51 protein-coding genes and 2 tRNA genes (1 of these 53 running past the window's edge) are annotated in these 56,849 nt (G+C 64.4%); 35 read left to right on the forward strand and 18 right to left on the reverse strand.

The window, feature by feature from the left end:
- Together ACS8Y6_RS04690 and lspA are read left to right on the forward strand one after the other, a co-directional pair.
- Window positions 1-99, forward strand: the end of a protein-coding gene (locus tag ACS8Y6_RS04690; RefSeq protein WP_440848299.1) for a bifunctional riboflavin kinase/FAD synthetase. 840 nt of this gene lie to the left of the window's left edge; 99 of the gene's 939 nt are visible here — the last part of the coding sequence; its start codon lies off the left edge, out of view; the stop codon is at window positions 97-99.
- Window positions 96-602, forward strand: a complete 507-nt coding sequence (gene lspA, locus ACS8Y6_RS04695) for a signal peptidase II (RefSeq protein ID WP_440848300.1) — start codon at window positions 96-98, stop codon at window positions 600-602. Before ACS8Y6_RS04690 ends, lspA begins: the two co-directional genes overlap by 4 nt.
- A gap of 38 nt (window positions 603-640) precedes the next feature.
- Here the strand turns inward: lspA and ACS8Y6_RS04700 are convergent, their stop codons facing one another.
- From ACS8Y6_RS04700 to ACS8Y6_RS04725, 6 genes are read right to left on the reverse strand one after another with little or no spacing between them, the layout of a single operon-like run.
- Window positions 641-1,096 (reverse strand): type IV pilin protein, encoded by a 456-nt coding sequence (locus ACS8Y6_RS04700; protein ID WP_440855067.1) that lies wholly within the window; start codon window positions 1,094-1,096, stop codon window positions 641-643.
- Window positions 1,093-5,211 carry a pilus assembly protein gene (locus tag ACS8Y6_RS04705; protein ID WP_440855068.1) on the reverse strand — a complete coding sequence of 1,373 codons (4,119 nt, stop codon included), beginning with the start codon at window positions 5,209-5,211 and terminating at the stop codon, window positions 1,093-1,095. The genes ACS8Y6_RS04700 and ACS8Y6_RS04705 overlap by 4 nt, the downstream gene beginning before the upstream one ends.
- On the reverse strand, window positions 5,211-5,807 hold the full coding sequence (locus ACS8Y6_RS04710; protein ID WP_440848303.1) for a pilus assembly PilX family protein: 597 nt from the start codon (window positions 5,805-5,807) through the stop codon (window positions 5,211-5,213). Before ACS8Y6_RS04710 ends, ACS8Y6_RS04705 begins: the two co-directional genes overlap by 1 nt.
- The gene (locus tag ACS8Y6_RS04715) at window positions 5,804-6,595 is read right to left on the reverse strand and encodes a PilW family protein (RefSeq protein WP_440848304.1); all 792 of its coding nucleotides are present in this window, start codon (window positions 6,593-6,595) and stop codon (window positions 5,804-5,806) included. Before ACS8Y6_RS04715 ends, ACS8Y6_RS04710 begins: the two co-directional genes overlap by 4 nt.
- Window positions 6,592-7,149 carry a type IV pilus modification protein PilV gene (pilV, locus tag ACS8Y6_RS04720; protein ID WP_440855069.1) on the reverse strand — a complete coding sequence of 186 codons (558 nt, stop codon included), beginning with the start codon at window positions 7,147-7,149 and terminating at the stop codon, window positions 6,592-6,594. Before pilV ends, ACS8Y6_RS04715 begins: the two co-directional genes overlap by 4 nt.
- Window positions 7,146-7,667 carry a GspH/FimT family pseudopilin gene (locus ACS8Y6_RS04725; RefSeq protein WP_440855070.1) on the reverse strand — a complete coding sequence of 174 codons (522 nt, stop codon included), beginning with the start codon at window positions 7,665-7,667 and terminating at the stop codon, window positions 7,146-7,148. Before ACS8Y6_RS04725 ends, pilV begins: the two co-directional genes overlap by 4 nt.
- Window positions 7,668-8,108: 441 nt before the next feature.
- Between ACS8Y6_RS04725 and ACS8Y6_RS04730 the strand changes: the two genes are divergently transcribed.
- From ACS8Y6_RS04730 to nanR, 5 genes are all read left to right on the forward strand, one after another.
- On the forward strand, window positions 8,109-8,825 hold the full coding sequence (locus ACS8Y6_RS04730; RefSeq protein WP_440855071.1) for a DUF2291 family protein: 717 nt from the start codon (window positions 8,109-8,111) through the stop codon (window positions 8,823-8,825).
- A complete protein-coding gene (locus tag ACS8Y6_RS04735) occupies window positions 8,822-10,396 on the forward strand; it encodes a sugar ABC transporter ATP-binding protein (protein WP_440855072.1) in 1,575 nt (524 codons plus the stop codon). Before ACS8Y6_RS04730 ends, ACS8Y6_RS04735 begins: the two co-directional genes overlap by 4 nt.
- Window positions 10,393-11,493, forward strand: coding sequence for an ABC transporter permease (locus tag ACS8Y6_RS04740; protein ID WP_440855073.1), 1,101 nt, complete (start codon window positions 10,393-10,395; stop codon window positions 11,491-11,493). The genes ACS8Y6_RS04735 and ACS8Y6_RS04740 overlap by 4 nt, the downstream gene beginning before the upstream one ends.
- 31 nt (window positions 11,494-11,524) lie before the next feature.
- Window positions 11,525-12,502: a D-ribose ABC transporter substrate-binding protein gene (locus ACS8Y6_RS04745; protein WP_440855074.1), complete on the forward strand. Its 978-nt coding sequence runs from the start codon at window positions 11,525-11,527 to the stop codon at window positions 12,500-12,502.
- A gap of 111 nt (window positions 12,503-12,613) precedes the next feature.
- Window positions 12,614-13,339 (forward strand): transcriptional regulator NanR, encoded by a 726-nt coding sequence (gene nanR / locus ACS8Y6_RS04750; RefSeq protein WP_440855075.1) that lies wholly within the window; start codon window positions 12,614-12,616, stop codon window positions 13,337-13,339.
- An 80-nt stretch (window positions 13,340-13,419) separates the two neighbouring features.
- Here the strand turns inward: nanR and ACS8Y6_RS04755 are convergent, their stop codons facing one another.
- The 5 genes from ACS8Y6_RS04755 to ACS8Y6_RS04775 all read right to left on the reverse strand — a co-directional run bounded on the left by ACS8Y6_RS04755 (window position 13,420) and on the right by ACS8Y6_RS04775 (window position 18,477).
- Complete coding sequence (locus tag ACS8Y6_RS04755; protein WP_440855076.1) at window positions 13,420-14,286, reverse strand: phosphogluconate dehydrogenase C-terminal domain-containing protein; 867 nt, start codon at window positions 14,284-14,286, stop codon at window positions 13,420-13,422.
- Entirely contained in the window at window positions 14,283-15,083 is an 801-nt protein-coding gene (locus ACS8Y6_RS04760; RefSeq protein WP_440855077.1) for a sugar phosphate isomerase/epimerase family protein, read from the reverse strand. The genes ACS8Y6_RS04755 and ACS8Y6_RS04760 overlap by 4 nt, the downstream gene beginning before the upstream one ends.
- 19 nt (window positions 15,084-15,102) lie before the next feature.
- A complete protein-coding gene (locus ACS8Y6_RS04765) occupies window positions 15,103-16,461 on the reverse strand; it encodes an MFS transporter (RefSeq protein ID WP_440855078.1) in 1,359 nt (452 codons plus the stop codon).
- Window positions 16,462-16,546: 85 nt separating this feature from the next.
- The gene (locus ACS8Y6_RS04770; protein ID WP_440855079.1) at window positions 16,547-17,743 is read right to left on the reverse strand and encodes a hypothetical protein; all 1,197 of its coding nucleotides are present in this window, start codon (window positions 17,741-17,743) and stop codon (window positions 16,547-16,549) included.
- Complete coding sequence (locus tag ACS8Y6_RS04775; protein ID WP_440855080.1) at window positions 17,740-18,477, reverse strand: hypothetical protein; 738 nt, start codon at window positions 18,475-18,477, stop codon at window positions 17,740-17,742. The genes ACS8Y6_RS04770 and ACS8Y6_RS04775 overlap by 4 nt, the downstream gene beginning before the upstream one ends.
- Before the next feature lie 140 nt (window positions 18,478-18,617).
- Here ACS8Y6_RS04775 and ACS8Y6_RS04780 point away from each other — a divergent pair, with 140 nt between their 5' ends.
- Entirely contained in the window at window positions 18,618-19,679 is a 1,062-nt protein-coding gene (locus ACS8Y6_RS04780; RefSeq protein ID WP_440855081.1) for a Gfo/Idh/MocA family protein, read from the forward strand.
- Window positions 19,680-19,754: 75 nt separating this feature from the next.
- Here ACS8Y6_RS04780 and ACS8Y6_RS04785 read toward each other — a convergent pair.
- A tRNA-Thr gene (locus ACS8Y6_RS04785) sits at window positions 19,755-19,830 on the reverse strand.
- Window positions 19,831-20,042: 212 nt separating this feature from the next.
- Between ACS8Y6_RS04785 and ACS8Y6_RS04790 the strand changes: the two genes are divergently transcribed.
- The 3 genes from ACS8Y6_RS04790 (at window position 20,043) to ACS8Y6_RS04800 (ending at window position 23,191) form a co-directional block, all read left to right on the forward strand.
- Window positions 20,043-20,132, forward strand: a tRNA-Ser gene (locus tag ACS8Y6_RS04790).
- Between the two features lie 82 nt (window positions 20,133-20,214).
- Entirely contained in the window at window positions 20,215-21,234 is a 1,020-nt protein-coding gene (locus tag ACS8Y6_RS04795; RefSeq protein ID WP_440848308.1) for a class I fructose-bisphosphate aldolase, read from the forward strand.
- 100 nt (window positions 21,235-21,334) lie between these two features.
- Window positions 21,335-23,191: a patatin-like phospholipase family protein gene (locus ACS8Y6_RS04800; protein ID WP_440848309.1), complete on the forward strand. Its 1,857-nt coding sequence runs from the start codon at window positions 21,335-21,337 to the stop codon at window positions 23,189-23,191.
- 15 nt (window positions 23,192-23,206) lie between these two features.
- Here the strand turns inward: ACS8Y6_RS04800 and dapE are convergent, their stop codons facing one another.
- From dapE to ACS8Y6_RS04820, 4 genes are read right to left on the reverse strand one after another with little or no spacing between them, the layout of a single operon-like run.
- The gene (dapE, locus tag ACS8Y6_RS04805; protein ID WP_440855082.1) at window positions 23,207-24,349 is read right to left on the reverse strand and encodes a succinyl-diaminopimelate desuccinylase; all 1,143 of its coding nucleotides are present in this window, start codon (window positions 24,347-24,349) and stop codon (window positions 23,207-23,209) included.
- Window positions 24,349-24,702 carry a Spx/MgsR family RNA polymerase-binding regulatory protein gene (locus ACS8Y6_RS04810; RefSeq protein WP_440848311.1) on the reverse strand — a complete coding sequence of 118 codons (354 nt, stop codon included), beginning with the start codon at window positions 24,700-24,702 and terminating at the stop codon, window positions 24,349-24,351. Before ACS8Y6_RS04810 ends, dapE begins: the two co-directional genes overlap by 1 nt.
- Window positions 24,702-25,526, reverse strand: a complete 825-nt coding sequence (dapD, locus tag ACS8Y6_RS04815; RefSeq protein WP_440855177.1) for a 2,3,4,5-tetrahydropyridine-2,6-dicarboxylate N-succinyltransferase — start codon at window positions 25,524-25,526, stop codon at window positions 24,702-24,704. Before dapD ends, ACS8Y6_RS04810 begins: the two co-directional genes overlap by 1 nt.
- A 24-nt stretch (window positions 25,527-25,550) precedes the next feature.
- Window positions 25,551-26,558, reverse strand: a complete 1,008-nt coding sequence (locus ACS8Y6_RS04820) for a LysR family transcriptional regulator (protein ID WP_440855083.1) — start codon at window positions 26,556-26,558, stop codon at window positions 25,551-25,553.
- 255 nt (window positions 26,559-26,813) lie between these two features.
- Here ACS8Y6_RS04820 and rhmD point away from each other — a divergent pair, with 255 nt between their 5' ends.
- The 7 genes from rhmD to aldA are packed head-to-tail and all read left to right on the forward strand — an operon-like array spanning window position 26,814 to window position 33,679.
- Window positions 26,814-27,998 carry an L-rhamnonate dehydratase gene (gene rhmD / locus ACS8Y6_RS04825; RefSeq protein WP_440855084.1) on the forward strand — a complete coding sequence of 395 codons (1,185 nt, stop codon included), beginning with the start codon at window positions 26,814-26,816 and terminating at the stop codon, window positions 27,996-27,998.
- A complete protein-coding gene (locus ACS8Y6_RS04830; RefSeq protein ID WP_440855085.1) occupies window positions 27,988-28,344 on the forward strand; it encodes an L-rhamnose mutarotase in 357 nt (118 codons plus the stop codon). Before rhmD ends, ACS8Y6_RS04830 begins: the two co-directional genes overlap by 11 nt.
- Complete coding sequence (locus ACS8Y6_RS04835) at window positions 28,341-29,663, forward strand: MFS transporter (protein ID WP_440855086.1); 1,323 nt, start codon at window positions 28,341-28,343, stop codon at window positions 29,661-29,663. The genes ACS8Y6_RS04830 and ACS8Y6_RS04835 overlap by 4 nt, the downstream gene beginning before the upstream one ends.
- A gap of 28 nt (window positions 29,664-29,691) precedes the next feature.
- Window positions 29,692-30,600 (forward strand): amidohydrolase family protein, encoded by a 909-nt coding sequence (locus ACS8Y6_RS04840; protein ID WP_440855087.1) that lies wholly within the window; start codon window positions 29,692-29,694, stop codon window positions 30,598-30,600.
- Complete coding sequence (locus ACS8Y6_RS04845; RefSeq protein ID WP_440855088.1) at window positions 30,600-31,370, forward strand: SDR family NAD(P)-dependent oxidoreductase; 771 nt, start codon at window positions 30,600-30,602, stop codon at window positions 31,368-31,370. Before ACS8Y6_RS04840 ends, ACS8Y6_RS04845 begins: the two co-directional genes overlap by 1 nt.
- A gap of 26 nt (window positions 31,371-31,396) precedes the next feature.
- Window positions 31,397-32,191, forward strand: coding sequence for an aldolase/citrate lyase family protein (locus ACS8Y6_RS04850; protein WP_440848320.1), 795 nt, complete (start codon window positions 31,397-31,399; stop codon window positions 32,189-32,191).
- Window positions 32,192-32,236: 45 nt separating this feature from the next.
- Window positions 32,237-33,679 (forward strand): aldehyde dehydrogenase, encoded by a 1,443-nt coding sequence (aldA, locus tag ACS8Y6_RS04855; protein WP_440855089.1) that lies wholly within the window; start codon window positions 32,237-32,239, stop codon window positions 33,677-33,679.
- A 76-nt stretch (window positions 33,680-33,755) separates the two neighbouring features.
- Here the strand turns inward: aldA and glnD are convergent, their stop codons facing one another.
- Window positions 33,756-36,431 carry a [protein-PII] uridylyltransferase gene (gene glnD, locus ACS8Y6_RS04860; RefSeq protein WP_440848322.1) on the reverse strand — a complete coding sequence of 892 codons (2,676 nt, stop codon included), beginning with the start codon at window positions 36,429-36,431 and terminating at the stop codon, window positions 33,756-33,758.
- A gap of 1 nt (window position 36,432) precedes the next feature.
- A complete protein-coding gene (gene map / locus ACS8Y6_RS04865) occupies window positions 36,433-37,200 on the reverse strand; it encodes a type I methionyl aminopeptidase (RefSeq protein WP_440848323.1) in 768 nt (255 codons plus the stop codon).
- A 243-nt stretch (window positions 37,201-37,443) separates the two neighbouring features.
- Between map and rpsB the strand changes: the two genes are divergently transcribed.
- From rpsB to tilS, 17 genes are all read left to right on the forward strand, one after another.
- The gene (gene rpsB, locus ACS8Y6_RS04870) at window positions 37,444-38,358 is read left to right on the forward strand and encodes a 30S ribosomal protein S2 (protein ID WP_440848324.1); all 915 of its coding nucleotides are present in this window, start codon (window positions 37,444-37,446) and stop codon (window positions 38,356-38,358) included.
- 89 nt (window positions 38,359-38,447) lie between these two features.
- On the forward strand, window positions 38,448-39,329 hold the full coding sequence (tsf, locus tag ACS8Y6_RS04875) for a translation elongation factor Ts (protein WP_440848325.1): 882 nt from the start codon (window positions 38,448-38,450) through the stop codon (window positions 39,327-39,329).
- Window positions 39,330-39,457: 128 nt separating this feature from the next.
- Complete coding sequence (gene pyrH, locus ACS8Y6_RS04880; protein WP_440848326.1) at window positions 39,458-40,207, forward strand: UMP kinase; 750 nt, start codon at window positions 39,458-39,460, stop codon at window positions 40,205-40,207.
- Entirely contained in the window at window positions 40,204-40,761 is a 558-nt protein-coding gene (gene frr / locus ACS8Y6_RS04885) for a ribosome recycling factor (protein ID WP_440848327.1), read from the forward strand. Before pyrH ends, frr begins: the two co-directional genes overlap by 4 nt.
- 14 nt (window positions 40,762-40,775) lie before the next feature.
- The gene (uppS, locus tag ACS8Y6_RS04890; protein WP_440848328.1) at window positions 40,776-41,495 is read left to right on the forward strand and encodes a polyprenyl diphosphate synthase; all 720 of its coding nucleotides are present in this window, start codon (window positions 40,776-40,778) and stop codon (window positions 41,493-41,495) included.
- Window positions 41,496-41,498: 3 nt separating this feature from the next.
- The gene (locus ACS8Y6_RS04895) at window positions 41,499-42,329 is read left to right on the forward strand and encodes a phosphatidate cytidylyltransferase (RefSeq protein WP_440855090.1); all 831 of its coding nucleotides are present in this window, start codon (window positions 41,499-41,501) and stop codon (window positions 42,327-42,329) included.
- 124 nt (window positions 42,330-42,453) lie between these two features.
- The gene (gene rseP, locus ACS8Y6_RS04900; RefSeq protein WP_440855091.1) at window positions 42,454-43,815 is read left to right on the forward strand and encodes an RIP metalloprotease RseP; all 1,362 of its coding nucleotides are present in this window, start codon (window positions 42,454-42,456) and stop codon (window positions 43,813-43,815) included.
- A gap of 12 nt (window positions 43,816-43,827) precedes the next feature.
- Window positions 43,828-46,176 carry an outer membrane protein assembly factor BamA gene (gene bamA, locus ACS8Y6_RS04905; protein WP_440848331.1) on the forward strand — a complete coding sequence of 783 codons (2,349 nt, stop codon included), beginning with the start codon at window positions 43,828-43,830 and terminating at the stop codon, window positions 46,174-46,176.
- 12 nt (window positions 46,177-46,188) lie between these two features.
- Complete coding sequence (locus ACS8Y6_RS04910) at window positions 46,189-46,773, forward strand: OmpH family outer membrane protein (RefSeq protein WP_440848332.1); 585 nt, start codon at window positions 46,189-46,191, stop codon at window positions 46,771-46,773.
- A 14-nt stretch (window positions 46,774-46,787) separates the two neighbouring features.
- Complete coding sequence (gene lpxD, locus ACS8Y6_RS04915) at window positions 46,788-47,834, forward strand: UDP-3-O-(3-hydroxymyristoyl)glucosamine N-acyltransferase (RefSeq protein ID WP_440848333.1); 1,047 nt, start codon at window positions 46,788-46,790, stop codon at window positions 47,832-47,834.
- The gene (gene fabZ / locus ACS8Y6_RS04920; RefSeq protein WP_440848334.1) at window positions 47,834-48,292 is read left to right on the forward strand and encodes a 3-hydroxyacyl-ACP dehydratase FabZ; all 459 of its coding nucleotides are present in this window, start codon (window positions 47,834-47,836) and stop codon (window positions 48,290-48,292) included. The genes lpxD and fabZ overlap by 1 nt, the downstream gene beginning before the upstream one ends.
- Complete coding sequence (gene lpxA / locus ACS8Y6_RS04925) at window positions 48,292-49,065, forward strand: acyl-ACP--UDP-N-acetylglucosamine O-acyltransferase (protein WP_440848335.1); 774 nt, start codon at window positions 48,292-48,294, stop codon at window positions 49,063-49,065. Before fabZ ends, lpxA begins: the two co-directional genes overlap by 1 nt.
- A 26-nt stretch (window positions 49,066-49,091) precedes the next feature.
- Entirely contained in the window at window positions 49,092-50,249 is a 1,158-nt protein-coding gene (lpxB, locus tag ACS8Y6_RS04930; RefSeq protein ID WP_440855092.1) for a lipid-A-disaccharide synthase, read from the forward strand.
- Complete coding sequence (gene rnhB, locus ACS8Y6_RS04935) at window positions 50,246-50,872, forward strand: ribonuclease HII (RefSeq protein ID WP_440848337.1); 627 nt, start codon at window positions 50,246-50,248, stop codon at window positions 50,870-50,872. Before lpxB ends, rnhB begins: the two co-directional genes overlap by 4 nt.
- Window positions 50,873-50,905: 33 nt before the next feature.
- The gene (gene dnaE, locus ACS8Y6_RS04940; protein WP_440848338.1) at window positions 50,906-54,400 is read left to right on the forward strand and encodes a DNA polymerase III subunit alpha; all 3,495 of its coding nucleotides are present in this window, start codon (window positions 50,906-50,908) and stop codon (window positions 54,398-54,400) included.
- A 25-nt stretch (window positions 54,401-54,425) separates the two neighbouring features.
- Window positions 54,426-55,397: an acetyl-CoA carboxylase carboxyltransferase subunit alpha gene (locus ACS8Y6_RS04945; protein ID WP_440848339.1), complete on the forward strand. Its 972-nt coding sequence runs from the start codon at window positions 54,426-54,428 to the stop codon at window positions 55,395-55,397.
- 49 nt (window positions 55,398-55,446) lie between these two features.
- The gene (gene tilS / locus ACS8Y6_RS04950) at window positions 55,447-56,766 is read left to right on the forward strand and encodes a tRNA lysidine(34) synthetase TilS (protein ID WP_440848340.1); all 1,320 of its coding nucleotides are present in this window, start codon (window positions 55,447-55,449) and stop codon (window positions 56,764-56,766) included.
- Window positions 56,767-56,849: the final 83 nt, after the last annotated feature.

Raw genomic sequence — 56,849 nt, forward strand, 5'->3', positions numbered from 1 at the left:
GCCGAGGAGCATTACGACTCCCTCGACGCGTTGACCCGTCAGATGCATGCCGACGTCGCCGAGGTTCGACGGCTGCTGGATAACACGAGTTCGCAATGAGTCAATTCCGAGACGACGCCGGGGCCGAACGGGGCTTTGAGTTGCAGAACGTGCACTGGCTCTGGCTATCGGCACTGGTGATCGCGGCCGATCAAATCACCAAGCAGCTCATCGTCAATCATTTCACGTTGTACGAGTCGACGCCGCTGTTGCCCTGGCTCAATTTCACATTGGTGCACAACACCGGCGCGGCCTTCTCCATGCTGCGCGGCGCGACGCCGTGGCTGTTCGTGGGGCTCAGCGTGGCCGTGGTGATCGGTATTCTGGTCTGGATGCGTCGCCACCCGCACGACAGCCGGTTGTTGGCGGCGGCGCTCAGCCTGGTGGCCGGCGGCGCGCTCGGCAACGCGATCGACCGCGCCACGCGCGGCTTCGTGGTGGATTTCGTGGATTTCCACATCGGGGCATGGCACTACCCCGCATTCAATCTGGCGGACAGCGCCATCTGCATCGGCGCGGTGCTGATTGCGGTGGACATGCTATGGCCCAGGCGTAACGGCTGAGCGCCGTACTCGGGTCATCGGCCCGGCGGGCGCGGCGGCTACCAGCAGGTATCGGAAACGTCCTGCCCGCTGGCGTTCGTTGCTTTTTTGGCGCCGGTCTGATCGATGGTCATGGTGCGGCAGGTATCGTTGACCTGATCGGCCTGCGCGGTGGCCCTGATAGTGTATTTGTCGTTGTTAGTGCCGGAGACGCTGGCACTGACCTTATAGAACCCGTTCTCGGTGGTGCTCGGCAGGCCCAGCTTGTTCATGCTCGCCGTGTACTGGTTCTGTACCGAATAGTACTTCTCTTCTTCATTGGCAGCCTTGAGCAACAGGCTCTTGGCGTTTACCCGGCGTGTTTCGCGAACGTGGGAGAGATAGCTCGGATAGGCGATGGCCGCCAGGATGCCGATGATCGCCACCACGATCATCAATTCGATGAGCGTGAATCCGTTTTGTAGCCGGCCAGGAGCGCGCCGCTCCCGATAGCGTCTGAATCTGCGCATGGTCATCGTCGAATCTCGTGCCAGGATCGGCGACCGTTGAGGAAGTCCCGGGCCAGTGTAATGGTTGCGGTGCCGCCGCCGGTCAATGGTGTCTTGATCACCTGTGTGCCGTGGACGAGGTCGTTGAAACTCGCTCCCCGGCCGGGCGAACCGCTCTTCGAGCCGAAGCCGACGCCGGCCACGCGTGGCGTGCTGGCGTCCTGCTCGTTCACGACCCCGTCGCCGTTGACGTCGAAGATATTGTTGGCCGCCGGCCCGCCATTGACCCGGCTTACCGCCATGAAATACCCGTTGCTGGTGAGTGAGCAGGTCTGGCGGTTGATCACGGTGGTGGAAAATTCCACGTTATCGCCCACGATCGACGCTGGATTGAGCACCGCTTCGCCGCTGTCCTGTGGTAAATCGATGGCCCAACCACGGTCCGCGATCTTGCCGTTATTGTCGATGTAGGTGACCGGATTGTCCGTTACCGTTCGGTAGCTGAGCCCCGCAATGCCGTTGCCGGGGCTGATCGTGCTTACCGACTGCGACACCAGTTGATCGCGGGTGACGAACCAGTTATCCGGCCGGGGCGGGGCATTATTGGTGCCCGGATCGTAGGAGATCACCTCCGGATCCCAGACGCCGTAGAAACTGTTCGGCGTGGCGCTCTGGTTATCATTGAGTGGCTGGATATCCTGGCCGGTGCCGAAGTAGACCATCACGCCGTAGCCGATACCATTCGGATGGGCGGCGACCTGCACCTGGGTGGTGATCGGCTGAATACTGCCGTTGGACGCCTTGGCCTGGAATATCTTGTGAACGGACCAGTCGCCCGGATTGCTCGATGTGAGATCGAAACGCCAGACATTGCCGTACAGATCGCCAGCGTAGACATAGTCGGTGACATGGTCGCCGTCGATATCGACAGGAAAGGGCGTGGCCAGGCCGTTGCCCTGGGCGCCGTTGACCGGCGTCGCGCCGGTGGTCAGGTGGGCGATCTCGTGGCCGTCGGCGATATCGACGATATAAAGCGATGCGCCATAGTTGTCGCTGTTGTAACCATTGGCGAATATCGCGGCCCATTCGCCATTGTGCAGACGCACGATGGACGGTTTCCCGAAGGTCTTGCCGAGCCCGGGGGCCTTGAACTCCCAGCGGACAATGCTGCCGGCATTGGACTCGCTGAAAGTACTCGGGTCAGTGATATCGAGCCCATACACCGTGTTACCGCCGTTGCGCAGACCGCCGACGAGCATGGTGTGCCATTTACCGTTGAAATAGGCCGGGCCGGCGGTGGTTTGACCGTCGACGAAGGAACGATGCGCGTAGGATGGGCTGGTCAGCGGGTCGGCGCCGCCGGCCAGCGAGTCGAGCAGGGTGTTCGGGATATAAGCCAGTTTTTCGGCGCCGGTCTTGGCATCAAAGCCATGCAGCATGCCGTCGTTGGCGCCGACATAGACCATGGGCTCACGGCTGGCCTGTTGCGATACGAAACTCGATGAGCTGCTCGGGTTGTAATAGGTCTGCCCGCTGTTCTCGGGCATGGACTGGTTCGGGTAGAGCTGGTCGTGCCACGTGCCGGCGTAGCGCAGCGGTGTGGGCGTGCCGACATAGGTCGGCACCGAGTTGATGATATCGCCGAGTACGGTATCGCCACGATTACGGTAGATCCGGCCGTTGGCGATGTCGTTGCTGGCGCCGGTCTGTTCCTTGTCGCGGTGGCCGCGCAGATAAGCGATGGCGTCGGGTGTGAGGCTGGGAATACCCGCCGAGGCCAGGCCGGCGGATGTGAATGGCACCCCCGATACCGCGCCGCCGGTGGTCGAGCTGTTGCTGCGCAGTGAGGTCATAATCGTGCGCCCATCGCTCGTAGTGGCCCCTTTAACGCCGGTCAGAAGCGACGCCGCGCTCCACAGGCGGTCCGATGCAGCCGTGGACCCGGTCTTTGCGTTGAAGGCAATCAGGTCGCCCGTCCAGTGGGTGGTTTCGTACTGTGTTTGAAAGACCACCGAATTGGATGTCAGCGATGTGCTGTTGCCGGTGGCATTGGTCAGCGTCTCGCCGCGACCGAGAATCTGGTTCAGTGCCGACGTGAATTTGCCGGCCAACTCCTGGGGCGAGGACGCGTTGAGCAGCGCGCCGCGGGAATCGATCGCTGCGTGCCACAGATCATCGATTTCCTGCGGCCCCGAGGTCGGCAAGTTGCCGGGTGCATAGCGGTTGCCGCTGTAGGAGCTGAGATACCACGGTGGCGGATTGGCATATGGGTCTTTATTCTGCGCCGCGTAGGCACTATTGCCGAAGATATAACCGCTTTGCCCGAGGGTGATCCCGAAGGTGGTCATATGCGGCTTCTGTTCGCAATCGACCGATTCGTCGCCCGGGCAACCCTTGGGCAGCGGCAGAACTGCGGCATCCCCGATGTTGCTGGGCGGGTTGAGTTGCTTGTAGAACCGCATGGCAATATCCGCCATCGTATTCGTATAACGATCCGGAATCGGGGAATGGTTGCCGGTGCCGTAGTTGCCGTCGACATTGCCGACGCGGCTCACGGTGCCGTTATTGTATCCATCGGTGAAAAGCAGTGCGTAGTTGCGTTGGCAGGGCGACTGGATAATATTCGGGTTGTTTTCCAGCTCTCGTCCCAGGTAGTACAGGGCGGGGCGGTTGGGCGTGCCGAGCGCCTGGCTGAAATCCAGGCCATAAATCGATTCGTAGAAGTCCCGGCGGACCCCGCCGCTTTCGTCGCCCACCGCCGGCAGGCTCGTCATGGTCAGGTAGGACGAGCCGTTGTACATACTGCTCAGACGGTTTTTAGCCTCCGTGATCGTACAGCTGCCGACGCGCACGCGGCCGATCTGTTTGAATGCCCGAGTGATGCCGCCGCGGATGGCGAGGCTGCGCTTGCGGTAATAGGTAAACCAGTTGGCGAAGTTCTGGATCGCTGCATTGTAGGCGGCGGTTGATGTGAAGTTCGCGGGCTTGATTTCATAGCCGTATAAAGACTGACCGTCCGGACCTTGGCCCTGAATTTTAGGCGCGCCTGTTTTCCATCCGAAGTTGGCGGGAAGAGGGGTTGATTGTTTTAAGTAAAACGTTGCAGGGAAGTATGCGACGCCGTAACTGGTGGCGTAAGAGACGCGGTGATCTGAGTTATCCGCTATGAAGCCAGTGGATTGGCTTGTTGTTGGAATGTTTTTCTGCGCATAAAACGTATAGCCATAGTAATTGCATTGTCTGTTATAAATTTCTGTTGTTGTGGCATAGTACGCATACCCGCGCCATTGGTTATAACAGATGTTGTAATAAGTAGCTGAAGAGGTTGTTTGTGTTGTGTGGTAATACTTGGTGCCGGCCGGTATGACCATGCCCGGTTGAAAGTCGAACTTTTCTCCGTTGGCAGTTGATTCTTTGGTCTGCGTAAGGTCTATCGTTCCGGATTTGATCTCGGGGTCGTAGTACGCCGCACTTGGATTGGAAGGGTCACGGTTTACCCAGGGCGTGTACTGCGTGGCGGGGTTGAAATAGGCCTTGTTGAACTCCGGGTCGCGGGCGAAGCCGAAGGCGGGAATCGGCGGCAAGGCGAGATAAGCCGAGTAGATTCGACGGTCGCGGTAGGTGCAGTTGCTGCCGTAGCAATTGTTGTAGCCGTTGGGGAAGAGGTAGACATAACCGGTGTTGCTGTTCTGGACATAACCGCCGTTGGACCAGAACGACCGGCTGTAACCGTCCCAGAACAGGACGCCGTCGTCGGTGGGAAACAGCGTTTCAAAATCCATCGAGCCGGAGTTGTCGACCGCGACCAGAATGTTCGGTGCCAATCCCGAGCCGGTTACGACCGGCTGGTCGGTCAAATTGATGGCCGAGCTGCTGGCTGCGGTGGCACGTTGTGCCGCACAGGCGAGCGTGATCACGACGATCAGAAACAGTAGCTCGATCAGGCGCGGTCGGGCGTTCTGGTGCGGCATCGGCATCCCCCTAGCGTCCCTTGACGCGAGTTCGCGCCATGTGGTGCGAGTGTCTTGTTGTGCCCGGCAAGGCGTGGCGATCAGCCGTATCGGGGCCGCGGCGCATGGGTGCGCGGCCACACGGTGCGAAGAAACGCCGAAATCCTGCGATGAATTCAGGTTGCAGGCCATTAGGTGGTGACCTGGTAAATGCTCTGCACGACGGCCCGGGACGCTGGCGAACGCCCGTCTGCTCGAGCCGTAATGCGAAAGAGTATGACGGTGCCGGCCGAGCCCGGGTTGAGATCGTTCGCCTGCTCGCGCACGTATTCCACAACGTATTGCACGTTCAGACCGGTGCTGCTCGCATCGGCCGGCAGTTGATAGCTGCTCACGCCGGCCTGGGACCAGAACTGGTCGGAAAGATAGTAGCTCGTCGAGTCCGATGTGCCAGAGCCCGCGGGGATGACGGTGAGCCCGGAAGCGCTGGTATCGCAGCCGCTGTTTGCAGCGGCGCTGGTGCCCGCGGTGGGGTTCATGACCGGGTTGCACTGACGAAAGCCGGTCGAGGCGAGCAGCGTTTCCACGTGACTTAGGGCGGAATCCGCGGCGTCCAGGGCGCGCGACTTCTCTCGCTGATTCGTGGCCATGCGTTCCTGTAGCGTCGAAGAGTTGATCGCCGAAACCGCCAGCAACGTCAGAACGACGAGAAATATGAGGCTCGTCACCAGAATGAAGCCGTCCTGGCGTCTGCTGGCGACGGGCGTCGCTGGGCGGGGCATGCTCATGGGCTCGGGTTCCGGATCGCGATCGTACGATCAACGAGCAGGCGGGCGCGGCGATCGGTGGTCTCGAAGGTCGAGCCATCGCTGAAATCGTACTTCTGGTCGACGGGCTGTGACAGCGCGGGATCGTTGTCGGCACTGTGCAGCAGCAGCTGGATTCGAACACTGCGGACCTCCCGGGCCTGGGTGCCGGTCAGGGTGGTGACGTAGTGATCGACCCCGGCGGTACCGTTGGTGTTCAACCCGTAGCGCACCTTGAACCGGTCGACGTTCTCGACGATTGGCTGCGTTGTCGATCCGCCGTTGCTGAATTTGGTGCATTCCAGGGTGTCGTTGCCGTTGACGAAGAACTCGAAGTCGGTGGTCTCGGCGGATTGGGCGGTGCCGACCGAGCCACCGAGGCAATCACGCACATCCCCGCGTGCCTGGAAACGCATGCGCAGCGCATCGTTGTCCCCATCGGCATCGGTGGCGCCGGTGATGTAGGCGCCGTCGGGGTAATTGGCCGTTTTCTGGTTCGAGGTTGCGGGGAAAATCGTGGTTTCGGCGGCATCCAGCTCCGTGCGATAGCCCGCGTGGGCGATCGCGTGGCTGAGAACGAACTCCGCAAGGCGCGCGTTTTCCTGTAGGTGCGCGGTGGCACGCTGGGCGTCGAAACTGGCGCGATTGCTCAGCAGAATCTGCAGCACGCCGGCCAACAACAGCAGGCCGATCACCAGCGCGACCATGAGTTCCACCAGCGTGAAGCCGCGTTGGTTCGCGGGCTGGCGCCCCGTCACGACACCGCTCACGGCTGGACCTCGATGGAATAACAGCGCAACCCCGTGCCGACACCGCCTCCGTTGCTCGCGTTCGGGCAGGCCGACACATCGCCGGTGCCGCTGCCGGCCGCCGCATCCCGGCCCCGCCAGAGTACGGTGACATCGTAGATGCGACATGGGTCGTTGCTGCCGGGATTCGTGGGCGAGACACAGCTGACGTCCCCTCGTCCACCGGGCAGGGTGTTCGCCAGCGTCTGTTGCCATTCCCAGGCGTCGTAGCTTGCCATGGCCGATGGATCACACACGGATTGCGTGCAATCAGTTTGCGGCTGCGTCGTGCCGCTGTCGGAAATCTGCGCGTAGACCAGCGAGGCATCTGCCGCAGGATTCGCCCGTATACGGTCGGCGATATCGTCGGCCCCGATACTGGCCAGCGTCTGCGATTTCGATACATGCGTGTTGACGATGGCCACGGTCTGAAGGCCGAGCAGGCCGAGCAGGCCGAGCAGGCCGATCGAGATCACCACGAGTGCCACCAGGGCCTCGAGCAGGGTGAAACCGTTCTGGGGCGCCGGCGAGGTCATGGCGTGCTGCTGTCGACGCGTCCGGTCGAGGCCACGGTGACCGATGTGCTGGTCCGGCCATCTTCGGTGGTGGCGGTAAAGGTTCGTCCTATGATGGCGAATCCGTCCGCGTTGAAACTCAAGGGCACGTCGTGGTTCGCGATCAGTTTGACGCCGGAGCCGGTGGCGCCGTGGACACGAAGCATATTGCTGGCGCTGGGTGAGGTGTCGGTCGTGCTTGGATCCGGCGCGTAGATGATCCAGCCGTCGCTCCAGACGCCGTCGTCGCGGCACGTTGTCTGGTTCTGGCTGGCGCAGACATAGACCGTTGTGCCACGGCTTACCGCTGCGCTGCGGGCATAGTTCAGGGAGCCCACGAGATCGTTGACGTTGCCCGCCAGACTATTGCGCGTGACCAAGCTGCGATACGACGGAATCGCGAGCGTCAGCAACACTATGGCCACGGCAATCGTGACCATGAGCTCGAGCAGCGTGAATCCGCGGATGTTGGCGGCCCCCATGTGCTTCCCCCAAGCCACCGGCTAAATTGGAAGTTAACGCTAAATCGATTGCACTGTCGCGCCTTGGGTGACAGACGCTGATCGCCGGCCGACGAGCGGCGTAAAGACCCGCCACCTTGAGCCGCTGCCCGGTCCCACACCTTCGACTGAAAATAAAAGACGGACAGGCGCCGGCTTTTATTTTTGAAGGCGTTGAAAATAGCGGATGAAGTCAGCTGTTTTGATGCCGGATTAATAAGCCGCGTGGCCGCAGGCCGTTGGCGCCGTCGCGCACGAAACATCCGTAAGCCCTCGGGATACGACATGCGGCGACAAGCGTAAGGAAGAGGGCGCAGATCGGTGCACTCGCGGTGCGCCCAGCGCCTCCGACTATCGGCTATGCGACCATTGGTATAATGACATGATCATCACACATTCGGTTTAATCCGTTCGACTGCTTCTTCACTCGTTCGGACCGATATGCCGCAACTCGGACCACTCGCTGCCCGAGCCCTGGTCGCCGTAAGCGCGGTCGCGGGCCTGTTGCTCGTGCTGGGGTATCTAGCGCCGGGCCCGCTACTGACGACGCGTCCAGTTGATGCGAAGACCGGCCGGGTCGTGCTGTCGACCCCGGCGGATGTCAATTCAGCGGGCACGGACCAGAAGTTCGCGCCGGGCAGCTTCAATCCGACGCAATACGTGGCCGGCCTCTGGCAAAAGCGCATCATGCCCTACGCAAAAAACCATGCTGTGCCGTTGCATCAGGTGCTCGAAGGCCTCGCGGATCATCGCCAGGCGACCGAAAAGCGCTACGGCGTACTGTCCGGTGGCGATACCTACAACTTCCTCGTAAACGGCAGCGCGCGGGTGGCGAAGATCGCTACGGCGACGCCGGTTGGCCGGGTCGATCTGGCCGATCCGAAGTCCCCGGGCAATCTGTCGCTCTACGCTGGACCACTGGTGTTCGGTACCGCGCTGCGCGATGCATTTCCGTTCCTGCAACTCAACGACTTCACCAACCAGATGCAGTACGCCAGCGTGGCCAAGGCGATGAACAAGCGGGCGCTGGCGCAGGCCTATCAGGGCATCAAGCTTCATGCCCTCGCGGGCAAGACGATCACATTTACCGGCGCCTTTGCCGAATCGGCCGACGGTTCGATCCAGATCGTGCCGATCGATATCGAGGTCAAGCCGTGAGCGCGGTTCACGACATCGGGGCGCACAGCAGGCCGGTGGTGCTCAGCGCGCGCGGCGTGACCAAGGTCTATCCCGGCACGACCGCGCTGAATCAGGTGGGTTTCGAAGTCTGGCGTGGCCAGGTCAACGTGCTGATCGGCGAGAACGGCGCCGGCAAATCTACGTTGATGAAGATTCTGGCCGGGATCGAGCGGCCAACCGCCGGCGAGCTGCGCCTCGAGGGCGGGCCGTTCGATGTCGCCAGCCCGCGCGAGGCGATGGCGCTCGGCATCGGCATCGTGCATCAGGAACTTAATCTGTTTCCCAATCTTACGGTCACCCAGAATCTGTTCGTCGGACGCGAGTTGCGCGGTATGGCGGGCACAGTGCGTGCCGCCCGACAGCGTCGGCTGGCGCGTGAAGTGTTCGAGCGCATGGGGCAGGCCATCAATGTCGATGTGCCGCTCGGCGACCTGAGCATCGGTCAGCAGCAGATCGTCGAAATCGCGCGTGTGCTTATCGCCGATGTGCGGATTCTGATTCTGGACGAGCCGACCTCCTCGCTGAGTGAGAGCGAAGTCGCGATCCTGTTCCGTCTGATCGACGAACTGAAACAGCAGGGCGTGGCAATCGTCTATATCTCGCATCGGCTCGAGGAACTGGTCGAGATCGGCGATCGGTTCACCGTGCTGCGCGATGGCGAGTTGATCGAGACGGGCACGCGCGGCCACGTGGATATTCCCTGGTTGGTCGAGCGCATGGTCGGCGCGCGGGTCGAAGGCCCATATCGCGACGTGCCGAGCGATCATCGCGCCGATCCGGCGGCGGCGCCGGTGCTAACGGTCGAGAATCTGCGCCTGCCCGATAACGGGGGCGGGCTGCTGTTGGACGATGTCAGCTTTTCGGTTACGCCGGGCGAAATCCTGGGCTTCTACGGTTTGATGGGCGCCGGCCGCACCGAATTGTTCGAGACGCTGATCGGTCTGCGCCGGGCCGCGGCCGGGGCAGTCACGATCGACGGGCGCACGCTCGTGCCGGCCGATGGTATTCCGAAACGTCTCGCCGCCGGCCTCGCGCTCGTACCGGAGGATCGCCAGCGCCTCGGGTTGGTGCCGAGCCAGTCGGTGGCAAGCAACATCGCGCTCGCCAATCTCAAGACCTACGCCGGCCGCAGCGGGCTCGATTTCGGCGCCATGCGCCGCGATGTGCAACGCATGGTGCGCGAACTGACGATCAAGGTCTCGGACACGAGCGTGCTCGTTTCGGCGCTATCCGGCGGCAATCAGCAGAAGGCTGTGGTCGGCAAGAATCTGTTGATCGAGCCGCGTGTGTTGTTGCTCGATGAGCCCACGCGCGGCATCGACATCAAGGCTCGTCGCGAACTGTTCGAAATCATGGACCGGTTGGCGCGCAACGGCCTGACCATTCTCTATGCCTCGTCCGATCTCGCCGAGATCACCGGCGGCGCCGATCGCGTGCTGGTGATGGCCCAGGGGCGTATCACCGCCGACCTCGCTCGCGCCGAGATCACTGAGGACGCCCTGGTGAGTCACTCGCAAGTGCCACGTTTCGACCCGGATCGCGCCGTATGAACGCATCGACCTCGACCGACCTGTCCTTTCTTTCCCGGCTGAGCGTTGCGTCGCTGCCGCTGTTGTTGCTGCGTTTTCGTGCCTACCTGGCGCTGATTGTGCTGGTATGCCTGTTCGCCGTAACGTCGCCCGCATTTCTGACCGTGCGCAACCTGATCATCGTGGCCGAGCAGGTCGCGGTGTTCGCGATCCTTGGCGTCGGCATGACGTTCGTCATTCTCGGCGCCGGGATCGATCTGTCGGTCGGCTCGGTGGCCGGGCTGGCAGCCATGATAGCCGGCGGGTTGATTTCGCAGGGGCTGCGTATTCCGTTTTTCGACGTCGCGATCTTTTCCAACGTGGTGATCACCTGCGCGGTTACGCTCGCCATTGGCGTGTTGGTCGGCATCATCAACGGCCTGTTCATCACGCGGCTGCGGGTCACGCCATTCATCCAGACGCTCGGCATGCTCTATGTCGCACGCGGGGCCGCTCAGCTGATATCCGACGGCGCCACCTACGGTGATCTGTCCGGCCGGGCAAGTCTCGGCAATACCGGATTTCCGATCCTCGGCAACGGTAGCTTTCTCGGCCTGCCGTACTCGATCTGGATCATGATCGCGCTCGCGCTGGTCGCAACCTGGATCACGCGTCGCACGGTGTTCGGCACCCAGGTATTTGCGCTTGGCGGCAATGAGCGCGCGGCGGAACTCTCCGGTGTGCGCGTGGCGCGTGTGAAGATTGCGACCTACGCCATCTCCGGGTTCTGTGCCGCGCTGGCTGGCCTGATCATCGCCGCGCGGCTCGGGGCCGCCAACCCGGCGATCGGCACCACCTACGAACTCAATGCCATTGCGGTCGTCGTACTGGGCGGCGCGTCGCTGTTCGGCGGCGTGGGCACGATCGGCGGCACGATCATCGGTGCCTTCGTGCTCGGCGTGCTCAGCAACGGCATGGTGCTGCTCGGCGTCTCCGATTTCTGGCAGACGGTGATCACCGGCGCCGTCATCATTTTCGCGGTGGTCGTCGATCAACTGCAGCGCCGGGCCGAGCAAGCCGCAGCAGTACGCGCAGCCGCTCGTCAACAGCACGTGGCTAACGAAGCCGTCACGCCCTGATCAACCCAGAAGTAAAAAGGAGAGTGCGCTCATGAGGAGATCAAGTCGTCGCATCCTGGTCGGGATGCTTGCCGGATTGTTGGCGATCGCCACGGGTACCGGAGCGGCCGTGGCCGCGCCGTTCGATCCGGGACAGCACCGTATCGTGGTGATCACGCCATCGCACAGCAATCCGTTCTACAAGACCGAGGCCGACACGGCGGTCGCCCAGGCCCACAAGATGGGCTACGAAACCCGCTCTCTGGTGCACAAGGGCGATCCGGACGTCCAGCTCAAGATGATCCAGAACGCGATCGCCGACGACGCCAGCGCCATCATTCTCGATAATGCGGGTTCGGATGCCTCGGTGGCCGCGGTCAAGCGGGCCCGCGATGCCGGCATCCCGGTGTTTCTGATTGACCGTGAGATCAACGCCAACGGCGTCGCCAATGCCCAGATCGTGTCCAACAACTTCCAGTGCGCGAGTTCGGTGGCGCAGTATTTCGCCAAGACCACGGGCTACAAGGGTAACTGGGTCGAACTGGTGGGGCGTTCGTCGGACACCAACGCCCACGTGCGTTCGCAGGGTTTTCATAGCGTGATGGATCAAATCCCGACCATGAAGATGGTGGCCCGACAGTCCGCGGACTGGGATCAGACCAAGGGCTATAACGTCATGCAGTCGATCATTCAGGCGCATTCGGATATCGCCGGCGTGCTGGCCGGCAACGACACGATGGCGCTGGGAGCGGCCGCGGCCTTGAAGAACGCCGGGCTGCCTAACGTGCCGGTGATGGGCATCGACGGCAATCCGGATGTCATCGACCAGATAGAAAACGGCGGCAACATCAAGGCAACCGCCCTCCAGCAGGCCGCCGAGATGGCGCGTATGGCCGTCAAGCAGATCGATACGCTGCTGCGCAAGGGCAAGACCGGTCTGCCGGAAAAACAATCGGTCGACTGTGTGCTGATCACCAGGAAGAACGCGAGCGATGTGCTGCCGGGCGGTTTCGGCATGAAAAAACACTGATAACGTGACCTTGCCCCGCCCCACGCGGCGGCGGGGCAAGGTCCGCGTTCCGCCATGAGACGCCGGCCGATCATGTAGACTGGCCGGCGTCGCCGCATTGATGACACCACCATGAACGACCCCGGCAATACACCGATTCGTCGCCGCAAGCTTTCCGACGAAGTGCGGGAGCGTCTGTTGACGCGCATTCGTTCGGGCCATTTCAAGGCCGGCGACCAACTGCCGCCCGAGCGCGAACTGATGCGTGAGTACGACGTCGGCCGGCCCGCGGTGCGCGAAGCGATGCAGCAACTGGCATCGATGGGCATGATCGCGATCACGCACGGCGAACGCGCCCGCGTGACCGAGGTCACGGTGCACTCGATGATCAACCAGTTCGATCGCACCGCGCGTTTTCTGCTGTCGGATTCGGCCGATAACGTCGATCATCTCAAGCAAGCGCGCCTGTTTCTGGAAACGGGGCTGGTGCGCATGGCGGCCGAGAAAGCCACGGCCGATGACATCGCATCGCTTGAGGCGATCATCGACCAGATGGTGGAGCATGCCGGCACGCCTGAATTCGTCGAGGCGGATATGGCCTTTCACAACGCGATCGCCGAGCTGTCGGGAAACCCGATCTTTGCCGCAACGACGCGTGCGATGCTGCACTGGCTTCAGGACTACTATACCGGCATCGTCAGTGCCAAAGGTGCGGAGGATGTGTCGGTGAGCGAACATCGCCGGATCGCCGAGCGCCTGGCCGAGGGCGATGCCGACGGCGCGGTCGCCGCCATGCACGATCACCTCACGCGGGCCAGCGATCTGTATCGGGCGCGCATGGACCAGGGCGGCGCCTGAAGCGCCGCCCGCGCGCCATCTCGCCGGAACAGATCGCCCGGTACGATGTTTCGCGCCGGGCTTATTGGCAGGCGGGGTATCTACGGGACGTCGGGTCGGTTCACACGGTCGATGTTGAGCATGCGGGCGATGACCTTGTCGAGCTCACCCTGGTCGAAGATTTTCTTCCAGTCCGGCTTGATGATGGCGTCGCGGCCGTAGTCCATGGCGATCATGCAGGCGTCCGAAAACGGATTGGTGCTCTTGAAGGCCACCGCCAGCGCGATCTGGATATGGCCGTAGAGCATGGCCTCGGCCGCCGGGCGGGGCATGTCGGTGCGCGCCACAGTCTCGTCCAGCGCTTCCTTGATGAAGGTGCCGAGCATGCAGGTCACGGTCTCGACCAGGGTCGGTTCCAGATAGGCCAACTGGGTGACGGTGACCCAGTGCACCGTGTCGACCGGGCCGTACATCACACAGATCACCGGCTCCAGCGCAGCCTTGTCGGCAGCGCTGCCGCCATCAAAGGCGGCGGCCACCGACTGCGTGGCCGCCGCGCCGCCGAAGGCATCGGCGTATTCGGCATCGGTGCGGCGCTCGAGAAACACCGAGGGGTGACAGGGATGGGCCACGGCGTACCGAATATCGTCGCGCCGATGCAGCACGTTGGCATAGGCCGCCGCCGGATCGAGGGTGAGCAGCGTTGCGCCGGTGCGCATGCGTGGCACGAGATCGCGGCTGACGTCCGCCAGGGCAGTATCAGGCACCGCCAGAATTACCAGCTCGCAGGCCTCGATTACGTCGTGGATCGCGCTGACCGCGCGGCCTTCGGCGGCCAGGCGTTCGTGACCGGCCGGCGCGTTTTCGCAGTAGTGCACCGTATGGTCGGAGCGCGCCAGGTTGGCGCCGATGCGCATGCCCATTTTGCCGCCCGCGCCGACCAGGGCGAGGGTACGATAATCGCTCATGATTGAAGACTCCTGAGAATATCCATGCTGTGCCGCGTCCAGGCCGCCTCGGTGGCGGCCGTGGTCGCGGCGTCGTTCTGCCAGTCGAGCCAGTGCTCGACGATGCAATTGATGCCGCGTTCACGCGGCGCAACGCGCGCGAGCATGCCGTCCAGATCGAGCAGCCCTTCGCCGAGCGGACAGCCGAGCAGGCGGAACCCTACCCAGCTGTCGGCCCGGGTGAACTTGAAGTCCTTGATATGAAGATTGGCGACGTACGGCGCCGTGCGTTCGACGACCGATGCCGGCATTTCGAGCGCGGCTACGCAATTGCCCGGGTCCAGGCAGATGCCCACATGCGGGCTGTCGAGCGCGCCGACGGTCGCGACCAGCGTATCGACCGGAACCTGTTCGTAGGTCTCCAGCGCCAGCCTCACGTCCTGGCGTTCGAGCCGGGGGATGAAGGCCCGTAACCAGGCCTGCACCTGATCCGGCGTCGGCCGGGTCTCGGCATCGTTGAACATGGAACGGAGCACGCGCACGTCCAGACGCGCCGCGATGTCCAGATAACGCGCGAGTTGGGTCGGTCCAATGCCGCGCGTGCCGAGTTCCAGCGTCAGGTCGTGCCGCGCGGCGTGGGCGGCCAGCTCGGCGAGCTCCGCGTCGGAGAGCGCCTCGATGGCCGGGTGGTCGCAGATCTGGAACACCCCGCCGCCAAGGGCGACGGTCTCGTCCATCATGTCGGCCAGCGTCATGGGCGACGCCATGCGCTGTGATCCGCGCCAGGTGAAGGCGTAGGTGCTCAGTCCGATAGCCATGGCATCTCGTTGCGAATGATCAGGTGGAATGCACGCCGGAGGCAGCGCCCGAGGGATGCGTTCTGGTGGTTTCGGGCCGGCGCACGCCGAACATCAGCAGGGCCGAGCCCAGCATGCAGGCACTTACCACGAATAGCGGCACGATATAGCCGCCACTTGCGTCGTGCAGCAGGCCGGTCACATAGCCCGAGGAAAATCCGCCAAGATTGCCCAGCGTGTTGATGATGGCCAGACCCGCTGCGGCCGCTGAGCCCGAAAGATCTTGTGCCGGCAGCGTCCAGAAGTTCGGCAGGGCGGCAAAGATCGAACACGCCGTTATGGTGACGACCGCGATAGTCGCCGTCGGCGAATCCATGTACAACGCGAGCGGCACGCTCACACCGCCGATAAGCGCCGGAATCGCGATATGCCAGCGGCGCACGCCACGGCGGCTGGCATCGCGTGACCAGAGATGCAGCACCAGCGCCGCCGGCAGATAGGGCACGGCCGTGATCAGCCCTTCGGTGAGCACACCGAAGTGGGTGCCGAACTGGGTTTGGAATCCGTTGATGATGCTTGGCAGGAAGAACGCCAGCGCATACAGGCCGTAGATGAATCCGAAATAGATGCCGGAGTAGAGCCAGACCCGCGGATCCACGAGCGCGGCGCGTAGCCCGTCGAGCGCGCCCCGCGGGCGTGGCTTGTCGTGATACTCGGCGGCCAGGGCCGCGTCCAGCCAGCGTCGTTCGTCCGCATCCAGCCAACGCGCATCGGCCGGCTTGTCGTCGAGATAGAACCAGGCCACCACGCCGAGCACGATGGCTGGCGCCGCGACGCCGAAGAACATGAAACGCCAGCCTGCCAGGCCGAAGAACCAGTCGTTCTGTTGCACCAGAACGGCCGCGAGCGGTGCGCCGATCACCGTTGTGAGCGGCTGAGCCACGTAGAACAGGCCGAGTATGCGGCTGCGATGACGCCCGGGCACCCAGGTGGCGAGAAACAGGATGGCGCCGGGAAAGAAACCGGCCTCCGCGATGCCGAGCGCGAACCGCAGGGAATATAACCCGGTGGCACTGCCGACCCAGGTGAACAACAGCGCCACCACGCCCCAGCTCACCATGATGCGCGCCAGCCACTTACGCGCGCCGAAGCGGTGCAGGGCGAGGTTGCTCGGTATTTCGAACAGGATATAGCCGATGAAGAAAATACCCGAAGCAAGGCCGAATTGGGCCGCTGTAAGTCCGAGATCGGTTTTCATGCCGTTCGGCGCAGCGAAGGAAATCGCCGTTCGGTCAAGGTAGTTCACGAAAAACATCAAAGCCACGAACGGCGCCAGCCGCCAGACCACCTTGCGGATGGTTCGCTGTTCGAGGGTCTTGGAATCCGTCGTATTGACCATGACTTGTCGACTCGGGCGGATAGGCCCGAAGGCCGCGAATTGTATTGGTATGATGAGTATACCTTTAGGCATTCGGCAATGCGGCTTAAGTCGAATGCAGGCGCTCATCGCCCCGGTCAATCGCCAGACGAGCAACGGCGTATGGCTCGAGCGTGAGCGGTAATTCGTCGCCAGGGGCGAGCCGATCGAGCGGCCAGTCGGACTTCACCGCCAGAGCCGGGTCGACATGCTCATCCAACACGGCGGCCCGGCGCAGGCCGACTAAGGTGACCGCGCACGGCGCGTCGGTGAGGTTGGCCAGCCAGAATTCGCCGTGGTCGTCGTCGGTGCGCCAGCCGAGCGCTGCTAAACCGTTCACCGGTTCGGTGGGGCCGATTGCAGGCCGGCCGGTGCCGGCATTCAAGCCGCGCAGTACGTCGAAGATCGGGTAGCGAGCCCCTGGCGCCGCGATCGGAAACGGGCGGCCGATCGACGACAGCGTGAGCGCGTCGACACGCCCGGTCGCCGCGGCCAGATAACCGACCGACCAGGCGGCCGCGAACAGGGCGCGTTGGCGTGGGTCGTTGTCGCTGAGCGTCACGCGTTCCCGGTTCGTGTTAGGGGTGAGCATCTGGCCATAGGGATTGGTCCAGGCGCCGATCGCACTGGTTGTGACCCGGTAGGGTCGGCCCGGCGCGAGCGCGCGTGCCGATTCGAAGATGAACGGCAGGCTTTCCAGGGTTTCCATCACAGAGACATCGTCTGCCGCATGCACGATCGGCGATGTGGCATGGGTGAGAAAATCGATCGTCGACGGATCCGGCCGGCACCGGTTGAGCTCCGTGAAATAAGTGGGGAAGCCGCCACCGATGACAGGATTCGGCCAGTGTTGTCGTGCTTGCGCGACGAGCGCGGCTGGCGTGGTGGTGGTCGGCCAGTCGCCGTCCGGCTGATAGCTTTTGAGATAGGCCGCCGGTGTGAGCAGCATGCCCGAGACGCCCGTGGCCTCGGCTTCGAGCATCCCGGCGAGTCGGGCAAGCCCGACCTGCGGCGTGTGGTCGTCGCAGATCAGATACAGCCATAACGCGCATTCGCGCTCGCGGAAGAGGGAGAGCACACGCGCGAGTGTGTCGATTTCATCGTCGACTCGAAGATCGACCAGCAGATCGACATGGCCCGGTCGGAGCGCATCGAGCTGGGCCGCGAGTCTGTCGTTGGTCGGGGCGTGCGCGGCCCAGAGCCCGATGCCGAGATCGGGGATGCGAGCCTCGACCGCGCGCGGCGTGAGGGTGACGTGCTTCATGGCGCGGCACCCGCGGCGTTACGCCATTGCAGCCGCACGCGCTGGGTGACGGTCTTGCCGGCTTCGATGCGGTATGGCGAGGGCAGGGCCAGTGGGCGGTTGTAGATCTTGAATGATGCATCCGACCAGTTGCGCTGGTCCTCCATTTCGAACACGTCGCCGTCGAAGTGCACGTCGATGGCCCGCTGCGGCGTGGGCGTGAACGAAAGCCGCCGGATATCGAAAAACGGCTGGCCGGGGCTGATGTGTCGCGGGAAACAGCCCGTCTCGATGAGCCCATTGCAGTGTTCGACTTCGACGTTGCTGCCGACCACGCCGAGGAGTGGCAGCAGTACGCGGAGGCCGCTGCGACAGGTTGCAAAGCGCGCGCGAGCGGTCATGGCAAGCCGCACGTCGAGCGCCGTGTCGTCCAGACGGGCATGCAGTTCGAGTGCGAGCGGCGATTCACCGGGCCCAGCGCGGGCAGTGGATACCCCGGCGCGGTAGGTGAACTCCATGGCATCGCGGCCCGGCCGCGCCTCGTCCGCTTCGGTGCAGAGCGTGTGCGTGCCCCAATTGTCGTCGCGAATGACCGCGCCGATACCGCGCAGCACCTCGATGCCGTCGATCGACACATGACGAATCGCGCCCGCCTGCCAGATGAGGTGCACGGGGCCGACGACATGGCGCTCGCGCGCGGGCTCCGGGCTCGGCGTGCCGACACGCCGGACGCGCACCGCTTCGGATAGGGGCATGAAAGACTCCGGCATATCGGACGCGAAACCCACGATACGGGCACCGGCGCGTATCAGCATTGCGCCATTGGTATGATGACGTAACCTCTTCGTCGTGGCGTATATTCGCGCCACCAATCATCGGTAGCCCGGGTATCGCCGTGGACGACGCTTATCATTCGAACGACAGGGCTGTGCTGCGAGGCGCGCTTGTCGGCTGCGGGTTCTTCGCGGCCAACCAGATGCGGGCCTGGCAGGACTTGCCGGGCGCCACGATTGTCGCCCTGTGCGACCGCGATGCCGGACGGCTTGCGGACTTCGGCGATACATTCGGCATCGCGCGCCGCTTCGACGACATCGAAACGCTGCTGGGGCAGACGGCGGTGGACTTCGTGGACATCGCGGCGCCCACCCCCGCCCACGAGACGCTGGTGACGGCGGCCGCGCGCCACGGCGTGGATGTGATCTGCCAGAAGCCGTTCGCCGGATCGCTGGAAACCGCCCGCCGGCTGATCGAAACCTGTCGTGAGCACGGTGTTTCGCTCACCGTGCACGAGAACTTTCGCTGGCAGCGCGCCGTGCGCCGGGTCGCCGAGCTGGTCGTGGAAGGGCGCATCGGCCGGCCTTTCTTCGGTCGTATCAGCTATCGCAGCGGCTTCGACGTGTTCGCCAACCAGCCGTATCTGGCCACACTTGAGCGCTTCATCATCAAGGATCTGGGCATTCACACACTGGACATGGCGCGGGCGTTGTTCGGCGATGTCGTGCGGCTGTCCTGCGAGACCGGGCGCGTCAATCCGGATATCGCTGGCGAAGACCATGCGACGTTAATCCTGCGCCACGACGCGGGCTGTGTTTCGGTGGTCGATTGCAGCTATGCGACCACACTCGCGGACGATCCTTTTCCGCAGAGCCTGATCGCGGTCGACGGTGATCGCGGCTCGATCCGGCTGGCCGCCGACTTCCGTCTCACCCTTCATAAACCGGGCGGCCGGGCCACGGTCGAGGACGTGACGCCAGCCTGGCCGGCGTGGAGCGAAGCCCCCTGGAACGTGATTCAGGAAAGCGTGGTCGCCTTCCAGCGCGACTGGATCGAACGCCGCCGCGCCGGCGAATCCGCGCCCACCGCGGGGCCGGACAACTTCAACACGCTCGCGCTGGTCGAAGCGGCCTATCGGTCGGCGGCGAGCGGCGACAGTGCCCGCCCCGAACGGTGGCGATAGCAGGCAAGTGCCCCCGCGTTATCGTGGTTGGCCCATGGAAAAGCCCCCGAGCCGATGACGCGGGGGCTTTTTATCTGGTGCCGGGAAGAGGAATCGAACCTCCGACCTACTAATTACGAATCAGTTGCTCTACCGACTGAGCTATCCCGGCGAAACTTGCGAGGCGCGGAGTATAAAGAAAGCGCGCGAATCGGACAACGCCCATGCGCGGCCGGTCGGCGGTGGGACCGTGACCATGGGAAAAGCCCTGGCCGCGCGGCTTGCATGGCGGCATACTGCGGCTCGAAAATAGCGTCGTGAGGCGTCGGCCGGGCGCGGTTTCGCGAGTCCCCGGCGATTCAGCCAACGGTCCATGGATTTTTGGGAGAGGTGGCAGAGCGGTTGAATGCACCGGTCTTGAAAACCGGCAGGGGTGCAAGCCCCTCGTGGGTTCGAATCCCACCCTCTCCGCCATACAACAAATTGCGCGTATTCGTGGCGTGGCCGGGAGAGGCTGCGACACCACCGTTACCACTACTATGGAGGATAGAGCGCAATGCAAGACCAGGTTTTGATAGACACCGCTCGTCAGTTGATGACGTACGGCAAGGGGCTGCTGGCTGCCGACGAATCCACCGGTACCATCAAGAAGCGACTCGACAGTATCAACGTCGAATCGACGGAACAGACCCGCCGGGCCTATCGCAATCTTCTGTTCACGACCGCGGGCGCGGAAGAGTTCATCAGCGGCGTGATTCTGTTCGAGGAAACGCTCTTTCAGAAAGCCGACGACGGCACGCCTTTTCCGGAATTGCTGGCCGGCAAGGGCATGATTCCCGGGATCAAGGTGGACCAGGGTGCCAAGCCGTTGGCGGGAAGCGCGGAGGAGAAAGTCACCGAAGGCCTCGACGGGCTGCGCGAGCGCCTGTCGACCTATGCCGATGCGGGCGCGCGTTTCGCCAAGTGGCGCGGCGTGATCGATATCGCGGAAAACCGGCCGAGCGATTATTGCATTCAGGTCAATGCGCATGCGCTGGCTCGTTACGCCGCGCTGTGCCAGGAAGCGGGCATCGTGCCGATCGTCGAACCCGAAGTGCTCATGAACGCCGAGCACTCGATCGAACGCTGCCAGCAGGTGACGGAGGCGGTGCTCGATGCCGTGTTCGCCGAGTTGAAACAACAGCGTGTGCTGCTGGAAGGCATGCTGCTCAAGCCCAACATGGTCGTCTCGGGTAAATACTGTGCCGAGCAGGCCGGGGTGGACCAGGTGGCGGACGCCACGCTGCAAAGCCTGCGGCGTTGCGTGCCGGCCGCGGTGCCCGGCATTGTTTTCCTCTCCGGCGGGCAGGACGATGAAGACGCTACGGCGCATCTGGATGCGATGAATCGCCGGGGGCCGCAACCCTGGACGCTTTCGTTCTCGTTCGGTCGTGCGCTGCAGACGCCGGCGCTCAAGGCGTGGGCCGGGCAGACGGATAACGTACCCGCGGCCCAACGGGCGTTTCTCAAGCGTGCCCGCAACAATGGTGCGGCGGCGCGCGGCGAGTACAACCCCGACATGGAAGACGCGGCCTGACCGCTGGTCGGAACGGCGCTTCCGTGGCCCGGGCCGTGATCGGCCCGGGCTTTTTTATGCACGTACCGCGAGCCCCGGTATTGCCGATACACTGAAGACTATGGATACGCAGGCCATATTGCGCGCCAACCCGCTGTTCCGGGATCTCGACCGCCGCGCGCTGCGCACCATCGCCGCGCGCGCGGAGTGGGTGGAAATCGGGGGCGGGGAATATCTGTTTCGAGCCGGCGACGACAGCGATGCGCTGTATGTGATCGTCAGTGGCCGCATTCGTGTCGTCCGCCCGCGTGACGACGGGCCGTCGATGCATATGGGTGAGCTTGGCGCCGGCGAGATGGTGGGCGAGATCTCCATCATTCGCGAGCAGAAGCATTCCGCCGATGGCCTCGCCATGCGCGACACGCAGCTGCTGCGGATATCGCGCGCGCAGTTCGAATCGTTGGTCTCACGTTACCCGCAGGCGATGCTGCAGGTGACCCGGCTGATCGCGGATCGCCTGAGCGACATGTCGCCGATGGCCAGCCGCGACAGCGTGCAGAGCGGCCGGACGTATGCGGTGGTGCCGGCGCACCCGGGGGTGGACGTGGCGGGGTTTTCGCGCGCGTTGTCCAGTGCGCTGGCGGCGTATGCGCCGACATTGCGTATCGACGCCTCGCGCGTGGATACGGCGCTGGGCGATGGGACGGCCGAGGCCGACCTGGGCGCGGGTGAGTCGCACCGGGCGCTCACCCGCTGGCTGACGCAGCTCGAGGAACGCTACCGCTACCTGATCTATCAGGGCAGCGCCGAGCCTGACGCCTGGACACGCCGCGGGCTGCGCCAGGCCGACCGCGTACTGATTGTCGCTTATGGCGAACAGCGGCCGTTTGTCTCGCGCAATCTGGCTTGGTTGGGGGAGCAGGCGCTGCGCGCGCCGATGGAGGTCGTGTTGCTGTACGGCCAGGACGATGAGTATTCCGCACTCGGCTGGCGTCGGGTGGCGCGTGCCGGCTTTCATCACCGCGTGGCGCGTGATTATCCGCCGGACCAGATGGCGCGTGTCGCGCGGCTCGTCTCGGGCCGGGCGAATTGTCTGGTGCTGGGCGGCGGCGGGGCGCGCGGCTTCGCCCACGTCGGCCTGGTGCGGGCCATGCACGAAAAGAACATCCCGATCGATGCCGTGGGCGGCACCAGCATGGGGGCGCTCATCGCCGGCATGATCGCAATGGGTGACGACGCCACCACCATGCTGGCGCGCCTGCGCGAGACGTTTGTCACCGGCAAGTATCTCAATGATTATTCGCTGTCGCGCATCTCGTTGATCACAGCGGAGAAATTCCGCCGGCAACTAGGCGCGATCTTCGGCGACCGGCTGATCGAGAACCTGGATATCCCGTTCTATTGTCTGTCGACCAACCTGTCGCGCAGCCTGCCCGTGGTGCACGACGAGGGCGAACTCGCCACCTGGGTCGCGGCGAGCATGGCCGTGCCGGGCATTGCGCCGCCCACCGTCCATCGCGGCGAATTGCTGGTGGATGGCGGCCTGCTCAATGCGATTCCCTTCGACACCATGGCCGAGATGGGGCGCGGGCACGTGATCGTCTCCGACGTCAGCAGCGAGTCGACGCTGACCGTGGAAATGGCCGACGATTCGCCCACGACCTCGCTGCTGTCACTCGGCGCGGCCGGGCGACACCTGAACATGTTCCGTATTCTGTTCCACACCGCCACGCTGTCCAGTGACCGCGAACGCCGGGAGATCGACGCGCGTGCGGACCTGGCGCTGCACATGCCGGTCGAAGGCATCGGCATGTTCGACTGGGACACGCTCGACGATGTGGTCTATCGTGGCTACTGTCACGCCGACCAGAAGCTGGACGAATGGCGGGCCGCCCTCGAAGCCGCGGGCGAGCGCGGCGATGCGCTGGGCCGGCCGGCCATGGCCGGGCTGCGACCGACGCCGCTGTCCACGGTCTGACCGGCCGTCGGGCGGTCACGAACCGCCGAGCAGTGCCCCGATCAGCGCGTAATAGACACCGGCCAGCTGATCTACATGGGCTGCCTCGATGTGTTCGTCGATCTGATGGATCGAGGCGTTCAGCGGCCCCAGTTCGATGACTTCGGCGCCGGTCGGCGCGATGAAGCGGCCGTCCGACGTGCCGCCGGCGGTCGAAAGCGTCACGTCGTGGCCGCAGCACTGGCGAATGGCACGGCGCGCGGCATCGATCAGGGGGCCGCTCTCGGTGATGAAGGGCTCGCCCGACAGGCGCCATTCGATGGCGTGGGGATCGACGCCGCGGCGGCCGCAGTAATCGCATACGACGGCCTGAATCGACGCGGCGCTCTGCAACGGCGAGAAGCGCCAGTTGAATACCGCGTCGGCGTCGCCGGGAATCATGTTCTCGGCTCCGGTGCCGGCGCGCAGATTGGAGACCTGGAAAGACGTCGGCGGGAAGAAGGCATCGCCGTCGTCCCAGCGATGCGCGGTGAGGTCGTGCAACAGGCCGATCAGGCGGTGCAGGGCGTTGTCGGCGCGCTGCGGATAGGCGACGTGGCCCTGCCGTCCGCGCACGCGAATGCGGGCGTTGAGACTGCCGCGACGCCCGTTCTTGATGGTGTCGGCCAGCTCATGGCTGCTGGAAGGCTCGCCCAGCAGACAGAAATCGATGCGCTCGCCGCGTTCTGCCAGCCAGCGCATCACGGCCCGCGTGCCGTCGATGGCCGGGCCTTCCTCGTCGCTGGTCAACAGGAATGCGAGGCGGCCAGGGTGACCGGGCTGTTCGGCGCGAAACCGCTCGGCCGCGCACACCATGGCGGCGACGCTGGATTTCATGTCGGCCGCCCCGCGGCCGTAGAGCCTGCCGTCGACGATCTCGGCGGCGAACGGATCGTGCGACCACTGTTCGGCCGGCCCGGCGGGCACCACATCGGTGTGCCCGGCCAGGCAGAGCAGGGGGCCGGATTTGCCGGCCACGGCCCACAGGTTGTCGACCGGGCCGAACCGCAGGCGCTGGATCGCAAAGCCGGCGGCTTCCAGTCGGTCGGCGAGCAGATCCTGACAGCCGGCGTCCTCGGGCGTGACCGAGGGGCGGCGGATCAATTCGCGGGCCAGATCGAGCGCGGGCGTTTCCGGCATCAACAGCTGCCGCCGGTGAGCGCGTTTTCGTAGCGCGCCCGCGAGAATCCGGCCAGCGTTTCGCGCGGCGTTTCCAGGATCGGCCGCTTGATCAGCGTGGGATGGGCGAGCAGCACCGGCATCGGATCGGCCTCGGCCGCCGCACGCTGGTCGGCGTCGAAATCGCGCCAGGTCTTGCTGCGCTTGTTGAGCAGCGCCGCGTCGCCCAGCGCTTCGCGCCAGGCGTCCAGGCGTTCGCGGCTGACGCCGTCTTCGCGCACATCGATCCAGGCATAATCGATGCCGGCGTCATCCAGCCATTTGCGGGCGCGGCGACAGGTATCGCAGGTCTTGATGCCAAACAACTGCCGCATTATTCGACGTTGCGCAGCAGTTCGTTGACGCCGACCTTGGCGCGGGTCGAGGCATCGACTTTCTTGACGATGATCGCGGCGTTGATGGAATAGCGCCCGTTGTCGCGCGGCAGGCTGCCGGCGACGACCACCGAGCCGGCCGGTACTTCGCCGTGGATGATTTGGTCGGCTTCGCGGTCGTAGATCGGGGTCGAGGCGCCGATGAAAACGCCCATCGAAATCACCGAGCCGCGGCCGACGCGCACGCCTTCGACAATCTCCGAGCGCGCGCCGATGAAGCAGCCGTCCTCGATGATGGTCGGCGCGGCCTGCAGCGGCTCCAGCACGCCGCCCAGCCCGGCGCCGCCGGACAGATGCACGCCTTCGCCGACCTGGGCGCAGGAGCCCACCGTGGCCCAGGTATCGATCATCGTGCCGGCGCCGACATAGGCGCCGATATTCACATAGCTCGGCATCACCACCGCATTGGGTGCGATATGCGCGCCACGGCGTACCATGGCCGGCGGCACGATGCGCGCGCCCTGTTTCCTGAAGGCCGCCTCGTCGTAGTCGGCGTACTTGCCCGGCACCTTGTCGAAATACTGGGTGTGCCCACCGTCGATCGGCGCGTTGTCGCGCAGGCGGAACGACACCAGTACGGCCTTCTTAAGCCATTCGTTGACCTGCCAGCCATTGGCCGTGGGTTCGGCGACACGGGCCGAGCCGTCATCGAGCATGGCCAGCGCGGATTCGACCGCCTCGACGATGGTCGGGTCGGCCGAAGCCGGCGACAGTTGGTCGCGGTGGTCGAAGGCGTCCTCGATGATCTGCTGTATTCCGGCCATGGTCGTTTCGCTCAAGGGTGCAATTCAAGCGCGCGAGTTTAACGTGGAATCACCGTCTGACGCAGCGTCGCCATGTCGCAAGACAGCCGGCGCGGCGCAGGACGCGGCATGTGCGCGGACCACGGCGGCGAACTGATGCCCCGCTTCGCTCAGGCGTTCGCCGCGGCGGGTGAGGATGCCGAACGGCGCCAGCGCCTGGCCGAGCGTGATCGGGAGGCGGGTGAGCACGCCGAAATCGAGATAGTCCCGGACCACCGATTCGGCCATCACCAGAATCGCATCACTGCGCTTGACCAACTGCAAGGCGGCGAAGATCGAGCCGCATTCGACCACGTCGCGCGGCGAGACCAGCCCGCGCTGTTCCAGTTCTTTTTCCAGCGCCTGGCGCGCGGGTGTTTCTACCGGTTGCAGCAGCCACGGCCATTCCTCGAGCAACCGGGAAAGTTCGATACCCGACTGGCCGACAAGGGCATGGCCGCGCCGAACCACGGCGATCATGCGCTCGTTGCCGAGTGGCTCGAAGTCGAACTCGTTGTGCTGGAGCGCGGAGGAAAAACGCGCGATCGCCATGTCGATCTGGCTGCGCGAGAGCAGGTCCAGCAGTTGGTCGCTGGTCTCGCCCATGAGTCGAATGCGCAGCAGCGGCCGGTCCTGTTTCATCTCGATCACGGCCTGGGCGACGAGATCCGGCGCGGCGCCCATGATGGCGCCCACCGCCAGATCGCCGCCGTCGCCGGTGCGATAACGCTGCAATTCCTCGGCGCAGCGGTCCAGTCGCGTGAGGGCGTTGTGGGCGAACGACACCAGCACGGCACCGAGTCGGGTCGGCGCCACCCCCTTGGCGTCGCGGGTGAACAACTCGCTGTCAAAGGTGATTTCGATCTCGCGCAGCATGCGGGTGGCCGCCGGCTGCGAGATGTTCATCGCCTCGGCCACGCGATGCAGGTTGCGGCGCTCATCGAGCAGACGAATCAGCAGCAGGTGCTTGTAGCGCAGCCGATTGAGCAGGGCGGTGCGGGAAACCAGGGCCATGGGCCGACCTGTCGAACGCGGAAAGTGTCAATACCTTAATGCTATCGGCTCGACGACGCGTTCGACATTGGTCGAATGAACGCTGAGCGCAGTCTTTATACGCGTCTCCGAAATGCCTGAAGGTCCGGCATTTCTAGCGCCCGATAAAAAAATCGTATCGGGTTGCGTGTGGGCCGTATTGGTCTCGGCTTCCGAGCCGCTGTTATTCCAGTAGTCGACTCAAGACACGACTGGTGTAAACACCGGAGCTGGACGATGACGATGCCGACGATCAAGCAGATTCGTGCCTATACGGTGCGCGGCGGCGGGGCGGACTATCACGACCAGGGCGAAGGCCATTGGATCGACAGCCAGATTTCCACGCCGATGAGCAAGTATCCGGCGTATCGGGCCAAACGCCGCAGCTTCGGGCTCAACGTGCTGGGTACGCTGGTGGTCGAGGTCGAGGCCTCGGACGGCTCGGTGGGGGTCGGGGTGACCACCGCCGGCGAAATCGGTGCCTTCATCGTCGAAAAACATCTGGCGCGCTTCATCGAAGGCCAGAAGGTCACCGACATCGAACTGATGTGGGACCAGATGTTCCACGCCACGCTGTTCTACGGCCGCAAGGGCATCGTGCTGAACACCATCTCCGGTGTGGATCTGGCGCTGTGGGATCTGCTCGGCAAGGTGCGCGGCGAGCCGGTGCACGCCATGCTCGGCGGACCGGTGCGCGACGAACTGATTTTCTATGCCACCGGCGCGCGGCCCGATCTGGCCAGGGACATGGGCTTCATCGGCGGCAAGCTGCCGCTAAAGCACAGCCCGGCCGAATTCGACGCCGGCCTGAAGGCGAATCTCGAACAACTGGCTGATATGCGCAGTCGCGTCGGCGACGATTTCTGGCTGATGTTCGATTGCTGGATGAGTCTGAACGTCGAATACGCCACTCGCCTGGCGCATGGCGCCGCCGAATACGGCCTGAAATGGATCGAGGAGGCGCTGCCGCCGGACGACTACTGGGGCTATGCCGAGCTGCGCCGCAACGTGCCGGTCGGCATGTGGGTGAATACCGGCGAGCACGAGGCCACGCGTTGGGGCTTTCGCATGTTGCTGGAAATGGAATGCTGCGACGTGATCCAGCCGGATGTCGGCTGGTGCGGCGGCATCACCGAGCTGATCAAGATCTCGGCACTGGCCGATGCGCACCAGAAACTGGTGATTCCGCACGGCTCGTCGGTCTACAGCTACCACTTCGTGATTACCCGGCATAACAGCCCGTTCTCGGAATTCCTGATGATGGCGCCCGCGGCCGACGAGGTGGTGCCCATGTTCACGCCCCTGCTGGAAGGCGAGCCGGTGCCGGAGAACGGGCGCATCAGGGCCTCGGCGCTGGATAAGCCGGGCTTTGGTGTGACCATCGCCGCCGACGCCGATCTGGCGCGGCCCTATGAGCACTGAAGCCATGCCGGTTCGTGCCTTCGAAATGCAGCGCCACCCGGGCCGGGTCGCCGAGTACCGGCGTCGCCACGACGCGATCTGGCCGGAGCTGGTCGATGCGCTGCATGCCGCCGGCGTGCTCGACTATCGAATCTTCGTCAACGAACGCAGTCATCGCTTGCTCGCGGTGATGTGGCTCGCCGACGGGCATACCGTTGACGCGCTGCCCGAGCTGCCGGTCATGCGGCGTTGGTGGGATGCGATGGCTGATCTGATGGAGACACGGCACGACAATGCCCCGGTAACCGAGGATCTTACGCCGGTCTTCGTCATGCCGGCAGCCAACGCTGAGGAGGGCGGGCAATGACTGAACCTGGGATCGATGCGGACAGCGGGGGCGGGCCTGAACAGCGGACCACCGGCCAGCACTGGCGCTGGACGATTATGGCCTCAATGGCGGACTACATCGACGCCGGCTCTATCGTGGCCGGTGGTGCGGGGTTGTCGATGTGGGCCAATGCCTTTCACCTGACCCACACCACGGTCGGCTTTCTGGGTGCGATCAGTTCGAATGCGATTTCCGCCGGTATCGGGGGCCTAATCGGAGGTTGGCTCGGCGATCGCCTGGGGCGTAAGCGGGTCTACCAATACGACTTGCTGCTCTATGCATTTGGCGGGTTGTGGCTGGTATTCGCAATGAATCTGCCCATGCTGGCGATCGGTTATTTTCTCGTTGGCATCGCGGTCGGGGCCGATCTGCCGACGTCTTGGTCATTGATCGCTGAGTTCGCGCCACACCAGGCACGTCGCAAGCTCGTGGGCATGACCAATTTGTTTTGGTACATCGGTCCCGTCGTCACCCTGTGTCTCGCGCTGGTGTTGTCGCCGCTCGGTTTGCTCGGTATCCGTATTCTGTTCGCGCATCTGGTGATCGTTGCCCTCGTAACCTGGTATTTCCGGCGCGGGATGGTGGAATCCGAGCGCTGGGAAGCGGCAAGGGCATCCGATGACGTGGACGATGAGCGCGCGAGCGTGTTTCAGCTCGGTCGTCTCAAATCGCTTTTTTCCGGTGCCAACGCACGGGCATTGGCGTTTCTGTTCGTCGTGTTTACGTTCTGGCAAATTGCAGCCGGCACCTACGGGTTCTTTTTTCCCTACATATTACGTTCTCTGGGTAACACCAGTCAGGTGGCGAGCGTGGCGGTTGAAGGGGCTTGGTTCATCTCGGCCATGCTCTCACTGGGGATCATCTTTATTCCTTTCGGCGATCGTATAAACCGGCGACTGATGTTCGGCACCGGCGCCGCGCTGCAGGTGATCGCCTTCGTGCTCCTGCTGGTTTTTCCGATTTCGAACAGCTGGGTGGTGATCAGCAACGTGGTGTTGTTCGGGGTCGGACAGGGCGTCGCGCAATGGCCGTTTGTTCGGGTGTGGGCCTCGGAGCTTTTTCCCACGATGCTCCGAAGCACCGCCCAAGGCTTCAATTTCGGGGTCATGCGGATCATTGTCGGCGTCTGGAGCCTGTTCGTGCCGATGATCGCCGCCGGTGGCATCACGGTGCTGGCCAGCATTCTGGCCACCGTGCTAGCGATCAGTGGCGTCGTGGGCACGATCTTCGCGCCGGATACCGGCGGGCGTTCGCTCGAGGCCATCGAGGCCGAGCGCGCAGATCGAGCCGGCGGTTAGTCGGGGCGTGTCGAGCGAGGAGACCTCCATGGAGATTGTCGACGCCCATGTCCATTTCTGGAAAATCGGCCAGGGCAACCAGCCGTGGCTGGAACATCCGCGGCCGAATCTGCTCGGCGATTATGCGCCGATGGCACATGATTTCGGTCCGGCCGATCTGTTGGCGGCTGCCGGCGATATCGAGATCGCGGCCGCGGTGCATGTCGAGGCCGATGCGCTGGACCCGGCGCGCGAGACCGAATGGCTCGCGGGCTTGCCGGGCTCGGGTGGCGCGGGCGATCTGCCGAGCGCGCTGGTGATTGGCGCCGATCTGTCGCAACCGGAGGCGCGCGACGTGCTCGAACGCCAGATCGCCGCGTCGAACCGCGTCCGCGGCGTGCGCCAGATTCTGAACGTACACGCCGATCCGCTGTTCGATTACGTCGGCCGGCACTATATGCGCGAGCCGCAATGGCGGGCGAACTTCGCGTTGCTGGCCGAGTTCGGCCTGTCTTTCGATCTGCAGATTTATCCGCACCAGATGCCGGCGGCGGCACTGCTGGCGGCCGAGCATCCGGACGTGACGTTCCTGATCAACCACGCCGGCATGTACGTCGACCGCGCCGGCGTGGCCGGCTGGCGGGCCTGGCGCGACGGCCTGCGCCGGCTCGCCGGGCTGCCCAATGTGGCGCTCAAGCTGTCCGGCTTCGGCATGCTCGATCATGACTGGACGCTGGGCTCGATTCGCCCGCTGATTCTGGAGGGCATCGATGCCTTTGGTGTCGAGCGCTGCCTGTTCGCCTCGAACTATCCGGTGGACGGTCTCTATGCCGGCTATGCGGCGATCTGGCATGCCTATGCCGATGTGCTGGCGGACGCGGGGGCTGCCGTAAAGCAGGCGCTATTCGCGGACAATGCACGGCGGCTGTATCGCTTGCCGGGCCAGGAGAAGGCCTGATGCTGCTCGAAGGGAAGAACATTTTCGTGACCGGCGGCTCGCGCGGCATCGGCCGCGGCATTGCGCTGGCCTGTGCCGAGCACGGCGCGAACGTCGCGATCAGCGCCGAGGACACGGCCGCCGAGCGCGAAATACTCGCGGCGACCGCTGCCGAGATCGAGGCGTACGGCGTCAGGGCGGCCTGGGTCGCCGCAGCGGCCGAGCATCCGGAGACGGGCGCGGCGCTGGTCGAAACCGCGGTCAATGCCTTCGGCCGGCTGGATGTATTCATCAACAACGCCGGCATTTGTCCGTTTCATTCGTTTCTGGACATGCCGCGCGAGACCTATCTCAAGACTGTGGAGGTGAACCTGAACGGTGCCTTCTTCGCGGTGCAGGCGGCGGCCAACCGGATGGTGGAGCAGGGCCAGGGCGGGGCCATCATCGCGGTCAGCTCGATTTCGGCGCTGGTTGGCGGCGGCATGCAGACGCACTACACGCCGACCAAGGCCGGTGTGCTGTCGTTGATGCAGTCCACCGCGATCGCGCTCGGCCCGGACGGCATCCGCTGCAACGCGCTGCTGCCAGGCACGATCGAAACCGATATCAATCGCGAGGATCTGTCGGATGCGACCAAGCGCGATTACATGATCTTGCGTACGCCGCTCGGCCGGTTGGGCGCGCCGGACGACATGGGCGGGCCCGCGGTGTTCCTTGCCTCCGATCTGGCCAAGTACGTCACCGGTGCCGCGTTGTTGGTTGATGGCGGGCTGTACGTCAACCTGCAGTGACCCACATCACGTTTACGGAACACGCCATGGAACTTCCTGCCAACGCGTTCAAATCCAAACTGGCCGAGGCGCCGCTCTATGGTTGCTGGCTGGGTCTGGCCAATGCCTACAGCGCCGAGATCGTCGCCACCGCCGGTTTCGACTGGCTGCTCATCGACGGCGAGCACGCACCGAATACGGTGGTGACCATTCTCGATCAGCTGCGGGCGATCGAGCCCTGGCCGGCGGCGGCGATCGTGCGCGCGGTCAATCACGATCCGGCGCTGATCAAGCAGCTGCTGGATATCGGCACGCGCACGCTCATGGTGCCGATGGTCGAGACCGGCGCCCAGGCGGCCGCGCTGGTGGCGGCGATGCGCTATGCCCCGGGCGGCTTCCGCGGCATGGGGGCGGGCGTGATCCGGGCCGACCGCTGGGGGTCGGTGCCCGACTACGCCACCCGTGCGGCCGAATCGCTGTGTCTGATCACGCAGGTTGAATCGCCGGCCGGGGTCGAGAATGTCGAGGCGATTGCCAACACCGAGGGTGTGGACGCCGTGTTCGTCGGCCCGGCCGATTTATCCACGAACATGGGCCATCTCGGCAACCCGGGCCACGACGACGTGCAGGGCGCGATCCGGCGCGTGCTCGAAGCGACGCACGCCGCCGGCAAGGCGGCGGGCATTCTGGCGCCGGCCGAGTCCGATAGCCACCGTTATCGCGAGGCCGGTTTCGATTTCATTGCCACCGGGCTCGACGTGGTCATGCTCAAGCGCGCCGCCGATGCCAACGCCGCCCGCCATCGCGACGGCTTGCCGGCCGCCGAACGCGCCACCTATTGATCCGGAGCGGGGCGTTGCCCCGCACTCACCCGCCAGGAGACCGAGATGAGCGACGTGACGACTTATCAGAACTATATCGGCGGCGCGTTCGCGCCGTCGGCGTCCGGCGAGACCCGCGAGAACCGCAACCCGGCGACCGGGGCGTTGTTGTCGCGGGTGCCGGAATCGGATGCCAACGACGTCCAGCGCGCGGTCGAGGCCGCCCGTGGCGCCCAGAAGGCCTGGGCCGCCCGGCCGGCGATCGAGCGCGCGGGCTATCTGCACAGGCTCGCCGACAAAATCCGCGCCAACGTGGACGATCTCGCGGCCGTGATCGTCGCCGAGCAGGGCAAGGTGGCGGGTCTGGCCGAGGTGGAGGTGAACTTCACCGCCGAATATCTCGATTACATGGGCCAGTGGGCACGCCGCATCGAAGGCGAGATCATCGAAAGCGATCGCCCGGGCGAGCATATGTTTTTGTTTCGCAAGCCGCTCGGCGTGGTGGCCGGCATTCTGCCGTGGAACTTCCCGTTCTTTCTGATCGCGCGCAAGATGGCGCCGGCGCTGGTGACCGGCAACACCATCGTCATCAAGCCGAGCGAGGAAACGCCCAACAACTGTTTCGAGTTCGCGAAGTTGCTCGATACCCTCGATTTGCCGAAGGGCGTGTTCAACGTCGTCTCCGGCGGCGGGGCGACCACCGGCAGCGCGCTGAGCGCCCATCGCGACATCGACATGATCAGTTTCACCGGCAGTGTCGCCACCGGCTCGGCGATCATGCACAACGCCGCCGACCACATCACCCAGGTCAACCTCGAGCTCGGCGGCAAGGCGCCGGCGATCGTCCTCGACGACGCCGATCTCGATCTGGCGGTGAAAGCGATCAAGGATTCGCGGGTGATCAACACCGGCCAGGTCTGCAACTGTGCCGAGCGGGTCTATGTCCAGCGCGGCGTGGCTGAGGCCTTTCAGCAGCGCATCGCCCAAGCGATGCAGGCGACCACCTACGGCGACCCCGGCGCCGACGCCTCGGTGGACATGGGGCCGTTGATCAATCAGGCCGGCCTGGACAAGGTGGCCGCCATGGTGGCATCAGCCAGGCAGGCCGGGGCCGAGGTGCTCACCGGCGGGCAGGTCGCCGATATCGGCCAGGGTTTCCACTACGAGCCGACCGTGCTCGCGGCCTGCACGCCCGAGATGGAGGTGATGCGGGACGAGATCTTCGGGCCGGTGCTGCCGATCCAGGTGGTCGACGATCTCGACGAAGCGATCGCCCTGGCCAATCACTCGGATTACGGGCTGACCTCGTCGATCTATACCCGCGACCTCAACGCCGCGCTCAAGGCCTGCCGCGAACTCGAATACGGCGAAACCTACGTCAACCGCGAGAACTTCGAGGCCATGCAGGGCTTCCACGCCGGCACCGGCAAGTCCGGTATCGGCGGCGCCGACGGCAAGCACGGCTTGTACGAGTACACCCGCACCCACGTGGCGTACATCCAGACCTGACGCGGGCGCTCGCCGGCGGGTACGACGCGCTTCGCGGCCCGCCGGCAACCCGTTGCCTCACGGCCGTCGCCGCCGCTCAGTTGTCGGACTGATCGAGTTCAGCCGTCATCACGGTGCGCAGTTCCCGCAATATGTCGTCGTCGCGAATGGCGGTCTGCTGGCGGTCGGTGATGAAGAACACATCCTCGGCACGCTCGCCGATGGTCGCGATCTTGGCGGTTTCCAGCAGGATGCCGCAGCGGTGGAAGACATCACCGATGATTGACAGCAAACCCGGGCGGTCGGCGGTCATGATCTCCATCACAGTGCAGTCGCGCTCGGTCGCCTGTGTGAAGTAGATCTGCGTGGGCACGTTGAAGTACTGGTTGCGGCGTCCCTGGCGGCGGGTCACGTCGATGCTCTCGACCCTGGGGTCGGCGATGGCCTGAACCAGCGCGGCTTCGACCTCGCCGCGGCGGTAGGCATCCTCGACCGGGTGGCCGTCGTTCTCGGCAATCACGTAGGTATCCAGCGTGTAATCGTCGCTGGTGGTATTGATCCGCGCATCCATGACCGACAGGCCGAGTTGGGCCAGTACGCCGGTGGTCACGCCGAACAGATAATCGCGATCGCGGGTGTAGACGAACAATGTCGTGCCCTGCTCGGGAATCTCCGAAATCGACACCAGCGGGGTTTGGTCATCGCCGTGGGTGATGATCGCCCGGGTCTGGCGGGCGATCTCGTCGGGGCTGTGGCGCAGGAAGTATTCCGGGTCGAAACGCGACCAGAGGTTCTTGAAGTGCGGCGTGTTGACGCCGGCCCGGGTGAGCATCGCAGCGGCGGCGCTGCGTGTTTCCGCGATCAATTCGTCGCGGTCAAGCGGGTCGTCCAGGCCGCGCTCGAGCGCCCGTCGCGTGTTGTTGTACAGATCGGTGAGCAGGCTTTCCTTCCACGAATTCCACAGGTCCGGATTGGTCGCCCGGATATCGCAGATGGTGAGCAAAAACAGGCGGTCCAGGCGTTCGCGCGAGCGGACTTCGCGCGCGAATTCGTTGACCACCTGTACATCGTTGATGTCCCGGCGCTGGGCGGTCATCGACATCAGCAAATGGCGGCGCACCAGCCAGCAGACCAGATCCGTGTCGTCGGAGGAAATACCGTGGGCATTGCAGAACTCGCGCGCATCCTCGGCGCCCAGTTCCGAATGATCGCCGCCACGGCCCTTGGCGATGTCGTGCATCAGGCCGGCAATGTAGAGAATCTGCGGCTTGTTGAGTGCCTGCATCAGCTCGCTGGCGAACGGCATTTCGTCGTTGAAGCGCGGGATCGCCAGCCGTCGCATGTTGCGGATCACGAACAGTGTGTGTTCATCCACGGTCAGCGTATGGAACAGGTCGTACTGCATGCGGCCGATAATCTGGCCGAACTTCGGCAGGTAACGCCCGAGAATGCCATAGCGATTCATGCGGCGCAGGGCCCGGGTGACACCGCTGCGCTGGCGCAGGATTTCCGTAAAGAGCCGGCGGCAATGAATTGAATTGCGGAAGTTATCGTCGATCAGGCGACGATCCCGGCGCATCAGCCGAAGGGTGCGGGCACGAATCCCGTTCAGGCCGGGCCGGGTTTCCATGAGGTAGAAGATTTCCAGCAGCGCGCTCGGCGTCTGCACAAAGACCTTGTCATGGGTGACCTCGATGAAACCGTGGCGCGCCTGAAAGCGATCGTTGATCGGCTTGGGACGCTCGTCCTCGGTGGCATGCAGGATCGCCTCGGAAAAAAGCTGAAGCAGAACATCATTAAGCGCGGATAGCGCCTTGATATTGCGATAGTAAACCTGCATGAAGCGCTCGACCGCCAGGGTGTTTTCAGCGTCTTGGTAGCCGAGCAGATCCGCGATCTGAATTTGATGGTCGAACAGCAGGCGGTTCTCGTTACGCCCGGTGAGCATGTGCAGCGCGAAGCGCACCCGCCAGAGAAAGGCCTGGCCGCGATGCAGTTCGGAGAACTCGCGCCGGCTGAGGAAGCCGTAGTCGACCAGACCATCCAGCGTATGTGCGGCGAACTGACGCTTGGCCACCCAGGCGATGGTCTGGATATCGCGCAGCCCGCCGGGGGATTCCTTGACGTTGGGTTCGAGCTTGTAGGCGGTCTCGTCGTAACGCGCGTGGCGCGCCGCCTGTTCCGCGATCTTGGCATTGAAGAAATCGGCCGACGACCAGACGTATTCGGCCGACGTCGCGGCCCGCATCCGCGCGAACAGGGCCGGGTCGCCCACCAGCACGCGCGATTCCATCAGGTTCGTCATGATGGTGATGTCGTCGGCCGCCAGTTCGGCGCAGTCGGTCGGCGAGCGTACGCTGTGCCCGATTTCCAGGCCCAGGTCCCAGAGGTAGGTCAGAAAGCCTTCCAGCGCAGGGGCCACCGTGTCCAGCCGATTATGCTGATACAGCACCAGCAGGTCGATATCGGATTGCGGCAGCAATTCGTTGCGGCCATAGCCGCCGACGGCCACCAGGCAGGCGCTGTCGGTCGCGACCAGCTCGCGCCAGGCGTGCACCAGCACCGCGTCCACGACTTCGCAGCGTGCACGAACCAGCCGCGTGATGGATTCGCCGTGCCGGAACGCGTCGGCGATGTATTGCTGACCCTCGTCGAGCGCGGCGCGCACGGATTTGGCGTCGCCGATGTCGAGTGCCCAGACACGATCGAGAAAGCCATCCCAGTCGGTCAGCCCGACCGACTCGAGTTCTTCAACGGGCAGGTTGGACGTCATCTCAGGCGGTGACGAGCTGGCTCGGCGTGAGAATCTCGACGCCGGTGTCCGTGACCAGGAGTGTGTGCTCCCATTGGGCGGACAGGGAGTGATCCTTGGTCACCACGGTCCAGCCGTCGGGCAGCATCTTCACGTGGCGCTTGCCGGCGTTGACCATGGGCTCGATGGTGAAGGTCATGCCGGCCGCCAGCCGCATGCCGCTGCCGGGCTTGCCGTAATGCAGCACCTGCGGCTCCTCGTGAAAACCGCGTCCGATGCCGTGCCCGCAGTACTCGCGTACCACCGAACAGCGCTCGGATTCGACGTATTGCTGAATCGCCGCGCCGATGTCGCCGAGCGTGGCGCCCGGTTTGACCTGTTCGATGCCGATGTACATGGCTTTCTCGGCGACGTCGGAGAGGCGTTTCGCCTTGATCGACGGCTCGCCGGCGAAATACATGCGCGAACTGTCGCCGTGGAAGCCATCCTTGATCAACGTCACGTCGATATTGACCGCATCGCCTTTCTTGAGCTTCTTGTCGCCCGGAATGCCGTGGCAGACCACGTGGTTGATCGACGTACAGACAGACTTCGGAAAGCCGTTGTAGTTCAGCGGGGCGGGCGTGGTGCCGAGTTCATCCACCATGTATTCATGGCAGATGGTGTTGAGTTCGTCGGTGGTCACCCCGGGTTTGACGTAAGCGCCGATCATGTCGAGCACCTGCGCGGCCAGCCGACCGGCCTCGCGCATCTTGTCCTGTTCCTCGGGCGTCTTGATTGTCGCGCTCATCGCGTTCGATCCTTGCCGGTGGCAGAATGACAACGTCGCGCGGGCGCGACGGTGGCCTGTGAAGGGCCGCTATGGTATAAACCGCTCGCGTTCGCGGCAATCCGCAGCGTTCGGGCGGCGTTTTCATCGCCCGAATTTTTCGAAATACACACGCGTATCGACACATGGTTCAGGGTGCCTCTTGCCCATTCCGGGCCGGGGTTGTTCCATGGGATGCGCGGAGGCTCAACCCGGAGAAAACCTATGAGCGAAATCAGCATGCGTCAGCTGCTGGAAGCAGGCGTGCACTTTGGTCATCGCACGCGCTACTGGAACCCGAAGATGTCGCCTTACATCTTCGGTCACCGCAACAAGATTCATATCATCAACCTTGAGCAGACCCTGCCGCTGATCAAGGATGCCTATAATTATATCAGCCGTCTGTCGGCCAACGGCGGCAGCATCATGTTTGTCGGCACCAAGCGCGCTGCGCGCGAGGCGATTGGCAAGCAGGCGCAGCGTGCCGGCATGCCGTTCGTCAACTACCGCTGGCTCGGCGGCATGCTGACCAACTTCAAGACGGTCAAGAACTCGATCCAGCGCCTGCACGATCTCGAGAAGATGATCGAGGACGGCTCGATCCGCAAGCTCAACAAGCGCGAAGGCCTGGATCTGTACCGCGAGCGTGACAAGCTTGAACGTTCGATCGGCGGCATCAAGGAAATGACCAGCTTGCCGGATGCGTTGTTCGTGATCGACGTCGGCTTCGAGAAGATCGCGATCGACGAAGCGCGCAAGCTGGGTATCCCGGTCGTGGCCGTGGTCGACACCAATTGCTCGCCCGAAGGCATCGATGTCGTCATTCCGGGTAACGACGATGCCATCCGCGCGATTCGTATCTACAGCGAGATGGTGGCCGACGCCGTGCTCGCCGGCCGTGGCAGCAAGGGCGATTTCTCGGGCGAGGAGGAAAACCTCGTCGAGACGCAGGCGGACGGCCAGGCACACGAGCCGGGCAAGCCGGCCGAAGCCCAGGAGGCGAGCAAGGTGACCCAGAACACGGTCATCCAGGAATCGCAGGGCGAGGCCGAGCCGCGGGCGACCGCGGCGTTGGGCGACGTCGCCTCGGTGCCGGCCGAAGAGCCTGCCAAGGCCGATCCGAACAAGGCGGATCAGTAGGCCTGCCCGCCGCACGGCACTCAAGGCAGCCGGCGTGGCCGGCTGCCGCGTTGACGGATTAACAACGACCGAATTTCTGGAGAATCGACATGGCAATCAGTGCCTCCCTGGTCAAGGAACTGCGCGAGCGTACCGGCGCCGGCATGATGGAGTGCAAGAAGGCGCTGCAGGCGACCGACGGCGATATCGACGCCGCGGCCGAGAACATGCGCCGTGAGGGGCTCGCCAAGGCCGACAAGAAGGCAGGCCGCGTGGCGGCCGAGGGCCGCATTGCAAGTGCCACCTCGGCCGACGACACCGCGGCGGTGTTGGTCGAGGTGAACTGCGAAACCGACTTCGTGGGCAAGAACGAAGCGTTCATCGAATTCGCCGATCAGGTCGCCCGGCTGGTGCTCGAAAAGCAGCCCGCGGATGTGAACGCGCTGGGTGATATGGACCTGGGCGGCGAGACCGTCGAGGACAAGCGGCGCGCCCTGATTTCCAAGCTCGGCGAGAAGATCACGGTGCGCCGGTTCGAGCGGGTCGACGCTGCCGAAGGTCGCATCGATGTGTATTCGCACGGGGCGCGCATCGCCTCCGCGGTGGCCGTGTCCGGCGGCGACGACGAGCTGCTGCGCGACCTGGCGATGCACGTGGCGGCTTCGGCGCCGGCACATCTTTCCACCGAGGATGTGCCCGAAGAGCGTCGCAACGCCGAGAAGGAAATTCTGATGGCGCAAGCCCGCGATTCCGGCAAGCCGGAGGAGATCATCGAGAAGATGGTCGAGGGGCGGCTGAGGAAGTTCCTCGGTGAGATCACGCTGATGGGGCAGCCCTTCGTCAAGGATCCCGACCTGACGGTCGAGAAGCTGGTATCCCAGCGCGGCGCGAAGATCGAGTCGTACGCCCGCCTTGAAGTGGGCGAGGGTATAGAGAAGAAAGAAGAGGACTTCGCGGCCGAAGTTCGCGCACAGGCCGAAAAGACGGCCTGATCGCGCCAGCCGACAAGCCGGTTGCCATGGGGCGGCCGGCTTTTTTTTGCTCGGTGTCACTGCGGGTTGTTCGCCGCGTTGTGACATAATTCGCCGGTTTGAACGCGACCGACCAGGACAATCCGCCCATGACCGACAAACCGACGCCGAGCTACCGCCGCATCCTGCTCAAGCTCAGTGGTGAGGCCTTGATGGGGGGCGCGGATTTCGGTATTGCGGCGGAAGTGGTCGAGCGCCTCGCGATGGAGATTCGCGAACTGGTCGAGGCGCGGGTACAGGTCGCCCTGGTTGTCGGCGGCGGCAATATATTTCGCGGCATCGGCCTGGCGGGGCGCGGGATGGACCGGGTCACCGGTGATCAGATGGGCATGCTGGCCACCGTCATCAACGCGCTTGCGCTGCAGGATGCGGTCGAGCACGCCGGGTTGAATGCCCGCGTCATGTCGGCGGTCCGGATCAATCAGGTGTGTGAGGATTATATTCGCCGACGTGCGATCCGCCATCTGGAGAAGGGGCGTGTGGTGATCTTCGCCGCCGGTACCGGCAACCCGTTCTTCACCACCGATTCGGCGGCCAGCCTGCGTGCGATCGAGATCAATGCCGATCTCATGTTGAAGGCGACCAAGGTCGATGGTATTTACAGCGCAGACCCGTTTACCGACGACAATGCGCTTCGCTATACCCATTTGACTTACGATGAAGTCATAGACCAGCGCCTGGCCGTGATGGATACCACCGCGATCGTGTTGTGCCGCGACAATGGCATGCCATTGCGGGTGTTCGACATCAATCGGCCGGGCGACTTGATGCGCATCGCCCGGGGGGCCGAGGACGTCGGTACCCTGGTCGATAACAATACGACGAGAGCCAATCGATGATCGACGATATCCACGACGACGCCAACAAACGCATGGCGAAGACCATCAGCGTCATGCGTGATAACTTCTCCAAGATACGCACCGGCCGCGCCAGCACCAGCCTGCTCGATCACGTGACGGTCGATTACTACGGTGTCGAAGTGCCGTTGAATCAGGCCGCCAACGTGGCCACCGAGGATGCCCGCACCCTTTCCATCATGCCCTATGAAAAGACCATGGTGCAGAAGATCGAAAAGGCGATCATGACCGCTGATCTGGGCCTCAACCCGTCCACCGCCGGCCAGGTCATCCGGGTCGTGCTGCCGCCGCTGACCGAGGAGCGGCGCCGCGATCTGGTCAAGGTAATCCGGCAGGAGGCCGAGGACGCCCGGGTCGCCGTGCGCAACGTACGCCGCGATGCCAACGCGGACCTGAAGGAACTGGTCAAGGAAAAAGAGATCACGGAAGACGACCAGCACGACGGCGAGGTCCGTATCCAGAAGCTGACCGATCAGCATATCGAGCATATCGACAGCCTGCTCCAGGAGAAGGAGCAGGAACTGATGACGGTCTGATCGGCGCGCGGCAGATGAGCACTCCAGAACATGTGGCCGTGGTCATGGACGGCAACGGTCGCTGGGCCAGCCGGCGCGGGCTGCCGCGAGCGGCCGGGCACCGGGCCGGCGCCAAGATCGCGCACGAGATCGTGGAGACGGCGTCGAAGGCCGGCGTGGGGGCGCTCACGCTGTTCGCCTTTTCCAGCGAGAACTGGAAGCGTCCGCGGCCCGAGGTTCGTCTGCTCATGGATCTGTTGCGACGCACCATCCGCAAGGAGCTGGCGTCGCTGGATGCCAACAATGTCTGCATGCACTTCATCGGCAATCGAACACGGTTTTCCGCGGCGCTGGCCAACGAAATGCAGTCGGCCGAACAGCGCACGGCCGGCAATACCGGCCTGCAATTGTTGATTGCCGTGGACTATGGCGGTCGCTGGGACATCGTCGAGCGGGCCCGCGACCTGGCCCGTGCCTGCGGCCGGGGCGAAATCGACGCCGACTCGATCACCGAAGAGTATTTCAACCGGGGTTTGAGTCTGGGCCCGTTCGGCCCACCGGACCTGTTCATCCGCACCGGCGGTGAGCGGCGCATCAGCAATTTCCTGCTGTGGGACCTGGCCTACAGCGAGCTTTATTTCACGGACGTGCTCTGGCCCGACTTCGGCCCGGAGCAACTCTACGACGCACTCGACTGGTACAGCGGCCGCAACCGACGTTTCGGCAGTCTTGCGGCGCCAGCGGCCCAGCGCTGAGGCATGCTCGGCACCCGGGTTCTCACGGCCGCGGTGGCACTGCCGCTGGCGGTACTCGCGATTCTGTTTCTGCCGCCCATGGGCCTGGCGGTGGCGGTGGGCGCGCTGATGCTGGCCGGCGCCTGCGAGTGGGCGGCGCTGGCCGGGCTGGCGATGCGCGGGCGAGCCGTATTCGTGGTCGCAGCCGCGGTTGTCATGGCGCTGGCGCTCGGTCTGAGCGAGGCGGACGGCCCGGTATCTTCCGATGGCCTGGTCCTCGGGCTGGCGGCTGTTTTCTGGGTGGGCGCGATCGGGCTCGTGGTCCGGTTTCCGGCGCGCTGGCATGCCACGCTCGGCCGGCGACCAGTGGCGCTCGTGGTCGGCCTGATCGTGCTGGCCGCGCCGGTGGTGGCGGTTGCGTACATCGACCAGGCCGATCAGGGGCCGTTGCTGGTGTTGCTGCTGTGTCTGATGATCTGGGGTGCCGACACCGGCGCTTATGTGGCGGGGCGCACGCTCGGGCGGCACAAGCTGGTGCCGCGTGTCAGCCCCGGCAAGACGATCGAGGGCGCCGCCGGTGGGCTGGCGACGGCAATGATCCTCGGCGCGCTCGGCGCGTTAGTGCTGGGGCTGGACGGCTGGCGTACACTCGGCGTGGCGTTGCTCGGGGCTTGGATCGCGACGATTTCGATCGTGGGCGATCTGACCATCAGCATGTTCAAGCGCTCGGCCGGCGTGAAAGACAGCGGGCGTCTGTTTCCGGGCCATGGCGGGGTGCTCGATCGCCTCGACAGCATGCTTGCGGCCGCCCCGTGGTTTGTCATCGGCCTGCACTTGGTGCTGCTGGCGGCTTGACCGCGGCGCCAGACAATTATCCACACCGTCTCAGCGGTTGATCAGGGGTAGGATGCGTTACGAAGACCGACGGTATGGCTTGTCCCGGTGTGCCTGCCTGCAATCACTGGCGGGGTGTTAGCCCATGACGCAGGGGTTGATCTCGGCCGCGGCCTTCGCCGTTGCCATTGGCATCCTGGTTTCGATCCACGAGTTCGGTCATTACTGGGTGGCACGCCGTCTCGGCGTGCGTGTGCTGCGCTATTCGATCGGTTTCGGTCGCAAGATCGTCGGCTGGACCAGCCGCAAGACCGGCATCGAGTACTGGCTGGCCGCGATTCCACTGGGCGGCTACGTGAAGATGCTGGACGAGCGCGAGGCGCCCGTGGCCGACGCCGAGAAGCGCTACGCGTTCAATCGCGTGCATCCCTGGCGCCGGATCGCAATCGTCGCGGCGGGCCCCGGTGTGAACATCCTGTTCGCCATCGCCGCCTATTGGCTGGTGCTGTTGCTGGGCGTGCCCGGCGTCAAGCCGATCCTGGGCACGCCGGAGGTCGGCACGCCTGCGGCGCGCGCCGGATTCCACGTCAAGGATCGCGTGGTCGCATTGGCCGGCCAGTCGATCGACGACTGGCAGGGTCTGCGTTTGGCGCTGATCGAACGCGGGCTGGATGGCAAGCCGGTCCAGGTCACCGTGAAAACCCCCGAGGGCACGACACGGCGGCTCACGCTCGATCTGACTCACGCCCCGAGCGATCCGGAGAAATTGTTCAAACAGGTGGGGTTGACGCTGTATCAGCCGCCGGCGACGCCTCGCATCGGCCAGATTGAGCCCGGCTCGCCGGCTTCCCGCTCGACCCTGGCGCGGGGCGACGCCGTGCTGTCGGTTGACGGCCAGCCGGTGGATTCGCCGCAGGCACTCGTGGATGCGGTACGTGCGCACCCGGGCCAGCGCGTGAACATGAAGATCCGTCGTGATGGGCGCACGCAGGAGATTCATATCCGGCTGGCCCAGCGCAAGACCGCCAAGGGCGGGCAGATCGGGCATCTCGGTGCCGCCATTACGGTGGACCCGGCCGCATGGCAATCGATGCAGACCGTGCATCGGCTCGGTCCACTGGCCGCAATCCCCGCGGCGGTGCACAAGACCTGGGAACTCTCGGCCCTGTCCGTGCGTCTGATCGGGCGGATGATCATGGGACAGATTTCCTGGCATAACGTGGGGGGGCCGATTCAGATCGCCACCTACGCCGGCCAGACAGCCCAGATCGGGCTGGTGGCCTTCATTAGTTTTCTGGCTTTCATCAGCGTCAACCTGGCGCTCATAAACCTGTTGCCAATCCCGGTGTTAGACGGGGGGCATCTTCTGTATTATGCGATCGAATGGATTCGGGGGCGGCCCCTATCCGAGGCCGTTCAGGCCGCGGGCCAGCAGGCGGGCATGGTCGCGTTGCTGATGTTGATGGCCTTGGCTTTCTATAACGATATCCTGCGCTTGCTCGGGTAGCGGAGCTCAATTATGAATGGAGTGGTGAAGCGTGCGGCAGGCGCGCTCTTGGTCATGTATGCGGCAGGCGCGTGGGCGCAGTCGTATGACTTCCAGATCGGCAATATCAAGGTCGAGGGCGTGCAGCGGCTGGAGCCGGGCACGGTCCTGACCTATCTGCCGGTCTCGGTCGGTGACCAGATGACCGAGGCGCGCGCGCAGCAGTCGATTCGCGCGCTTTATGACTCGGGCCTGTTCCAGAACGTGGCCCTGGACCGGCGTGGCAACACCCTGATCGTGAATGTGTCCGAGCGACCGGAGATCGCCAGCTTCAAGATCGAGGGCAACAAGGCGATCGGCGGCAAGAAGCTCAAGAAGGCCCTCAAGAAGCAGGGGCTGGCGCAGGGCGAGCTGTACAAGCGTTCGCTGCTGGACTCGCTGCAGCAGGAGCTGCGACGCCAGTACTACGCCAACGGCTACTACAGCGTGAAGATCCACACCCACGTCAAGCACCTCGGTAATAACCGGGTGGCGATCGACATCAAGGTCAAGGAAGGCCCGATCGCGTCCATCAAGGACATCAACATCATCGGTAACCACCAGTTTTCCGATGATCAGCTCAAGAGCGTGTTCAAGCTGAAGTCGCACAAGCCGTTCTATACCCACCCGCTGACGTTCTGGAAGCATCCGGATCGTTACTCGCGCGAGAAGCTGGTGGGCGATCTGGAATCGCTGAATTCCTATTATCAGAACCGTGGCTATATCCGTTTCAATGTCACCTCGGTTCAGGTGTCGTTGTCGCCCGACAAGAAGAACGTCTTCATTACGATCAACGTCGATGAAGGGGCCCAGTACAAGATCAAGAACTACAAGTTCGCCGGCGACATGATCGTGCCGGAAGCTACGCTGCAACGGCTGGTCAAGGTCAAGGATGGCCAGATCTTCTCGCGCAAGAAGGTGCAGGATTCCGTCAAGGCGATTACCTCCGGCATGGCCGATTTCGGTTATGCCTTCGCCAATGTCGATCCGCTGACGAAGATTAACGACAAGAAAAAGACTGTTGATCTGACCTTCTACGTCAACCCCGGGAAACGGACCTATGTCCGCAACATTATCTTCAGCGGCAATTCGAAGACCAACGACAAGACGCTCCGACGCGAGATGCGTCAGTTCGAGGGCGCGCCGTATTCGCGGCGTGCGGTGCAACGCTCGCGCACCCGTCTGGCGCGCCTGCCGTTCATGCAGGACGTCAAGGTCAATACCAAGAAAGTGCCCGGTTCCGACGACCTGGTGGATGTCGACTACAACGTCACCGAACGCGCGGCCGGGCAGATCAACGCGGGTATCGGTTATTCCAACTCGGAAGGCTTCCTGATCAATGGCGGCGTGAAGCACACGAACTTCCGCGGCACGGGCGACACCATCCAGCTCAATGCCCAGACCAACTCCTATGCAAAAAGTGTTTCGGGCAGCTTCACCAATCCTTACTTCACCCCCGAGGGCGTCTCACGCACGATCTCCGGGTTCTATCGCAAGACCAGCCAACTGGTGCGAACCGGCTCGAGTTTCGATCTCAACTCCATTGGCGGCGCCGTCACGTTCAATTTCCCGATCACCGAATATTCCAGCATTCGGGCCGGTCTGGGGGTCGAAGACAATCAAATCGCCTCGACCATCAACAAGAATGGCAATCAGGTGGTGTCCGATCAGGTCGCCAAGTTCGTACGCGATAATGGCAAGAGCGCACTGACCTATGAGCTGCGTACCGGTTTCGATCGCGATACGCGCAATCGTACCTATTTCGCGACGCGCGGTTCGGATACCAAGATATTGTTCAATATCAAGGGTCCGGGCTCTGATCTTGAGTATTACAAGGCGAGTATCGAGCACGAGCGCTATCTGCGTGTCGGCTCCTGGATTCCGAAATTGTCCGACAAGGTGGTGCTGCAGCTCGACGGCAAGATTGGCCAGACCGCGATCTGGGGCAAGGGCACGGATGTGCCGCCGTACGATAATTTCTTTGGCGGCGGCGCCCAGTCGGTGCGCGGTTTCCGAAACGGTGGGCTGGGGCCGCAGGATTCGTTCAACAACCCCTACGGTGGCCAGTTCCTGACCACATTGCAGACGGACCTGGTGATTCCGACGTTCCTCAAGTCGGATAACAAGACCACGCGCTTCAGTCTGTTCTACGACATGGGCAACGTGTACGCCAATGCTAGCGATTTCAACGCCGCGAAGATGGGCAAGTCGGCCGGTGTGGCATTCGATTGGTTTACGCCTTTCTTCGGCTTGCTGCGGGTCAGCTACGCGCCGTATGTCAGCAAGGCCCAGCCCAGCGACAACATCAATCGGTTCCAGTTCTCCTTCGGCGCCAATTTCTAGGCTCGATACCTGATGCGAACGAGGGTGCGGGCTCCTTGCTGGTTGGTGGTGGCGGCCCTGGTCGCGGTGCTCGGTGCCGGGGCGGTGCAGGCGCAACCGACCCGGCCGCCAGCCAGGATCGGGGTGGTCGATCTCGATCGGCTGGTGCGGGAATCGCCGCAGGCGCGGACGGCCAGGAAGAACATGGCCGAGCGGTTCGCCAAGCGCAAGCAGGCTCTGGAAAAGGCTTCGAATGCGCTCCAGGTCAAGATGGATCGGCTCAAGGACAAGGCGGATTCGATGAGTGACGATCAGCGCGATCAGCTGTCGGCCGCGATCCGTGACGCCAGGCACCAGCTCCAGCGCGAGCGGTCGCATTACAACGACGACGTCTCCGACGCCGAGCAGAAGGAGCTGGCCGTGATGCGCTCGGATCTGCGACAGGTGATCGACGATTACGCCAGGAACAATGGCTATGATCTGATCGTCGGAGACTCGGTGCTTTATGCCAGCGACTCGGTTGACATCACCAATGCCATACTGCGGCGACTGAAAAAGCAGGCGGCCGGTGACGCCAGGACAAATCACGCACCTACCAGCGCCCAAAAGACGAATTGAACGAGGAAAAAGCCGTGGCCGACTCGACCGCGTCGACGCGATTCCGTGCCGCAGATCTGGCGCGTCGGTTCGGGCTGGAGATGGTCGGCGATGGCGATGTCATGGTCGCGGGCGTCTGTAGTCTCGACCCCGGCCATGAACACGGTCTCGGGTTCGCCGAGACGCCCCGACAGCGCCAACGGGTCGAGGCCAGCCGTGCCGCCCTCATTATCGTGCCGCGCGCGCTGGCCGACATCGACCGGCCGGCGCTGCTGATCAGCGATACCCCGCGTTTGAGCTACGCGCACGTGGCCACGGTATTCGACCGGCCGTCCCCGGCCCCGGGTACGGCCGCCAGCGCGGTCGTGGCGGCCAGCGCCCGGGTAGCGGCCTCCGCCAGCATCGGCGCCCATGTGGTGATCGGTGAACGCGCCGTGGTCGGCGCCGGGGTGGTGATCGGCGCGGGCAGTGTGATCGATGCGGACGTCAGCCTCGGCGCGGACGGCGTGATCGGCTCGCGGGTGACGATCTGTGCGAATACGCGCGTCGGTGCGCGCGTACGCATTGGCTCGGGAGCGGTGCTGGGCGAGCGTGGCTTCGGGCTGGTGCCCGGGCCCGCCGGGTTTGAGCCGGTTCCGCAGCTGGGCGGTGTGTGTATTGAAGACGACGTGGAGATCGGCGCCAACAGCACCATCGACCGCGGCGCGATCGAGGATACGATCGTGCGCACCGGGGCGAAGATCGACAACCAGGTCCATGTCGCACACAACTGCGTGATCGGCCAGCACACCGTGATTGCCGGCTGTACCGGAATTGCCGGTTCGACCACGATCGGCGCGCGCTGCATGATCGGCGGCGGCGTGGGCATCGGCGATCACGTCACCATTGCCGATGGCGTGATCATCACCGCGGCCAGTCAAGTGCCCAGGGATATTGCGGTCGAAGGAGTATACTCGTCGACCTTTCGTGCCATGCCGGCGCGAAGCTGGCGCAAACGGCTGGCGCTGTTCCGGGCGCTCGATCGAATCGAGGCCCGGCTCAAGCGTGTCGAGACGACAAACGGGATTGCTGGAGACCCTTGATGAACGAACAGGATGGAATCCGAGAAATCATGAAGCGGGTGCCGCACCGGTACCCGTTTCTTCTGGTCGATCGGGTACTCGAATGCGAGCCGGGCAAGTCGATTACGGCGTTGAAGAACGTGACGGTCAACGAGCCATTCTTCGGCGGGCATTTCCCGGGCCATCCGGTGATGCCCGGCGTGCTGATTCTCGAGGCGCTGGCCCAGGCCGGTCTGATTCTGGGCATGCGCACGGTCGATGCCGACGACGGAACCATCGTGTATTTCGCGGGTATCGACAAGGCACGCTTCAAGCGCCAGGTGGTGCCGGGCGATCAGTTGCTGCTCAAGCTTGAAATCGATTCCGCGAAGAAACGGCTATGGCGTTTCGACGCCGAAGCCTGGGTGGGCGACGAGCTGGCGTGTCGCGCGCAGGTCATGGCCATCCCGAGCAAGCCGGCGCCAGACGAGGTCGAATAATGCCGGTCGACGCCTCGGCTCAGGTTCACCCCGAAGCGCAGATCGATGACGACGTCCATATCGGGCCGTTCACGGTGGTCGGTCCGCATGTCAGGATCGGCGCGGGCTCGCGAATCGGGCCGCACGCGGTGATCGACGGGCATACGACGATCGGTCGCAACAACAAGGTGTCCCAGTTTGTCTCGCTTGGCGCCGAGCCGCAGCACCGCGGCTACAAGGGCGAGCCGACCGAGCTGGTGATCGGCGATGGCAACACGTTCCGCGAGTATTGCAGCGTGCATCGCGGCACGTTGTTCGACCAGGGCATGACTCGCATCGGCGACGACAATCTGCTCATGGCGTATACCCATGTGGCGCATGATTGCGTGCTCGGCAACGGTATCACCATGGCCAACGGCGCGAGTCTGGCCGGACATGTTCATATCGGCGACCACTGCATCCTGGCCGGGTTTGCACTCGTTTACCAGTTTCGTCATATCGGCACGCTGGCCTTCCTGGCTTATTGCAGCGGGGTGGTTCAGGACGTGCCGGCCTTCGTACGCTCGGCCGGTTCCCCGGCCGAGCCGCACGGCATCAATTCGATCGGCATGCGTCGTATGGGTTATTCCAACGACGAGATCGCGGCCGTGAAGAAGGCCTATCGCACCCTGTATCGGTCCAAGATGCGTCTGGCGGAGGCCAAGGAGGCGATTCGCGAATACGCCGAGACCAGCCCGGCCGTGGCCACGATGCTCGCGTCGCTGGATAATGCCCAGCGCGGCATCATCCGCTGACCGGCGGCGGGGGTTCGGTGGCGTCGATGGCACGTCGCGCTCCGGTTTTTTTCATCGTCGCCGGCGAGGTGTCGGGCGATGTGCTGGCTGCGGGGCTCATCCGCGAGTTGCGCAGGCGCTATCCGGAGGCACGGTTCGTCGGCGTGACCGGGCCGCGCATGGTCGCCGAAGGCTGCGAATCGCGGGCGGGCATCGACGCGCTGTCGTTGTTCGGTGTGAGCGAGGTGATCGGCCAGATCCCGCGCCTGCTGCGGCTTCGCCAGCGCCTGTATCGCGAAGTCGCGCGCTGCCGGCCCGATGTCTTCATCGGCGTCGACGCGCCGGCCTTCAACACCCGGCTGGAACAACGCGTGCGGCGTGCCGGCATCGCCACCGTCCATTACGTCTGCCCGACCGCCTGGGCCTGGCGCGCCGGGCGCACACGCGGCATTCGCCGTGCCGTTGATCTGATGCTGGCGATCTTCCCGTTCGAACCGGCATTCTTCGCCGCGCACGATATTCCCGTCACCTTCGTCGGCCATCCATTGGCCGACGCGCTGCCGGCGCACCCGGACGCCGCGGCCGCGCGCCAGGCGTTGGACATGGATCGGGACGCGCACTGGGTCGGCCTGCTGCCCGGCAGCAGGCGGGCCGAAGTCAGCCGGCTCGGGCCGCGCTTCCTGGCCGTTGCGCGCTGGCTGCGACGCCGCGATCCCGGCCTGCGCTTCATTGCGCCGATGGCCAATGCCCGCGTACGCCAGCGCTTCGAGGCCGATCTCGAGGATTTCCCCGATCTCGACGTGCGACTCGTCGACGGGCGTTCGCGCGAGGTCATGCGCGCCGCAGACGCGCTGTTGGTGGCCTCGGGCACGGCAACGCTGGAAGCGCTGCTGGCCAAGACACCGATGGTGGTGGCCTATGAGCTGTCGCCCGTCAATTACTGGATTGCACGTGGGCTCGATCTCATCAAGACTGAGTTCGTGAGCATGCCGAATCTCCTGGCCGGACGACGCCTCGTGCCCGAACTGCTGCAGACCGACGCGCAGGTGCCCATGCTCGGCGCCTGGCTGTATCGACTCGTGCATTCGCCGGCCGCGCGCGCCGCCCAGATCGATGCCTTCGAGGCGATTCATGCGGGTCTGGCACGCGCTGCCGATACCCGCGCCGCCGAGGCGGTGGCGGGTCTGATCGAGGCGCGTTCATGAGGCCGCGCGCCGGGCGCAAGTTTGCCTGTCCGGTGGTGGCGGGAATCGACGAGGTGGGGCGCGGACCGCTCGCCGGCCCGGTGGTGGCAGCGGCGGTGATCATGCCGCCTCGACCGCTGCCGAAAGGGCTGACCGATTCCAAGGCGCTGACCGCCGAGGCGCGCGAAGCCCTCGATATCAAGATCCGCGAGCGCGCCATCGCCTGGGCCATCGCCGAGGCCTCGGTGGCCGAAATCGATCGTTACAATATTCTCGGCGCCACGCTACTGGCCATGCAGCGCGCGGTGGCCGCGCTGTCGGTTCAGCCGTTCGCCGCCTGGATCGACGGCAATCGCGCGCCGGCGCTGTCGCTGCCGATGCGCACGGTCGTTGGCGGCGACGGCAGCGTGCCCGCGATCAGCGCGGCGTCGGTGATCGCCAAGGTGGCGCGGGATCGTCAGATGGTCGAACTCGACGTGGCCTATCCGGGCTATGGCCTGGCTGCACACAAGGGCTATGGCACGCCCGCACACCGGGCCGCGCTCGCGGAACTGGGCCCGACGCCGATCCATCGACATAGTTTCGCGCCGGTCGCCCGCGCCGCGGCGGCCCGGCAGACCACGCTGAATTTCACGTTAGGATAGGCGGGCTCCGGCCCCCGAGTTCGAGGATTATCGATGACGACGCCCTTCGTCCATCTGCGCGTTCATACCGAGTATTCGCTGTCCGACGGCATCGTGCGCATCAAGCCGTTGATGAAGCAGGTGGCCGAGGCCGGCATGCCAGCGGTCGGCGTGACCGACAACGTCAACCTGTTCGGCATGGTGAAGTTCTACAAGGCCGCGCTCGGGGCCGGTATCAAGCCGATCGTGGGCGTGGATCTGCTGGTGGACGAAGGTGCGGCGCCGGCCTCCCGGCTGACCCTGATCGCGCAGCACCGCGAGGGCTATCGCAACCTCTGCGAAATCCTCACGCGGTCCTACCTGCATGGCCAGACCGGCGGCCAGGTACTCACCCGGCGCGAATGGATCGTGGAGAAGTCGGACGGGCTGATCGCGGTGTCCGGCGGCATGAGCGGCGATACCGGCCAGGCGCTGCTGGCCGGCAAGACCGAACTGGCCGAGCAGCACGCGCGCCACTGGCAATCGATTTTCGGCGATCGCTACTATCTGGAGGTCACGCGTTGCCAGCGCAGCGGCGAGGCCGCCTGGCTGGCGGAGACCGTCGGCCTGGCCCTGGCCACCGATATTCCGATCGTGGCCACCAACGACGTGCGCTTTCCCGGCGCCGACGATTTCGATGCGCACGAAGCGCGTGTGGCCATCCACGGCGGCTATACGCTGGCCGATCCGCGCCGGCCGCGCCACTACACCGCCGAACAGTATCTCAAGACGCCCGAGCAGATGGTCGAGCTGTTCGCCGACCTGCCCGAGGCGATCGAGAACTCGGTGGAGATCGCGCGCCGCTGCAATCTCCAGCTCACGCTCGGCGAGAACGTGCTGCCGGATTTCCCGGTGCCCGAAGGTCACGATACCGATTCGTTTCTCAAGGCCGAATCCCGGGCCGGACTCAATGAACGCCTCGAAGACCTGTATCCGGACGCGGACGTGCGCGAGACCAGGCGCGAGGAATACGAGAGCCGGCTGACCCACGAACTCGACGTCATCAAGACCATGGGTTTTCCCGGCTACTTCCTGATCGTGGCCGACTTCATCCGCTGGGCGCGCGAGAACGGCGTGCCGGTAGGTCCGGGCCGTGGTTCGGGCGCCGGTTCGCTGGTGGCCTATGCGCTCGGCATCACCGACCTGGACCCGCTGGCCTACGATCTGCTGTTCGAACGCTTCCTCAATCCCGAACGCGTGTCCATGCCCGACTTCGACGTCGACTTCTGCATGGACGGCCGCGACCGGGTGATCGAATACGTGGCCGATGCCTACGGCCACGAGAAGGTCAGCCAGATCATCACCTACGGCACGATGGCGGCCAAGGCCGTGGTGCGCGACGTCGGGCGCGTGCTCAATCACCCCTACGGCTTCGTTGACCGCATCGCCAAGCAGATCCCGTTCGCCCCGGACATGACGCTCACCCGGGCGCTCGAGGAATCCGAGGAACTGCGGACCTCGCGCGAAGACGAGGAGGTGGGTTACCTGCTCGATCTGGCGCTGTCGCTGGAAGGATTGTCCCGCAACGCCGGCAAGCACGCCGGCGGCGTGGTCATCGCGCCGTCCAACCTGATCGATTTCACGCCGCTGTACTGCGAGCCGGGCGGCACCAATCGCGTCACCCAGTTCGACAAGGACGATGTCGAGGCGGTCGGCCTGGTCAAGTTCGACTTTCTCGGCCTGCGCACGCTCACCATCATCGACAACGCGGTCCAGGTCGCCAACACCCGCCTGAAAAAAACCGGCAAGGGGCCGATCGACGTTCGCCAGATCCCGCTGGACGACAAGGCCTCGTTCGACCTGCTGCAGAAAGGCGACACCACGGCTGTGTTCCAGCTGGAATCGTCCGGCATGCGGCGCCTGATCAAGCGCCTGCAGCCGGCCGAGTTCGAGGACATCATCGCGCTGGTCGCACTCTATCGGCCCGGGCCGCTCGAATCCGGCATGGTCGAGGATTTCATCGACCGCAAGCACGGCCGGGCCAAGGTGGTGTATCCGCACAACAGCCTGGCGGAAGTGCTGGAACCGACCTACGGCGTCATCCTGTACCAGGAACAGGTGATGCAGATCGCCCAGGTGCTGGCGGGCTATAGCCTGGGCAACGCCGACCTGTTGCGTCGTGCCATGGGCAAGAAAAAGCCCGAGGAAATGGCCAAGCAGCGCGACGGCTTCGTCAAGGGCGCGGTCGCGAACAATATCGACGAGGATACCGCCGCCTATATCTTCGATCTGGTCGAGAAATTCGCCGGCTACGGTTTCAATAAATCGCACTCGGCGGCCTATGCCCTGGTGTCGTATCAGACCGCGTGGCTGAAGGCGCATTATCCGGCCGACTTCATGTCGGCGGTGTTGTCGGCGGATATGGATCACACCGACAAGGTCGTGATCATGATCGACGAGTGCCACCGGCTCGCCATCGAGGTGGCGCCGCCCAACGTCAACGCCTCCGAATACAACTTCTCGGTGGTCGACGATGCGACCATCCGCTATGGCCTGGGCGCGATCAAGGGGCTGGGCAAGGGCGCGATCGAAGCCGTGATCGCCGAGCGGCGCGAGGGCGGCACCTTCGTCAATCTGTATGACTTCTGTCGCCGGGTGGATACGTCGAAGATCAACCGGCGCGCGATCGAGGCCTTGATCAACGCTGGCGCGCTGGATGATCTCGGCCCGAACCGGGCCAGCCTCATGCACGGTGTAACCCGCGCGCTGGCGGCCGCGGAACAGGACCGCGCGGCCAGCCGCGTCGGCCAGAACGACATGTTCGGCCTGGCCGAAACACCGGACACCGCCGGGCCGCCGCTTGATCATCTCGACGAATGGCCGGAGGACGAGCGGCTCAAGGCCGAGCGCGACACGCTGGGTCTGTATCTGACCGGACATCCGATCAAGGCCTGGGAGGCCGAGCTGGCGCGCATGACCGACGGCAAGATCGCCGATCAGGTCGCGGCCATGCCCCGGCCGGAAGAGGGCGGCGAGGGCCGCCGCAGTCCGCGCAAGGCCGCGGTGGTCGCCGGGCTTGTGGTCGAGGTCCGGCGCATGAAGAAGGGCAAGCGGATCATCGTCGTGCTGGACGACGGCTCCGGGCGCATCGAGTGCCCCCTGTTCGAGGACAAGGCCGCCGAGTTCGGCCATCTGCTGGTCTCGGACAAGCTCGTGATCGTCGACGGCAGCCTGCAGTACGACGACTTCTCCGACGGTTTCCGGCTCAACGCGAACACGGTCATGGACATCGAGACCGCGCGTGCGGCCTATGCCAGCCGTATCCTGCTGCAGTTGCAGTCCGAAGCCACGCTGGATGTCGGCGCACTCGCCGGCTGCGTGGATCGCTACAAGGCCGACGCCGGCTGCGATGTCGTGTTGCGTTACGCCAACGCACAGGCCCGCGCGGTGCTGACTTTGGGCGATACCCGGCTGCGCCTGTGCGAGGAGTTGCTGGCCGATCTGAAGAGCCTCGTGGGTGCGGATAAAGTGCAAGTACGTTATCGTCGCGCCCAGACGAGCGTAAGCTGATCCGACAACCGGCAACGACGAACCGATGGCGCAAAAAAACCTCGATTACCTGGACTTCGAACAACCGATCGCCGAACTGCAGCAGAAGATCGAGGAGTTGCGCTTTGTCGCGGACGGTAGCGAGGTCAATCTCTCGGAAGAAATCACGCGTCTGGAAGAAAAGCGCAAGCATTTGACCGAGCAGATCTTTTCCAAGCTATCGACGTGGCAGGTCGCGCAGATGGCGCGTCACCCGCTGCGCCCCTATACGCAGGATTACATCGACGGCATGTTCACCGACTTCGTCGAACTGCACGGCGATCGGGCCTATGGCGACGACCCGGCAATCATCGGCGGCACCGCGCGTCTGGGCGGTCAGTCGGTGATGGTGATCGGGCACCAGAAGGGCCGTGACACCAAGGAAAAGATTCATCGCAATTTCGGCATGCCGCGACCCGAGGGATATCGCAAGGCGTTGCGCCTGATGAAGACCGCCGAGCGCTTCAAACTGCCGGTGCTGACCTTCATCGACACCCCGGGTGCTTATCCGGGTATCGGCGCCGAAGAGCGGAACCAGTCCGAGGCGATTGCCCGCAATCTGTTCGAGATGGCCAAGCTGCGCGTGCCGGTAATCTGCACCGTGGTCGGCGAGGGCGGCTCCGGTGGGGCGCTGGCGATCGGCGTGGGCGACCAGCTGATGATGCTTCAGTACAGCATCTACTCCGTGATCTCGCCGGAAGGTTGTGCCTCGATTCTGTGGAAATCCGCGGCCAAGGCCGAGGACGCGGCCGAGGCGATGCGGGTGTCCTCGATCGATCTCAAACGCCTGGAATTGGTCGACGAGGTCGTGGATGAGCCGCTGGGCGGTGCGCATCGCGACCCGGCCCGCCTCATGGGGCATCTCAAGGATCGCCTGCTAGCCCACATGACCCGGCTTCAGCACCTGAGCATCGACGAGTTGCTGGACGCGCGCTACAAGCGCTGGATGGCCTTCGGCGATTACAAGTCGGCGGGGTGATGCCGCCGCGCCGCTCCGGACAGGGCGCGAGCGTGCCGCGCGCCGCGGTGTGACACACCAGCCCACGTTGACCGACCTGCTGCGCACGCCGCCGGAACACGCGGCCGGTCTGGTCGTCGCCTACAGCGGCGGGCGCGACTCCACGGCGCTGCTGCATGCGCTGGCCCATGCGGGCGGCGCGGCGGCTGTGCGCGCGGTACATGTGTGCCACCATATCGAGGCCGCGGCCGAAGACTGGGCCGCGCACTGCGCGCAGGAATGCGCGGATCTCGGCGTGGCCTATTCCCGGCTCGATGTCCACGTCGGTGCCGGGGGCGGCGGGCTCGAAGCCGCGGCTCGCCATGCGCGCTATGCCGCACTGGCCGACGATCTCGCCCCGGGCGAGGTGTTGCTCACGGCGCACCACGCCAACGACCAGGCCGAAACGTTTGTGCTGCAGGCACTGCGCGGCTCGGGCGTGGCCGGCCTGGCCGGCATGCCGGGCCTGACGTCGTTCGGCCCGGGGCGGCTCTGGCGGCCATGGATCGACCGGCCACGCGCCGAAATCACCGCCTATGCGAAAGCGCACGGCCTGGCCTGGGTGGAGGATCGGAGCAACCACAGCCGGCAGCGCGCACGCGGGCAACTGCGTACCCGCGTCTGGCCGGCGCTGGTCGAGCGCTGGCCGGCCGCGGCCGAAACCCTGGCACGCAGTGCGGCATGGGCGGCACAGGCGAACGACGCGGTCCGGGCGCTGGCCGCGCTGGATCTCGCGGCCGCGCGGACTGACAGGGATACGCTGTCCATCGACGCCCTTGCCACGCTGTCGCCGGCCCGGCGCGCCGAAGTCTTGCGCCGCTGGCTGCGTGAAGCCGGGCATGACCGGCCGAATCATCGTCATCTGGCCGAAATCGCACGCCTGCTCGGCGCCCGGGAACACGCCGGCCCCCGTGTTTCGTTCGCCGGGACCGAAGTCCGTCGTTTCGATGCGCGTCTTTTCGCCATGCCTCGGTTGCCGGCCGCGCCGCCCGCCGCGACCGTGCTCGCCTGGCATGCCGGCGACGCGATCACGCTGCCCCCGGGCTGTGGCGTATTGCGGGTTCACGGCGTGCCGGCCTGCGCATGGCCCGGCGGCCTCGTGCTGGCGTTCGGTGGTGCGGGCGCGCGTCTGAGCCGCGCCGATGGCGGGACGGAAGCCCTGTCGGAATATCTGCGGCGAACGCGGGTGCCGCCCTGGATCCGGGAACGGATGCCGCGGGTGTATGTCGATGATCGGCTCGTGGCACTGCCCGGCCGGTGGCAGCATCCCGCGATCGTGGATTGGTTCGGCGGATACGCGCCGACGTTCGTCTGGCGCCATGAGCTGGCCGGCGACCCCGTGCGCGACTGAGCGCCCGGAGCCAGCGAACGACACGACTCGCGCAACGACGGTCAGGTCGCGCGCGCCGGTGCGGATCAGCCGGCGCGGCATAC

Origin of the sequence: Salinisphaera sp. RV14 (assembly GCF_052044135.1) — a bacterium.
Classification (GTDB): Bacteria; Pseudomonadota; Gammaproteobacteria; order Nevskiales; family Salinisphaeraceae; genus Salinisphaera.

Excerpts from the sequence above, each read along its gene's own strand:
- ACS8Y6_RS04770 (WP_440855079.1), bottom strand. The coding sequence starts at position 17,743 with ATGAAGCACGTCACCCTCACGCCGCGCGCGGTCGAGGCTCGCATCCCC.
- aldA (WP_440855089.1), top strand. The coding sequence starts at position 32,237 with ATGAGCGACGTGACGACTTATCAGAACTATATCGGCGGCGCGTTCGCG.
- rseP (WP_440855091.1), top strand. The coding sequence starts at position 42,454 with ATGACGCAGGGGTTGATCTCGGCCGCGGCCTTCGCCGTTGCCATTGGC.
- ACS8Y6_RS04765 (WP_440855078.1), bottom strand. The coding sequence starts at position 16,461 with ATGGTCAATACGACGGATTCCAAGACCCTCGAACAGCGAACCATCCGC.
- fabZ (WP_440848334.1), top strand. The coding sequence starts at position 47,834 with ATGAACGAACAGGATGGAATCCGAGAAATCATGAAGCGGGTGCCGCAC.
- ACS8Y6_RS04820 (WP_440855083.1), bottom strand. The coding sequence starts at position 26,558 with ATGGCCCTGGTTTCCCGCACCGCCCTGCTCAATCGGCTGCGCTACAAG.
- dnaE (WP_440848338.1), top strand. The coding sequence starts at position 50,906 with ATGACGACGCCCTTCGTCCATCTGCGCGTTCATACCGAGTATTCGCTG.
- rpsB (WP_440848324.1), top strand. The coding sequence starts at position 37,444 with ATGAGCGAAATCAGCATGCGTCAGCTGCTGGAAGCAGGCGTGCACTTT.
- ACS8Y6_RS04800 (WP_440848309.1), top strand. The coding sequence starts at position 21,335 with ATGGATACGCAGGCCATATTGCGCGCCAACCCGCTGTTCCGGGATCTC.
- dapD (WP_440855177.1), bottom strand. The coding sequence starts at position 25,526 with ATGGCCGGAATACAGCAGATCATCGAGGACGCCTTCGACCACCGCGAC.
- bamA (WP_440848331.1), top strand. The coding sequence starts at position 43,828 with ATGAATGGAGTGGTGAAGCGTGCGGCAGGCGCGCTCTTGGTCATGTAT.
- ACS8Y6_RS04810 (WP_440848311.1), bottom strand. The coding sequence starts at position 24,702 with ATGCGGCAGTTGTTTGGCATCAAGACCTGCGATACCTGTCGCCGCGCC.
- ACS8Y6_RS04830 (WP_440855085.1), top strand. The coding sequence starts at position 27,988 with ATGAGCACTGAAGCCATGCCGGTTCGTGCCTTCGAAATGCAGCGCCAC.
- ACS8Y6_RS04700 (WP_440855067.1), bottom strand. The coding sequence starts at position 1,096 with ATGACCATGCGCAGATTCAGACGCTATCGGGAGCGGCGCGCTCCTGGC.
- lpxA (WP_440848335.1), top strand. The coding sequence starts at position 48,292 with ATGCCGGTCGACGCCTCGGCTCAGGTTCACCCCGAAGCGCAGATCGAT.
- rhmD (WP_440855084.1), top strand. The coding sequence starts at position 26,814 with ATGACGATGCCGACGATCAAGCAGATTCGTGCCTATACGGTGCGCGGC.
- pyrH (WP_440848326.1), top strand. The coding sequence starts at position 39,458 with ATGACCGACAAACCGACGCCGAGCTACCGCCGCATCCTGCTCAAGCTC.
- ACS8Y6_RS04705 (WP_440855068.1), bottom strand. The coding sequence starts at position 5,211 with ATGGCCTGCAACCTGAATTCATCGCAGGATTTCGGCGTTTCTTCGCAC.
- lspA (WP_440848300.1), top strand. The coding sequence starts at position 96 with ATGAGTCAATTCCGAGACGACGCCGGGGCCGAACGGGGCTTTGAGTTG.
- ACS8Y6_RS04710 (WP_440848303.1), bottom strand. The coding sequence starts at position 5,807 with ATGAGCATGCCCCGCCCAGCGACGCCCGTCGCCAGCAGACGCCAGGAC.
- ACS8Y6_RS04745 (WP_440855074.1), top strand. The coding sequence starts at position 11,525 with ATGAGGAGATCAAGTCGTCGCATCCTGGTCGGGATGCTTGCCGGATTG.
- ACS8Y6_RS04795 (WP_440848308.1), top strand. The coding sequence starts at position 20,215 with ATGCAAGACCAGGTTTTGATAGACACCGCTCGTCAGTTGATGACGTAC.
- glnD (WP_440848322.1), bottom strand. The coding sequence starts at position 36,431 with ATGACGTCCAACCTGCCCGTTGAAGAACTCGAGTCGGTCGGGCTGACC.
- nanR (WP_440855075.1), top strand. The coding sequence starts at position 12,614 with ATGAACGACCCCGGCAATACACCGATTCGTCGCCGCAAGCTTTCCGAC.
- pilV (WP_440855069.1), bottom strand. The coding sequence starts at position 7,149 with ATGACCTCGCCGGCGCCCCAGAACGGTTTCACCCTGCTCGAGGCCCTG.
- ACS8Y6_RS04740 (WP_440855073.1), top strand. The coding sequence starts at position 10,393 with ATGAACGCATCGACCTCGACCGACCTGTCCTTTCTTTCCCGGCTGAGC.
- uppS (WP_440848328.1), top strand. The coding sequence starts at position 40,776 with ATGAGCACTCCAGAACATGTGGCCGTGGTCATGGACGGCAACGGTCGC.
- lpxB (WP_440855092.1), top strand. The coding sequence starts at position 49,092 with ATGGCACGTCGCGCTCCGGTTTTTTTCATCGTCGCCGGCGAGGTGTCG.
- ACS8Y6_RS04945 (WP_440848339.1), top strand. The coding sequence starts at position 54,426 with ATGGCGCAAAAAAACCTCGATTACCTGGACTTCGAACAACCGATCGCC.
- map (WP_440848323.1), bottom strand. The coding sequence starts at position 37,200 with ATGAGCGCGACAATCAAGACGCCCGAGGAACAGGACAAGATGCGCGAG.
- ACS8Y6_RS04845 (WP_440855088.1), top strand. The coding sequence starts at position 30,600 with ATGCTGCTCGAAGGGAAGAACATTTTCGTGACCGGCGGCTCGCGCGGC.
- rnhB (WP_440848337.1), top strand. The coding sequence starts at position 50,246 with ATGAGGCCGCGCGCCGGGCGCAAGTTTGCCTGTCCGGTGGTGGCGGGA.
- ACS8Y6_RS04910 (WP_440848332.1), top strand. The coding sequence starts at position 46,189 with ATGCGAACGAGGGTGCGGGCTCCTTGCTGGTTGGTGGTGGCGGCCCTG.
- ACS8Y6_RS04835 (WP_440855086.1), top strand. The coding sequence starts at position 28,341 with ATGACTGAACCTGGGATCGATGCGGACAGCGGGGGCGGGCCTGAACAG.
- ACS8Y6_RS04760 (WP_440855077.1), bottom strand. The coding sequence starts at position 15,083 with ATGGCTATCGGACTGAGCACCTACGCCTTCACCTGGCGCGGATCACAG.
- ACS8Y6_RS04895 (WP_440855090.1), top strand. The coding sequence starts at position 41,499 with ATGCTCGGCACCCGGGTTCTCACGGCCGCGGTGGCACTGCCGCTGGCG.
- tsf (WP_440848325.1), top strand. The coding sequence starts at position 38,448 with ATGGCAATCAGTGCCTCCCTGGTCAAGGAACTGCGCGAGCGTACCGGC.
- ACS8Y6_RS04840 (WP_440855087.1), top strand. The coding sequence starts at position 29,692 with ATGGAGATTGTCGACGCCCATGTCCATTTCTGGAAAATCGGCCAGGGC.
- dapE (WP_440855082.1), bottom strand. The coding sequence starts at position 24,349 with ATGCCGGAAACGCCCGCGCTCGATCTGGCCCGCGAATTGATCCGCCGC.
- ACS8Y6_RS04775 (WP_440855080.1), bottom strand. The coding sequence starts at position 18,477 with ATGCCCCTATCCGAAGCGGTGCGCGTCCGGCGTGTCGGCACGCCGAGC.
- ACS8Y6_RS04850 (WP_440848320.1), top strand. The coding sequence starts at position 31,397 with ATGGAACTTCCTGCCAACGCGTTCAAATCCAAACTGGCCGAGGCGCCG.
- ACS8Y6_RS04755 (WP_440855076.1), bottom strand. The coding sequence starts at position 14,286 with ATGAGCGATTATCGTACCCTCGCCCTGGTCGGCGCGGGCGGCAAAATG.
- frr (WP_440848327.1), top strand. The coding sequence starts at position 40,204 with ATGATCGACGATATCCACGACGACGCCAACAAACGCATGGCGAAGACC.
- ACS8Y6_RS04730 (WP_440855071.1), top strand. The coding sequence starts at position 8,109 with ATGCCGCAACTCGGACCACTCGCTGCCCGAGCCCTGGTCGCCGTAAGC.